The organism is Methylobacterium sp. J-001 (assembly GCF_022829565.1).
Taxonomy (GTDB): domain Bacteria; phylum Pseudomonadota; class Alphaproteobacteria; order Rhizobiales; family Beijerinckiaceae; genus Methylobacterium.
Window position 1 is genome coordinate 1 of record NZ_JAKSYN010000060.1, and the last position, 57080, is coordinate 57080.

General features: G+C 69.5%; 48 protein-coding genes, 1 tRNA gene and 2 pseudogenes (1 of these 51 running past the window's edge). 20 read left to right on the plus strand and 31 right to left on the minus strand.

The annotated features are described in order from the left end of the window. Window positions 1–495: 495 nt before the first annotated feature. From MKK65_RS06340 to MKK65_RS06380, 9 genes are all read right to left on the minus strand, one after another. On the minus strand, window positions 496–1314 hold the full coding sequence (locus MKK65_RS06340) for an MBL fold metallo-hydrolase (protein WP_243956401.1): 819 nt from the start codon (window positions 1312–1314) through the stop codon (window positions 496–498). Further along, complete coding sequence (locus MKK65_RS06345; protein ID WP_243956406.1) at window positions 1311–2105, minus strand: TatD family hydrolase; 795 nt, start codon at window positions 2103–2105, stop codon at window positions 1311–1313. Before MKK65_RS06345 ends, MKK65_RS06340 begins: the two co-directional genes overlap by 4 nt. Window positions 2106–2122: 17 nt before the next feature. Continuing rightward, the gene (metG, locus tag MKK65_RS06350; RefSeq protein WP_243956416.1) at window positions 2123–3712 is read right to left on the minus strand and encodes a methionine--tRNA ligase; all 1590 of its coding nucleotides are present in this window, start codon (window positions 3710–3712) and stop codon (window positions 2123–2125) included. A gap of 161 nt (window positions 3713–3873) precedes the next feature. After that, window positions 3874–4929, minus strand: coding sequence for a DNA polymerase III subunit delta' (locus MKK65_RS06355; protein WP_243956418.1), 1056 nt, complete (start codon window positions 4927–4929; stop codon window positions 3874–3876). Between the two features lie 10 nt (window positions 4930–4939). Further along, complete coding sequence (gene tmk, locus MKK65_RS06360; RefSeq protein WP_058194848.1) at window positions 4940–5644, minus strand: dTMP kinase; 705 nt, start codon at window positions 5642–5644, stop codon at window positions 4940–4942. A gap of 10 nt (window positions 5645–5654) precedes the next feature. After that, window positions 5655–6875, minus strand: coding sequence for a D-alanyl-D-alanine carboxypeptidase family protein (locus MKK65_RS06365; RefSeq protein ID WP_243956420.1), 1221 nt, complete (start codon window positions 6873–6875; stop codon window positions 5655–5657). A gap of 140 nt (window positions 6876–7015) precedes the next feature. Then, on the minus strand, window positions 7016–8311 hold the full coding sequence (locus tag MKK65_RS06370; RefSeq protein WP_243956422.1) for a septal ring lytic transglycosylase RlpA family protein: 1296 nt from the start codon (window positions 8309–8311) through the stop codon (window positions 7016–7018). A 342-nt stretch (window positions 8312–8653) separates the two neighbouring features. Next, entirely contained in the window at window positions 8654–8974 is a 321-nt protein-coding gene (locus tag MKK65_RS06375) for a ribbon-helix-helix domain-containing protein (RefSeq protein ID WP_058194851.1), read from the minus strand. Then, window positions 8958–9605 (minus strand): ParA family protein, encoded by a 648-nt coding sequence (locus MKK65_RS06380; protein ID WP_058194852.1) that lies wholly within the window; start codon window positions 9603–9605, stop codon window positions 8958–8960. The genes MKK65_RS06375 and MKK65_RS06380 overlap by 17 nt, the downstream gene beginning before the upstream one ends. Window positions 9606–9983: 378 nt before the next feature. Here MKK65_RS06380 and MKK65_RS06385 point away from each other — a divergent pair, with 378 nt between their 5' ends. Together MKK65_RS06385 and MKK65_RS06390 are read left to right on the plus strand one after the other, a co-directional pair. Continuing rightward, window positions 9984–10544 (plus strand): PAS domain-containing protein, encoded by a 561-nt coding sequence (locus tag MKK65_RS06385; RefSeq protein WP_058194853.1) that lies wholly within the window; start codon window positions 9984–9986, stop codon window positions 10542–10544. Between the two features lie 77 nt (window positions 10545–10621). Beyond that, entirely contained in the window at window positions 10622–12259 is a 1638-nt protein-coding gene (locus tag MKK65_RS06390) for an acyl-CoA synthetase (RefSeq protein WP_243956423.1), read from the plus strand. 21 nt (window positions 12260–12280) lie between these two features. Here MKK65_RS06390 and MKK65_RS06395 read toward each other — a convergent pair whose 3' ends face one another. Further along, window positions 12281–12445: a hypothetical protein gene (locus MKK65_RS06395; protein WP_243956425.1), complete on the minus strand. Its 165-nt coding sequence runs from the start codon at window positions 12443–12445 to the stop codon at window positions 12281–12283. A 231-nt stretch (window positions 12446–12676) separates the two neighbouring features. On the opposite strand from MKK65_RS06395, the gene MKK65_RS06400 reads away from it, so the two are divergent. Beyond that, window positions 12677–13894 (plus strand): alpha/beta hydrolase, encoded by a 1218-nt coding sequence (locus tag MKK65_RS06400; protein ID WP_243956427.1) that lies wholly within the window; start codon window positions 12677–12679, stop codon window positions 13892–13894. A gap of 310 nt (window positions 13895–14204) precedes the next feature. Continuing rightward, window positions 14205–16454: pseudogene (locus MKK65_RS06405) on the plus strand (TonB-dependent siderophore receptor). A gap of 111 nt (window positions 16455–16565) precedes the next feature. Here the strand turns inward: MKK65_RS06405 and MKK65_RS06410 are convergent. The 12 genes from MKK65_RS06410 to MKK65_RS06465 form a co-directional block, all read right to left on the minus strand. Continuing rightward, window positions 16566–18089 carry a PhnE/PtxC family ABC transporter permease gene (locus tag MKK65_RS06410; protein ID WP_243956429.1) on the minus strand — a complete coding sequence of 508 codons (1524 nt, stop codon included), beginning with the start codon at window positions 18087–18089 and terminating at the stop codon, window positions 16566–16568. Beyond that, the gene (locus tag MKK65_RS06415; RefSeq protein WP_243956431.1) at window positions 18089–18787 is read right to left on the minus strand and encodes an ATP-binding cassette domain-containing protein; all 699 of its coding nucleotides are present in this window, start codon (window positions 18785–18787) and stop codon (window positions 18089–18091) included. Before MKK65_RS06415 ends, MKK65_RS06410 begins: the two co-directional genes overlap by 1 nt. A gap of 4 nt (window positions 18788–18791) precedes the next feature. After that, window positions 18792–19679, minus strand: a complete 888-nt coding sequence (locus MKK65_RS06420) for a putative selenate ABC transporter substrate-binding protein (protein WP_058192839.1) — start codon at window positions 19677–19679, stop codon at window positions 18792–18794. 178 nt (window positions 19680–19857) lie between these two features. Then, window positions 19858–20094 (minus strand): hypothetical protein, encoded by a 237-nt coding sequence (locus MKK65_RS06425; RefSeq protein WP_058192840.1) that lies wholly within the window; start codon window positions 20092–20094, stop codon window positions 19858–19860. Between the two features lie 82 nt (window positions 20095–20176). Beyond that, complete coding sequence (locus MKK65_RS06430) at window positions 20177–21499, minus strand: adenylate/guanylate cyclase domain-containing protein (RefSeq protein ID WP_243956434.1); 1323 nt, start codon at window positions 21497–21499, stop codon at window positions 20177–20179. Further along, window positions 21499–22920, minus strand: coding sequence for a GTPase HflX (gene hflX / locus MKK65_RS06435; RefSeq protein ID WP_243956436.1), 1422 nt, complete (start codon window positions 22918–22920; stop codon window positions 21499–21501). The genes MKK65_RS06430 and hflX overlap by 1 nt, the downstream gene beginning before the upstream one ends. Before the next feature lie 204 nt (window positions 22921–23124). Further along, window positions 23125–25953 carry an HAF repeat-containing protein gene (locus MKK65_RS06440; RefSeq protein WP_058192843.1) on the minus strand — a complete coding sequence of 943 codons (2829 nt, stop codon included), beginning with the start codon at window positions 25951–25953 and terminating at the stop codon, window positions 23125–23127. Between the two features lie 9 nt (window positions 25954–25962). Then, window positions 25963–26211: a hypothetical protein gene (locus MKK65_RS06445; protein WP_058192844.1), complete on the minus strand. Its 249-nt coding sequence runs from the start codon at window positions 26209–26211 to the stop codon at window positions 25963–25965. Beyond that, a complete protein-coding gene (locus MKK65_RS06450) occupies window positions 26208–26384 on the minus strand; it encodes a hypothetical protein (protein WP_160329332.1) in 177 nt (58 codons plus the stop codon). Before MKK65_RS06450 ends, MKK65_RS06445 begins: the two co-directional genes overlap by 4 nt. A 943-nt stretch (window positions 26385–27327) precedes the next feature. Beyond that, a complete protein-coding gene (gene hfq / locus MKK65_RS06455; RefSeq protein ID WP_007563033.1) occupies window positions 27328–27579 on the minus strand; it encodes an RNA chaperone Hfq in 252 nt (83 codons plus the stop codon). Between the two features lie 238 nt (window positions 27580–27817). Continuing rightward, window positions 27818–29182, minus strand: a complete 1365-nt coding sequence (locus tag MKK65_RS06460) for a sigma-54-dependent transcriptional regulator (protein ID WP_092046447.1) — start codon at window positions 29180–29182, stop codon at window positions 27818–27820. Then, window positions 29179–31638 (minus strand): sensor histidine kinase NtrY-like, encoded by a 2460-nt coding sequence (locus MKK65_RS06465; protein ID WP_058192846.1) that lies wholly within the window; start codon window positions 31636–31638, stop codon window positions 29179–29181. Before MKK65_RS06465 ends, MKK65_RS06460 begins: the two co-directional genes overlap by 4 nt. 604 nt (window positions 31639–32242) lie before the next feature. Between MKK65_RS06465 and MKK65_RS06470 the strand changes: the two genes are divergently transcribed. The 4 genes from MKK65_RS06470 to MKK65_RS06485 all read left to right on the plus strand — a co-directional run bounded on the left by MKK65_RS06470 (window position 32243) and on the right by MKK65_RS06485 (window position 34486). Then, window positions 32243–32335 (plus strand) — tRNA-Sec (locus MKK65_RS06470). A gap of 265 nt (window positions 32336–32600) precedes the next feature. Continuing rightward, window positions 32601–33581: an amidohydrolase family protein gene (locus MKK65_RS06475; RefSeq protein ID WP_058192847.1), complete on the plus strand. Its 981-nt coding sequence runs from the start codon at window positions 32601–32603 to the stop codon at window positions 33579–33581. Window positions 33582–33672: 91 nt separating this feature from the next. Then, complete coding sequence (locus MKK65_RS06480) at window positions 33673–34119, plus strand: hypothetical protein (RefSeq protein WP_058192848.1); 447 nt, start codon at window positions 33673–33675, stop codon at window positions 34117–34119. 130 nt (window positions 34120–34249) lie between these two features. Beyond that, window positions 34250–34486 (plus strand): hypothetical protein, encoded by a 237-nt coding sequence (locus tag MKK65_RS06485; protein ID WP_058192849.1) that lies wholly within the window; start codon window positions 34250–34252, stop codon window positions 34484–34486. Window positions 34487–35055: 569 nt separating this feature from the next. Here MKK65_RS06485 and MKK65_RS06490 read toward each other — a convergent pair. Together MKK65_RS06490 and MKK65_RS06495 are read right to left on the minus strand one after the other, a co-directional pair. Then, complete coding sequence (locus MKK65_RS06490; protein WP_313902026.1) at window positions 35056–35394, minus strand: PepSY domain-containing protein; 339 nt, start codon at window positions 35392–35394, stop codon at window positions 35056–35058. A 291-nt stretch (window positions 35395–35685) separates the two neighbouring features. Beyond that, on the minus strand, window positions 35686–36081 hold the full coding sequence (locus tag MKK65_RS06495; RefSeq protein ID WP_243956445.1) for a hypothetical protein: 396 nt from the start codon (window positions 36079–36081) through the stop codon (window positions 35686–35688). Between the two features lie 262 nt (window positions 36082–36343). Here MKK65_RS06495 and MKK65_RS06500 point away from each other — a divergent pair, with 262 nt between their 5' ends. The 3 genes from MKK65_RS06500 to MKK65_RS06510 all read left to right on the plus strand — a co-directional run bounded on the left by MKK65_RS06500 (window position 36344) and on the right by MKK65_RS06510 (window position 38654). Next, window positions 36344–36580, plus strand: a complete 237-nt coding sequence (locus MKK65_RS06500) for a DUF4170 domain-containing protein (RefSeq protein WP_058192851.1) — start codon at window positions 36344–36346, stop codon at window positions 36578–36580. Between the two features lie 172 nt (window positions 36581–36752). Continuing rightward, a complete protein-coding gene (locus MKK65_RS06505) occupies window positions 36753–37697 on the plus strand; it encodes a ribose-phosphate pyrophosphokinase (RefSeq protein WP_058192852.1) in 945 nt (314 codons plus the stop codon). 9 nt (window positions 37698–37706) lie between these two features. Continuing rightward, complete coding sequence (locus tag MKK65_RS06510) at window positions 37707–38654, plus strand: hypothetical protein (RefSeq protein ID WP_409565372.1); 948 nt, start codon at window positions 37707–37709, stop codon at window positions 38652–38654. Between the two features lie 129 nt (window positions 38655–38783). Here the strand turns inward: MKK65_RS06510 and MKK65_RS31130 are convergent, their stop codons facing one another. Continuing rightward, window positions 38784–39011 (minus strand): methyl-accepting chemotaxis protein, encoded by a 228-nt coding sequence (locus MKK65_RS31130; RefSeq protein ID WP_409565373.1) that lies wholly within the window; start codon window positions 39009–39011, stop codon window positions 38784–38786. Beyond that, window positions 39003–39362, minus strand: a pseudogene (locus MKK65_RS06520) (cache domain-containing protein); the annotation flags it as partial. The gene MKK65_RS31130 and the pseudogene MKK65_RS06520, both read right to left, overlap by 9 nt. A 356-nt stretch (window positions 39363–39718) precedes the next feature. Here MKK65_RS06520 and MKK65_RS06525 point away from each other — a divergent pair. Further along, window positions 39719–40774, plus strand: coding sequence for an ABC transporter substrate-binding protein (locus tag MKK65_RS06525; RefSeq protein WP_243956447.1), 1056 nt, complete (start codon window positions 39719–39721; stop codon window positions 40772–40774). A 471-nt stretch (window positions 40775–41245) separates the two neighbouring features. Continuing rightward, on the plus strand, window positions 41246–41947 hold the full coding sequence (locus MKK65_RS06530) for a DUF1013 domain-containing protein (RefSeq protein ID WP_243956450.1): 702 nt from the start codon (window positions 41246–41248) through the stop codon (window positions 41945–41947). 34 nt (window positions 41948–41981) lie between these two features. Here the strand turns inward: MKK65_RS06530 and MKK65_RS06535 are convergent, their stop codons facing one another. Together MKK65_RS06535 and MKK65_RS06540 are read right to left on the minus strand one after the other, a co-directional pair. After that, window positions 41982–43007: a histone deacetylase family protein gene (locus tag MKK65_RS06535; RefSeq protein WP_243956451.1), complete on the minus strand. Its 1026-nt coding sequence runs from the start codon at window positions 43005–43007 to the stop codon at window positions 41982–41984. Window positions 43008–43229: 222 nt separating this feature from the next. Next, window positions 43230–44396, minus strand: coding sequence for an HD domain-containing phosphohydrolase (locus MKK65_RS06540; protein WP_058192896.1), 1167 nt, complete (start codon window positions 44394–44396; stop codon window positions 43230–43232). 580 nt (window positions 44397–44976) lie between these two features. Between MKK65_RS06540 and MKK65_RS06545 the strand changes: the two genes are divergently transcribed. The 4 genes from MKK65_RS06545 to MKK65_RS06560 all read left to right on the plus strand — a co-directional run bounded on the left by MKK65_RS06545 (window position 44977) and on the right by MKK65_RS06560 (window position 49484). Then, the gene (locus tag MKK65_RS06545) at window positions 44977–45861 is read left to right on the plus strand and encodes a LysR substrate-binding domain-containing protein (protein ID WP_243956453.1); all 885 of its coding nucleotides are present in this window, start codon (window positions 44977–44979) and stop codon (window positions 45859–45861) included. A gap of 213 nt (window positions 45862–46074) precedes the next feature. Beyond that, window positions 46075–47277, plus strand: a complete 1203-nt coding sequence (locus MKK65_RS06550; protein ID WP_243956455.1) for an FAD-dependent oxidoreductase — start codon at window positions 46075–46077, stop codon at window positions 47275–47277. 146 nt (window positions 47278–47423) lie between these two features. Then, window positions 47424–49112, plus strand: coding sequence for a thiamine pyrophosphate-binding protein (locus MKK65_RS06555; RefSeq protein ID WP_058192858.1), 1689 nt, complete (start codon window positions 47424–47426; stop codon window positions 49110–49112). Between the two features lie 117 nt (window positions 49113–49229). Continuing rightward, window positions 49230–49484, plus strand: a complete 255-nt coding sequence (locus MKK65_RS06560) for a type II toxin-antitoxin system Phd/YefM family antitoxin (RefSeq protein WP_243956457.1) — start codon at window positions 49230–49232, stop codon at window positions 49482–49484. Window positions 49485–49548: 64 nt separating this feature from the next. Here the strand turns inward: MKK65_RS06560 and MKK65_RS31345 are convergent, their stop codons facing one another. Then, window positions 49549–49767 carry a hypothetical protein gene (locus tag MKK65_RS31345; protein WP_313902027.1) on the minus strand — a complete coding sequence of 73 codons (219 nt, stop codon included), beginning with the start codon at window positions 49765–49767 and terminating at the stop codon, window positions 49549–49551. Window positions 49768–49941: 174 nt separating this feature from the next. Next, window positions 49942–51300 carry an Nramp family divalent metal transporter gene (locus tag MKK65_RS06570; RefSeq protein WP_243956458.1) on the minus strand — a complete coding sequence of 453 codons (1359 nt, stop codon included), beginning with the start codon at window positions 51298–51300 and terminating at the stop codon, window positions 49942–49944. 170 nt (window positions 51301–51470) lie between these two features. Between MKK65_RS06570 and mntR the strand changes: the two genes are divergently transcribed. Together mntR and MKK65_RS06580 are read left to right on the plus strand one after the other, a co-directional pair. Further along, window positions 51471–51932 (plus strand): manganese-binding transcriptional regulator MntR, encoded by a 462-nt coding sequence (gene mntR / locus MKK65_RS06575; RefSeq protein ID WP_058192861.1) that lies wholly within the window; start codon window positions 51471–51473, stop codon window positions 51930–51932. 157 nt (window positions 51933–52089) lie between these two features. After that, window positions 52090–52605, plus strand: a complete 516-nt coding sequence (locus MKK65_RS06580) for a hypothetical protein (RefSeq protein WP_058192862.1) — start codon at window positions 52090–52092, stop codon at window positions 52603–52605. Window positions 52606–52881: 276 nt separating this feature from the next. On the opposite strand, the gene MKK65_RS06585 is transcribed toward MKK65_RS06580, so the two are convergent. Beyond that, window positions 52882–54066 (minus strand): putative zinc-binding metallopeptidase, encoded by a 1185-nt coding sequence (locus MKK65_RS06585; RefSeq protein WP_243956459.1) that lies wholly within the window; start codon window positions 54064–54066, stop codon window positions 52882–52884. A gap of 225 nt (window positions 54067–54291) precedes the next feature. Between MKK65_RS06585 and MKK65_RS06590 the strand changes: the two genes are divergently transcribed. Continuing rightward, window positions 54292–57080, plus strand: partial view of a DUF2126 domain-containing protein gene (locus MKK65_RS06590; RefSeq protein ID WP_243956460.1) — the 5' portion only. It continues 490 nt past the right edge of the window; only the first 2789 of its 3279 coding nucleotides appear in the window; it begins with the start codon at window positions 54292–54294; its stop codon lies beyond the right edge, outside the window.

The window sequence follows — 57080 nt, forward strand, 5'->3', positions numbered from 1 at the left end:
CCCCGCAAGGACAAACTCCGTCAGTGTCGCCCTTCCTACAATCACACATAGTCAAAGACCCAGGCGAACCGATGACGGGCCCGCCAGCAGCAGAACTACGATCCGGGCCAACACCCCGTTCACCCGCTTGCCCGACTGGGAGAACCGAGATACCGGCGAGACCATCCAGTCGGCAGCCTCCGCGGTGGAGAGCGACTAGAGCCCGCCGCTCCCACTGTCGACCCCGCCGCCGAACCCGCCGAAGACAAACCGAGTCCGAAGCCAGGATACGACGACAACAGGCTATCGCCCGGCAACCCCGCCGGTCAATCGCCGATCCTGTCAGAAGATGCCTCAGCGCCCGGTCCACTTCCGCGGCCGGCGCCGATGAACAGGGGTATACGCACATCAACCCGGGTCGTCAACAGGGTTGTTTCGGAGCGGAGCCGATTTTCTTGGACTCCGGCGACGACAGGGGTGTGACGTCCGATTCGCCCCCCTCCTCCGGGTCGGGCCTCAGACGTCGAGGCGGAGGGTCAGCCCGTCATAGGCCGGCACCACGTTCTCCGGCAGGCGCGCGGCCAGGGCGGCGTAGTCGAGATCGGTGTGGAGGTTGGTGAGCACCGCCCGCCGAGGCTTCACCGCGTCGAGCAGCGCCAACGCATCCGAGACGGAGAAATGCGTCGGGTGCGGCGTGTCCCGCAGAGCGTCGATGATCAGGAGATCGAGACCGTAGAGCCGAGCCAGACTCGCCTCCGGAATCAGGCTGACATCCGGCATGTAGGCGGCCTTGCCGAACCGGAAGCCCAGAGCCGCCTCCGTCCCGTGCTCCACCGGGAGCGATTCCACCGTGATCGGGCCACCCGACCCGTCGAGGCTCAGCGCAGCGGGGAGATCGCGCAGGTCCAAGATCGGCGGATAGGCGCTGCCGGGGGGCGTCTCGAAGCAATAGCCGAATCGCGTGGTCAGCAGGGATCGGGTGAGCGTGTCGGCATAGACCGGGATGCGCCCGCGCATGGTGATCACCAGGGGACGCAGATCGTCGATGCCGTGGGTGTGGTCGGCATGGGCGTGGGTGTAGAGCACGGCGTCGAGGCGCTGGACGCCTGCATCGATGAGCTGCTCGCGCAGGTCGGGCGAGGTATCGACCAGCAGGGTGGTCCGCCCTCCCCCGGATACGCGCTCGACCAGGATCGAGCAGCGCCGCCGCCGGTTGCGCGGATCCTCCGGATTGCACGCGCCCCATCCGCTGGCGACCCGCGGCACCCCGCCGGACGAGCCGCAGCCGAGGATGCGCAGGGTCAGGCTCGCCGGCGCGGCGCCCGGATCGGTCATGCCGCGTCCCTGGGTTTGGCCTTGTCGAACAAGGCGAAAAAGTTCGCCGTGGTGATCCGGGCGAAGTCCTCGGCGGACAATCCCAGGGTCTCGGCCAGCGACCGGGCGGTGTCGGCCATGTAGGCCGGCTCGTTGGTCCGGCCGCGATGCGGCTCGGGGGCGAGGAACGGCGCGTCGGTCTCCACCAGGATCCGGTCGAGGGGCACGCGCCGGGCGATGTCGCGCAGCGCGTGCGAGCGCCGGAAGGTGACGATCCCGGAGAACGAGATCGAGAGCCCCAGCTCGAGCCCGGCCTCGGCGAGGCGCTGGCCCGACGAGAAGCAGTGCAGCACCGCCCGGAACGGTTTTTTGCCCATCTCGTCGGTGAGCACCCGCTCCATGTGGTCGTCGGCGTCCCGGGCATGGATGACCAGGGGCAGGCCGGCGAGGCGCGCCGCCTCGATATGGGCGCGCAGCACCTGCTCCTGCACGGCCTCGGGGGCGCCGTCGGGGTAGTGGTAGTCGAGTCCCGCCTCGCCGATCCCGACGCAGCGGGGATGCGCCTTTGCGATCCCCGCGATCGTCTCGGCGGGCACATCCGGCTCCTCGCCGGCCCCGTCCGGATGGGTGCCGATGGTGAACCAGATCTCGGGATGGGCCTCGGCGATCGCCCGGTAGGTCTCGGCCCGGGCGACCCGGGTCGAGATGGTGAGCATGCCGGTGACGCCCGCGTCCCGGGCGCGGGCGATCACCCCCGGCAGGTCGGCGGCAAAATCCGGGAAATCCAGATGGCAGTGGCTGTCGATCAGCATCGTGTCTCGGATCGCTGTCAGGCGGCCGGCGTTTCGGGCCGCTCGAACCGGGGGAAGACCGGGGCCGGGGCGGGCAAGGCGGTGCCGGGCACCAGGCGACCGCCCTCCCCCACATCGGCGAGCATGCGCCGGTCCGCCGGCACGGCGAGCAGGTCCAGGAGCCTGGAGGCCGCCGTGGGCACGAAGGGCTGGACCAGGATGCCGAAGGCCCGCAGGGCTTCGAGCGTCGTGTAGAGCACGGCGTTCATCCGGGCCGGGTCGGACTTGCGCAGCTTCCAGGGCTCCTGGCCGGCGAAGTAGCGGTTGGCCTCGGCCACCACCGCCCAGATCTCGGCCAGGACGCTGTGGAGCGCGAGATCGCCCATCAGCGCCCGGACCTTGCCGGGCAGCGCGTCGGCCAGCGCCAGGAGGGCGCGGTCGGCCTCGTCCAAGGAGGCGGGCAAGGCGCCGGGATCCGGCACCGCGGCGTCGCAGTTCTTGGCGACCATCGAGAGCGAGCGCTGGGCGAGGTTGCCGAGGTCGTTGGCGAGATCGGCGTTGATCCGGCCGATGATCGCCTCGTGGCTGTAGCTGCCGTCGCCGCCGAACGGCACCTCGCGCAGCACGAAGTAGCGCACCGGATCGACCCCGTAGGTGTCGGCGAGCTCGAACGGGTCGAGGACGTTGCCGAGCGATTTCGACATCTTCTCGCCCTTGGAGAGCAGGAAGCCGTGGCCGAAGACGCGCTTGGGCAGGGGCAGCCCGGCCGACATCAGGAAGGCGGGCCAGTAGACCGCGTGGAACCGGACGATGTCCTTGCCGATCACATGCAGGTCCATCGGCCAGAATTTTTTCCGGGGGTTCTCCGCGTCGGGGAAGCCCGTGACCGTGAGGTAGTTGGTCAGCGCGTCAACCCACACGTACATGACGTGGTTCGGATGCCCCGGCACCGGCACGCCCCAGTCGAAATTGGTGCGGCTGACCGAGAGGTCCTTGAGGCCGGAGCGCACGAAGCTCGCCACTTCGTTTCTTCGGGTTTCCGGGCCGATGAAGTCCGGCTGATCCTCGTAGAGCTTCAGCAGCCGATCCTGGTAGGCCGAAAGCCGGAACAGGAAATTCTCCTCCTCCATCCACACCACGGGCGTGTCGGTGGCGAGGCTGCGGCGGCTGCCATCCTCCAGCAGGCGGGTCTCGGCGGCGTCGTAATAGGCCTCGTCGCGCACCGAGTACCAGCCGGCATACGTGTCCAGGTAGATGTCGCCGTTGGCCTCCATCCGCCGCCAGATCTCCTGCGCGGCTGCGTAGTGGCCGGGCTCGGTGGTGCGGATGAAGCGGTCGTAGGCGCAATCCATCCGGTCGGCCATCGCCTGGAACCGGGCGGCGGTGCCGTCGACATAGGCGCGCGGGCTGGTGCCGGCCCGGGTCGCCGCCTGCTGGATCTTGAGGCCGTGCTCGTCCGTGCCGGTGGAGAACAGCACGTCGTAGCCGTCGAGCCGGTGGAAGCGGGCGATGGCGTCGGCGGCGATCACCTCGTAGGCGTGGCCGATATGGGGCGCGCCGTTGGGGTAGGAGATCGCGGTCGAGAGGCCGAAAGTCTTCTTGGAATGCGCCGGGGCGTTGGACGTCACGTCTGTGGTGTTCCGAATGATCGCAAGAGGTTTTTCGCGTTGTCGCGCGGCCGGGGCTGGGACGCAACCGCCGCTGCCGCGCGGACGATCATGGATTCCAAAGGTCCGAGACCTGTTGCGGGTCCAGGGCGGAGCCCTGGCCGTCCCGGAAGGCACAGCGGTTACGAGACCGCCTCGGCCAGATCCCCGAACAACGACAGCACCACCGGCCGCCGGTCGAGATTGTAGATCGCCGCCTCCCGGGCGGCGCGGCCGAACCGCTCGGCGACCTCCACCAGGGCGGCGAGGCGGGCCGGCGGCTCGTCCCGGCGCCGGTCGAGCTCGGTCGAGACGAAGCGCAGGACCGCGTCCTGCGCGGCCTCGAACCGCGCCTCGGCGTCGCGCCCGGCCAGGGTCTCGGCGAGCTTGAGCACCCGCCCCCAATCGGGCGTCTGCGCCCGGGCCAGCAGGGTCTCGACCTCGGCCACGAGGCCGGCCGTGACCGGATCGAGCATCGCCAGCGCCCGGGCGACCGACCCCTCGCACTGGGCGACCGCCCGGGCCAGGGCGGCCTCCTCGGGCTGCGGGAACGGCTCGGGCAGCCCGCGCACCACCCGGGCCACCGCCTCGGGCGCGAGCGGGCGCAGCATCAGTACCCGGCAGCGGGAGCGGATCGTCGGCAGCAGCCGCCCGGGCTGGTGGGCCAGAATCAGGAACAGGGCGCGAGGCGGCGGCTCCTCCAGCACCTTGAGCAGGGCGTTGGCCGCGTTGGCGTTGAGGTCCTCGGCGCTGTCGAGGATGCAGACCCGCCAGCCGGAATCAGTGGCCGTCGAGGCGAAGAGGTCGAGCGCCCGGCGGACCATGTCCACCGAGATCTTGGTGGGCAGCGCCTTGGCGCCGGCGGTGCGGTGGCGGCGCAGGGCCACGAGGTTCGGGTGCGACAGGCCCGCAACCTTGCCGGCGACGGGGTTGTCGTCCGGCACATCGAGCCCGGCCGGCCCGCCGCCCTCGGGATAGGCGAGCAGCCGGCGGGCGACCTTGTAGGCGAGGGTCGCCTTGCCGATGCCGGGGGCGCCGCCGATCAGCCAGGCATGGTGCAGACGCCCCGCCGCGATCCCGGCCCCGAAGGCCTCGGCCGCGGCCTCGTGGCCGACCAGCGCCCGGGTCTCGCGCGGGCGCGGGACGCCGGGGAGGTCGCCGGGCTCGGTGTCGTCGGCGGCGCGGTCTGCCGGTTTCATGGCGCGGATCTCAGGCGGCATCGCCGCGGCTTCTTTCCGTCGGGAGCAGGCCCGACAGCCGGGCCGCCACAAGGGCGCGGATCGCAACCTCGACCGAATCAGGATCGCGGCCGGCGTCGATCACTGCGCAGCGCTCCGGCTCGGCGCGGGCGATCGCCAGGAAGGCGTCGCGCAGCCTTGCGTGAAAGTCGAGTGATTCGGCCTCGAACCGGTCGGCCCCCTGCCCCGTCCCGGCGCCGCGCCCGGCCGCGCGGGCGAGCCCGGCCTCGGGGGGCAGGTCGAGGATCAGGGTGAGATCCGGCCGGGTCGGGCCGACCACGACCCGCTCCAGGGCGATGACGACGGCCGGATCGAGGCCGGCGGCGGCGCCCTGGTAGGCCCGCGTCGAGTCGATGAAGCGGTCGCACAGCACGATCTCGCCCCGGCGCAGGGCCGGACGGATCAGCCGGTCGAGATGGTCGATCCGGGCCGCGCTGAACAGCAGCGCCTCCGCGAAGGGGCCGTAGGGCTTGGCGACGCCGCCGAGCAGGGCCGCGCGGATCTCCTCGGCCCGGGGCGAGCCGCCGGGCTCGCGGGTCACGCAGACCTCCCGGCCCGACCGGGACCGCAGGGTCGCGGCCAGGCGGGCGATCTGTGTCGACTTGCCGGCGCCCTCGCCGCCTTCGAAGGTGATGAAGGTTCCCGGCGCAGGCTCTTCGACGCGTGGCGCGATCACGGGCGAAACATCACGTCGGATCGGCCGTTCGGTCGCCGGATTTCGCGTCCTTCTTGCCGACCCGGTCGAAGGCCTTGCGCACGAGGCCGGTGCCGAATTCCAGCGCCGCATCCATCGCCCGCTGCGACAGGGTGCCGGGCTCGACCGTCGCGCCGGCGAAGAGCGGCTGGTCGAGGGCGACGGTGTCGCCGCGCTGGATCCGAAGGGTTCCGATCTGCCGGCCCTCCTCCACGGGGGCGACGAGCGGCCCGGTATAGACCACCTTGGCGCTGACCCGGTCGGTGGAGCCGCGGGGCAGCAGCACCCGCACCGGCTTCTTCGCGACCAGGGGCACGGAACCGGCCTGGCCGCCGAACACCGAGGCCTCGGCCACGGTCTCGCCCGTCGCGAAGATCTGCCGGGGCTCGAAGGCGCGGAACCCCCATTCCATCAGCTTGCGCGATTCCGCGGCCCGGTCCCGGGCGGTCTTGAGGCCGGAGACCACGAGCACCAGGCGCTGGCCGTTCTGCACCGCCGAGCCGGTCAGGGCGTAGCCGGATTCCTCGAGGTAGCCGGTCTTGAGACCATCGGCGCCGATATCGAGGGCCAAGAGCGGGTTGCGGTTCTGCTGGCGGATCTTGTTCCAGGTGAACTCCTTCTCGGAGAAGATCTTGTAGAGGTCCGGGTAGGTTTCGATCAGGTGGATCGCGAGCTTGGCCATGTCCCGGGCCGTGACCTTCTGATCGGGCGCCGCGTAGCCGGTGGCGTTGCGGAAGGTCGAGTTCGTCAACCCGATCTCCTTGGCGCGCTGGTTCATCAGCCCGGCGAAGGCCTCCTCGGTGCCGGCCATGTTCTCCGCGATGGTGATCGCGGCGTCGTTGCCCGACTGGACGATCAGGCCGCGCAGCAGGTCCGACATCTTGATGCGGCTGTTGACCTGCGCGAACATCGACGAGCCGCCGCCCCCGGCCCCGCCCCGCTTCCAGGCGTCCTCGGTGACGGTGAACTCGGTGTCCATCGACAGGCGGCCGGATTTCAGCGCCTCGAACACGATGTCGGTGGTCATCAGCTTGGCCATGCTGGCCGGGGAGAACCGCTCGTCGGCGGCCTTCTCGAACAGCACCGAGCCGGAATCTGCGTCGATCAGGATCGCGTGCGGGGCCGCCGTCTGGAAGCTCTGGGCGGCCGCGCCGGCGAGGCCCGCCCCCAGCGCGCAGGCGGCCGCAAGAAGGGTGAGAAGGGTCCTGCGCATCACCGTTCCGTCCCACGCCCGCCGCCCGGTTGGAAGAACGCCAACCGTATCCGGATAACAAGCGTGACCATATTACGGTTTCGATGCGGGATCGAACGCGAAATGCCGCATTGCGGGAACGGCGAGCGCCCGGGCCGTCCTCAGTAGATCCCGGCTAGGCGTGCATGCCCGGCGCCGGTCGACGCCGTCTTGGTCGGGCCCCCGGCCTTCGCCTGGGCCGGTCCCTTGGCGGCGGTGGCGACCTTGGTCGGCGCCGGAGCCTTGGTGGAGGCCGCGGCCTTGGCGGAGATCCCGGAGGGAACCTTGGCCGGTGCCGCCGCGGAGGCGAGATGCGCCAGGGCGGATTTGGACGCAGGCGGCAGCGCGGCGGGCGCGGCCGCAGCGAATCTCGCGGGGGCGCCGGGCCGGCCCGGGCCGGGGGCCGCACGAAGGGCGACGGCGGCGGGCTTCGGAACGGCGCCGTGGCCGCTTGCCTGCGCCGGGCCCTGACCGGAGGCCGGATTGAGGCCGGCAACCTTCACGCCCGCACCCCTGTGCTCGGCGCCCTTCTGCTCGGCGACCTGGACCGGCGCCGGCCGGAAATCCCGCACCTTTTGGGCGGTCGGCTGGACGGCCGCCGGCACCCGCATGGCGGCCGAAGCCAGCATGATCGGGGCACGCACCGGGGCGGGCCGCGGCGCCGGGGCCTCGTCGGGTTGCACGCGCTCGGGGGCCGGCTTGAAGGCCAGGGGCTCGGGGGCCGAGCGGGCGTAGCGCTCCGGCTCCTCGGAGGGGCCGAGATCGGCCATCATCACGGTCGAGCGGCCGGCCGGCTGCCCGTCGGTGCGCAGGCTGGCGAGCAGCTTGCGGTCGTCGCTTCCGGCGACCGAGGCCCGGCCGGCATATTCGACCCGCACCCGCGCGGTGCCCCTGCGGTGGAAGCCCAGGGCCTCGGCCGCCTCCTCGGAGACGTCCATGACGCGGCCGGCATGGTAGGGGCCCCGGTCGTTGACCCGCACGATCATCGAGGAGCCGTTGTCGAGGTTGGTTACCCGCGCGTAGCTCGGCAGCGGCAGGGTCGGGTGGGCGGCGGCGATCGAGTGGCGGTCGAACACCTCGCCGTTGGCGGTCATGCGCCCGTGGAAGGCCGAGCCGTACCAGGAGGCCAGGCCCTCCCGCACGTAGCCGCGCGGATCCTCCTTGGGCACGTAGGTCTGGCCCGCCACCACGTAGGGCTTGCCGGTGTAGCGGCGCCCGCCGCCCTTCGGGATCACGTCGCCCTCGTTGTAGAGGCGCGGGCTCGCCTTGACCCCGTATTTCGGGTCGATGCCGTTGCCGGCGGCGAGCTTCTGCTGTTGGGGGGTGGTGGCGCAGTTGGCCGTGGCCAGGGCCACGCCCGAGACGGCCAGGAGCCGCAGGGCGAGGCGCGCAGGCCGGGGAAGGGTCGTGCGCACCATGTCGGGGATCACCAAACTCTACGCGGAACCATGGCCGGTAAACGAACCGGCACCGGCCGCGCCCCTGGGCTCAGCCGGTCCACCCAGAATTGTAGGGATCGCGTAAACGAAGCCTGAACGATCCCGGCTTCGGCGCTCATCCCCTGCCCGTTCGTAGCGCATTTTTCTCGCGCAAAGCACGAGACGTGGCGATCAAGCCGTTGATCTGTCTAAAAAACCGGTTTCAGAGAGGTCCGAGACCTTTTGCGGGTCCGGGTTTGCAAGCCCGGGGCGGAGCCCGGGTATCAGACGGGCTCCGCCCCCGAGCCGCGCCCGAGGGCACGGCCCTGTGGGCAACCCGGGTCAGCGGGACGGGGTCTCGGTCAGCTGCGCGATGGAGCGCGCGCCGCGCTGCTTGAACAGCAGGTCGAGGCCCTCCAGCATCAGGGCGTGCATCTTGGTCCGCTCGGCATAGGCGAGGTCCCGGAGCTGGTCGTAGACCGGCGGCTCCAGATAGACCGACATCTGCCGGGCGCGCTGCTTCAGCGTGGCGGCCGGCTTCGCCGCCGGGGGCGCCAGCGCCAGCGTCACGATCTCGGCACCCTGCGGCCGGGCCGCGTGCCGATCCGGCGGGTTCGCCGAGGCGACGATCGCCGCGAGACTGAGCTTAGGCGGCTTGGACATGCTGGCCCGTCCTCAGCGACTGCGTGCGGCGCTCGATCCAGGACCAGAGGCGGCGGACCTCCCCGGCGGCCTGGCCCTTGGGATTGAACTCGGTGACGCCCTGGCCGAGGCCGATCGCGTCCTGATGGTCGGTGCGGGCGACGATGTTCACGTCCGGCAGGATTCCGAGCACGGCGAGCCCGTCGGCCGCGTCCCGGACCCGGTAGGAGCGGGGCGGGGTCTGGTTCAGCACGAAGGCGAATTTCTTCTCCAGCCGGTAGACTGCGGCGAGCGTCGGCTTGAACGCCCGCAGGTCGGCCGGCGTCGGCCGGCACGGGATGATGCACAGATCGGCCGCGCGAATCGCCGAGAGCGTGCCGGTGGAATCGACCCCCGGCGTATCGATGAACACGAAATCGTAGGCGGATTCGCGCAGGCGCTCCATCACGGCGTCGATCTGCGTCGCGTCGATCTGCGCGACCTCGGGACCGTCGGCGGTGCGGTGGTCGAGCCAGTCCGAGATCGTGGCCTGGCGGTCCATCTCCAGGATGCAGACCGTGTGGCCGGCCTCCCGGGCGGCGACCGCCAGGGAGATGCACAGCGTGCTCTTGCCGCTGCCGCCCTTCTGCGTAACGAAGGTGATCGCTTTCATCCTGGGCGTCCTCCAGAAGGCCCTGCGCATCCGCCGGGGCGCGGGCAATCCGATTGCCGCGCCCGCGCCGGGCAACCTCAGGTGCGGGATCACGGGCTGCCGCGATCCTGTGACCCAAGGATGTCGTGCGGCACGTTGCGTGCGACATGGTTAACGACTCGTTAAGGCAAGCTCCCGTCCCCTGGGGCGGGCGAGCCGGCCGGGATGCACGGTCGCAACTTGCGTTCTGAACTTCAGGTTAATATTTATGCTGTCTGTTCTTTGAACGGCCTTTTCAGCTGCTATAGGATTTCGTAGCGTTGGTCTGCCGGTGCCGAGGCCTCGATGGATTTGATAACCTCAGGTTTGATGGCGTACGACGATCCGGCGAGGAATGGCATGGCCGAAGCCCCGATCCCGCAATCCGTCCTCGATGCGTCCGGTGTGGTCGGCACATGGGTCCATGATCACTGGGCCGATCGGCTGGCGCTCTCGGCCTCCCTGGCAGGGCTGCTCGGCCTCGACCCGGTGGCGGCCGCCACCGGCGTGTCCCTCGCGGCATTCCTCGACCGGACTCATCCCGAGGATCGCATCCGGGTCGAGAGCTACCTGCACGCGGTGTCCGAGACCGGCGGCACCCTGGAGGCGGAGTTCCGCACCCGCGACACCCGCAGCGGCATCCGCACCCTGCTGATGCGCGGCCGGATCGACCGCGATCCCACGGGCCGCACCCTGCAGGGCCGCGGCATCGCCATCGACCGGACCGAGGCGCAGACGGCCAACCTCCTGCAGAGCGAGCGCGTCGTGAACCGGATGGCCGAGCACGTCATCGCCCTGCGCGACCTCGCCCATGCCCTGAGGCGGCCGGCGCTGGTCGAGCAGATCGAGCGCCTGATGATCGAGATCGGCTTCGAGCTCGCCCGCTTCCTGCCCGAACCCGAGGACGAGCCGCGGCACTGAGCATGCGGCGGAGCCTGATTGATCGCGCCCGCACCCGCAAGCTACGGTCCCGGCAACACAATGCCGGGAGGACGCCGATGGCCCGCGACACGATCTACGACCGCGATCTCGACCGCGTGCCGGCCAACCACCAGCCGCTGACGCCCCTGCTCTATCTCGACCGGGCGGCGCGGGTGTTCCCCGAGCAGGTGGCCGTGATCCATGGGCCCCTGCGGCGCTCCTACCGGGACCTCTACGCCCGTGCCCGCCGGCTGGCCTCGGCACTGGCGCGGCGCGGGCTCGGCCGCGGCGACACCGTGGCGGCCTTCCTCGCCAACACCCCCGAGATGGTCGAGTGCCATTACGGTGTCCCGATGACCGGGGCGGTGCTCAACACCCTCAACACCCGCCTCGACGCCGCGGCGATCCGCTTCTGCCTGGAGCACGGCGAGGCCAAGGTGCTGATCACCGACCGGGAATTCGCGCAAACCGCCGCGGCGGCCCTGGAGGGCCTGGAGCCGAAACCCTTCGTCATCGATGTCGACGACCCGGAATACGACGGGCCGGGGGCCCGGCTCGGGGACACGGATTACGAGGCCTTCCTGGCCGGCGGCGACCCGGAGCACGATTGGCAGCTGCCCGACGACGAGTGGGACGCGATCGCGCTGAACTACACCTCGGGCACCACCGGCGATCCGAAGGGCGTGGTCTATCACCACCGGGGCGCGGCGCTGCTGGCGCTCGGCAACGTCATCACCGGCGGTCTCGGGCAGCACCCGGTCTATCTCTGGACGCTGCCGATGTTCCACTGCAACGGCTGGTGCTTCCCCTGGACCCTGTCGATCGTGGCCGGCACCCATGTCTGCCTGCGCCAGGTCCGGGCGGAGGCGCTCTACCGGCTGATGGCCGAGCACGGGGTCACGCATCTCTGCGGCGCGCCGATCGTGATGCAATTGCTGATCAACGCCCCCGATGCCGAGCGGCGGGACCTGCCCCGGCGGGTGGCGTTCTTCACCGCGGCGGCGCCCCCGCCCGAGGCGGTGCTGGCCGGGATGTCGGAGGCCGGGTTCGACGTGACCCACCTGTACGGCCTGACCGAGAGCTACGGCCCGGCGGTGGTCAATGCCTGGAACGCCGATTGGGACGCCCTGGCGGCCGACCAGCGGGCGGCCAAGAAGGCGCGCCAGGGGGTGCGTTATCCGGTGCTGGAGGCGCTGGACGTGCGCGACCCGGAGACGATGGTGCCGGTGCCCGCCGACGGCACGACGATCGGCGAGGTGATGATGCGCGGCAACGTGGTGATGCGCGGCTACCTCAAGAACCCGGCGGCCACGCAGGCCGCGTTCCGGGGCGGCTGGTTCCGCACCGGTGATCTCGGGGTGAAGCACCCGGACGGCTACATCCAGCTCAAGGACCGGTCGAAGGACATCATCATCTCGGGGGGCGAGAACATCTCGTCGATCGAGGTCGAGAACGCGCTGTTCAAGCATCCGGCGGTGTCGGCCGCCGCGGTGGTGGCCAAGCCGGACGCGAAATGGGGCGAGACGCCCTGCGCCTTCGTCGAGCTGAAGCCGGGCGCCTCGCCGAGTGCCGACGAGCTGATCCAGTGGTGCCGGGGGCGGCTTGCCGCCTACAAGCTGCCGCGCCACGTGATCTTCGGCGACCTGCCGAAAACCTCCACCGGCAAGATCCAGAAGTTCATCCTGCGCGAGCGGGCGCGCGAGGACGGCGCGTGAGCCGGCGCCCGAGCGGCCGGGTCAGGCCTGCGGAGGCTCGGCCCGGACCGGCACGCGCACGGCCTTGGCCGCGCGCAGGTCGGCGGCGATCTGGGCGATGAAGGCCTGGATCGACACCAGGCTGAACAGGCTGATCGAGGCGACCAGGGCGGCGGAAACCAGGATCTTGGCGGTAGCGGGGTCCACGGCGTGACGTCCTTGACGTAGGGCTCGCCGCGGGCTGTCCGGGCGAGGGGCGCCGTTCAGGGCGCCCGCGATGATCCGAAGGTGGGCGTGCGGCCTCGGTTCCGCCAGCGTTGCCGTGATGGACCTGGCATGCGCGTAGGTTCGGGCTCCGGTATCAACCGGAGGTGCTGGTCGTACGCACCGTTTCCCGCAATAAGCCGGCCCGATGCGGGGTGCATCGGGGAGAGACGTATGGCCGGCAAGGGGATCTCGGCGGGCATCGCCGGCTGCGTTCTGGGGGGGCTGCTGGCGGTTCAGGGCGCGCTCCTGAGCGCGGCGCCGGCCCGGGCCCAGGAGCCTGCCCGGGAGCCTGCCCAAGAGGCTGCCCGAGAGCCGGTCACCCGGGCCGGCTATTTCTACATTGGCGGCCGGTATCAGAAGCTCGGCGACAAGACCGTGATGGTCGGGCAGATGTTCGTGCAGTCGCGCACGCCGGCCCGGATCACCCAGCCCTACCCGGTGGTGATGGTGCACGGCTTGGCCCAGACCGGCGTGAACTACCTTGCCACCGCGGACGGACGGCCGGGCTGGGTGCAGCACTTCGTCGAGAAGGGCTACCAGGTCTACGTGGTCGACCAGGTCGGGCGCGGGCGCTCGGGCACCAACCCGGAGGTCTACGGCCCCTACGACCGGCTCGGCACCCGAAGCCTCGAGAAGACCTACACGGCGCCGGAGGTCTACGACCTGTTCCCGCAGGCGAAGCTCCACACCCAATGGCCGGGCGGCCCCGGCGTGCAGGGCAATGCCGCCTTCGACCAGTTCTTCGCCAGCCAGGTCCCGTTCCTGGCCAACGGCCAGCAGACGGAGGAGCTCGTCGATCCGGCCCTGCTGGCGCTCCTGGAGAAGATCGGCCCGGCGATCCTGCTCACCCACGGCCAGGGCGCCCTGTTCGGCTGGGCGGCTTCGGATGCGAGACCCGACCTGGTGAAGGCCCATGTCAGCATCGAGCCGAACGGACCGCCCTTCTTCGACGTGCAGTTCCGGGGCGGCAAGGACTTCTGGGAGCGCTCCGGGGATGGCCGCGCCCGCGCCTACGGGCTGACCCGCATGCCGCTGACCTTCGACCCGCCGGTCAAGGCGCCGGAGGATCTGGTCGTGGCGCAGCAGGCCAAGGGCGCCGATTCCAAGGCCCCGGAGGGCCAGATCCGCTGCTGGCTGCAGACCGAGCCCGCCCGGACCCTGCCGAACCTCGCCAAGGTGCCCGCCGTCATCGTGACCGCCGAGGCTTCGTTCCACGCCACCTACGACGCCTGCACGGCCGCCTTCCTGACCCAGGCCGGCGCCAAGCCCGACGCGATCCGGCTCGCCGACCGGGGCCTGCACGGCAACGGCCACATGGTGATGCTGGAGGCCAACAGCGACGCCGTGGCGGATGCCGTGGCCGGCTGGCTCGGGACCCACGTGAAATAGCGTCTCGGAACGGGTCGCGGCGGCTCTTCCCCCGGCGTCCACAGGTCGCCGCCGACCGGCGTGACCGCGCTCTGCCCGCTCCCGTGCCGCCGCGACGGCGCGCGCCTGACGCTGCGTGTCGTAACCGCAACAGCCCTCGCCTTCCGCGCGCGACCGGCTTGCAGCCAAGCCTGGCTACACGTACTGCGTGTAGCAGAAAGCTGAATAAAAACAGCAGTTTATCACAGTTCTAAAGAACGTGGCAGCCCCGGCGGGACCCATCCCGGCGCATGCGGGCGGCTGTTCGGAGCGTCGTGCAGGACCCAGTCAGATGAGAGTCGTTCATCCCCGTTCCGGCGCCCTGCGTGCCCTGCTCGCCGGCGCCTCCCTCGCGGTGCTGGCGCAGGCCGCGCCGGCGCTCGCCCAGGACGCGACGCCGCCGAGCCGCGGCATCAGTAACCCGCCCGCCGGAGGCAGCGTGCAGCTCGACGAGATCAGCGTCGAGAGCCGCGGGGGCGGCCCGGTCTAGGCGGCGCGGGCCAGCGCGGCCTCGCGCAGCGTGGAGAGCCCGACCGGCCCGATCGACGGCTTCGTGGCGAAGCGCTCGAATACCGCGACGAAGACCAACACCCCGCTGATCGAGGCGCCGCAATCGATCACCGTGATCGGCCGCCAGCAACTCGACGCCCAGAACGCCCAGACCCTGACCCAGGCGACCCAGTACGTTGCCGGCGCCTATGGTGGCGTGTTCGGCGCGGATACGCGCATCGACTACCTCACCCTGCGCGGCTTCGTGGTGAGCGACTACGGCATCTACCGGGACGGGCTGCAGCAGCTGAATTACGGCTTCGGCTACTTCAAGACCAACACGTTCGGGCTCGAGCGCATCGAGGTGCTGCGCGGTCCCGCGGCGGTCCTGTTCGGGGCCGGCAGCCCCGGCGGCATCGTCAACCAGGTGACCAAGCGCCCGACCCTCGACCCGTTCGGCTACGCCGAGGTCGGCGGCGGCTCGTTCGGCCAGAAATACGCCGCCTTCGACTTCGGCGGCCCGGCCGACCAGGAAGGCCACTGGTTCTACCGGCTGACCGGCTACGGCCGCCAGGGCGGAACCCAGGTCGACGGCGCGCCGGACGACAGCTTCTACATCGCGCCGGCCGTCACTTATAAGCCGGACGGGGCGACGCGCTTCACTTTCCTGTCGAGCTTCCAGCACGACAACACCGCGGTGACGTCGAACTTCCTGCCCTATCTCGGGACCGTGCGGCCCAACGCCTCCGGGTTGCGCATCCCGCGCTCGCTCAATGTCGGCGATGCCGGATTCAACACGTTCCAGCGCGACCAGGCCTTCCTCGGCTACGAGTTCGAGCACGACTTCGACGAGACGTGGACCTTCCGGCAGAACCTGCGCTACTCGTTCCTCAAGAGCTTCCAGAATTCCGATATCGGCCAGCTCGGCTACAGCAATCCGGCCCAGACGCTGCTCGCCCGCTACCAGTTCCGGGACAGTGCCAAGGTCAACCTGTTCCAGGTCGACAACCAGGCCGAGGCGCGGTTCTTCGACGGATACTTCCGTCACGACCTGCTGATGGGCCTGGACTACAAGGATTACCGCCTGAGCGACAATCAGGCGTCGCTGTTTCCGGCGAGCGACCTGAACATTCTGGCTCCGGCCTACGGCCTGCCCACCGGGACGCCGTCGCCCTACCTCATCAATTCCAACGCGTTCAAGCAGCTCGGCCTCTACCTGCAGGACCAGATCAAGGTCACCGACCGCCTCACCCTGCTGGTCGGCGGCCGCCAGGATTTCGCGGATAACCGGGTGGTCGACAAGCTCAACAACGGCGTGGGCAGCAACGGCCGCAGCGACAACGGCACCACCTACCGCACGGCGCTGATCTACAATTTCGACAACGGTCTCGCCCCCTATGTCAGCCTCTCGACCTCGTTCCAGCCGCTGATCGGCACCGGCATCGACAACCAGACCTTCAAGCCCGAGACCGGCAAGCAGGTCGAGGGCGGCGTCAAATTCGAGCCCCCCGGCCAGGGCTACTTCGTCACCTTGGCGGGCTTCGACATCCACCGCCAGAACGTGCTCACCGCCAATCCCGCCAACCCGCTGTTCAACGCCCAGCTCGGCGAGGTGCGGTCCACGGGCTTCGAGGCGCAGCTGGTCGCGAGCCTGTTCGACGGTCTCAACATCTCGGCCTCGTACACGATCTACGGGCTGACCAACGAGCGGGGCGGCCCGGACCTGATCGGCAAGGTCCCGGTCAACATCCCGGAGAACTTCGCCAACGTGTTCGTCGACTACACCATCCCGACGGGTGACCTGCGCGGCTTCGGCTTCGGTGGCGGCGTGCGCTATGTCGGGCGCTCCTTCGCCGACGTGGCCAACCTGTACCGGGTGCCGGACTACGTGCTGTTCGACGCGCAGGTCCATTACGACTGGGAGCGCTGGCGCCTGCAGGTGAACGCGACGAATATCGGCGACCGGCGCTTCGTCTCATCCTGTCAGGCGTTCAATTCCTGCTTCTACGGCGAGGCGCGGCGGGTTCTGGCGAGCGTGAGCTACAAGTGGTGAGGCTTCCACCTCGCCGGTCTTGAGGCTGTACGCGAACGTCGCGTTGTAAGTCATGGATTCAAAAGGGCTACGCCCTTTTGCGGGTCCAGGGCAGAGCCCTGGAAGTGGGCCTCACCCCGCCACGGGCGCCGGCCCGGACAGGCGGGTCGGCAGCGTGTCGATGCGCAGGGACCGGCGCAGGCTCCGGGAGAGGGCGTCCACCGCCACCGTCACCGAGGCGGTGGCGGCGATCAGCACCACGGCCACGTCGAGGCGCAGCTCCGAGATCGCGGCGTCGACGTAGAAGCCCAGCGTCGTGACGCCGAGGATGCCGAAGATCGCGCTCTCGCGCAGGATCAGCTCCCAGCGGTAGAGCAGGTAGGCCAGGAACTGGCCGTAGAGGCGCGGCACCGTCTCGTAGGCGTACAGGTTCAGGCCCCTTGGCGCGTCCGGTCGGTAGGGGATCGCGTCGGCGTGCCGGCCCATCAGGTAGGCGACGATCCCGGCATTGTGCAGTGCCAGCGCGAGGATCGCCGGCAGCATCGAGGGGCCCAGCAGCTGCAGGCAGACGTAAGCCAGCATGTATTCCGGGGTCGAGCGCACCACCACGAGGAGCACGCGGCCGAGCGGCCGTCCGACGGGCCCGGCGAAGCGCCGCGCGGTGAGCGGGAACAGGACCAGCGCCCCCAGTGCGGTCGCCGCCAGGGCGATCTGCGCCAGGATCAGGGTCTGGATCGTGCCCGGCAGGATCTGGTCCGTGAGGATCGGGCGCAGCCACGACCAGAGCCGCGTCCAGGTCTCGGGATCGGCCAGCGCCGCGCCGCGCAGGGGCGCCGGCACGATGTCGTGGCCGAGGAAGCGCGCGAGGCTCGCCCCGACCGCGGCGTTGCCGATCGCCGGGGGCAGGGCCAGCGGCGCGGCGATGAGCAGGAGCGGCACGGTCCAGCCGCGGATCCAGAGCCGGCGGGTGCCGATCAGCGCGTAGAACACCAGGAGCAGCGCCCCGGCCTCGGCGTAGCGGCCCTGGCGGAAGGCGGATTCGAGATAGAACCCCATGGTCGGCAGGCCGATGAAGCCGAGGACCAGGCTGGAGCGCAGGCCGCATTCGAGCCGGTAGAGGGTGTAGTCGCGCATCCGCCCGGCGACCTCGGGCAGGCGGGCATACAGGAAGGCCGAGACCGTGCGCGTGCCCATGGGCAGCACCCGGAGCGCGGTAAGGTCGGCCTCCTCGATGATCTCGGCATAGACCTTGGCGCAGATGCCCGCGTAGGGCAGCGCGATGGCGAGCACGCCGGTGGTGGCCGAGAGCCCGAACACCTGCATCAGCAGCAGCGCCCAGAACAGCTCGTGCACGGCGCGCAGGCTCGCGCAGGCGAGCCGGATTGTGCGGGAGCGGGCGAAGGGGATCGCCAGCAGCAGGCCGCTCCCGGCCCCGAGCCCGACGCCCAGCACCGCGAAGGCCACCGTGTAGACGACGCTCCAGCCCTCGACCGACAGGAAGTCCGGCCGGACCAGGCCCTCGAGCAGGCGCGCGAGGTCGGCGAACGGGTGCAGGGTGGTGACGTGCAGGTCCGCGACGAGCAGGCCGGCCAGCGCGGCTGCCAGGAACCAGCGGCTCACCGCCGCGTAGCCGGGCCGCGGGCGGGCGAGCCGCATCACGCGGCCTCGTAATAGGGGCTCAGCCGTGCCGGATCGAGGCTTTGAGCTGGCGCGTCGAGGGCGATCCGGCCGGCCTCCAGCACCACGATCCGGTCGGTGTGGGCGAGCGCCAGCGTCACGTCGTGGAGCGCCAGGATCAGGGTCTCGTGGCTCTGCGCCATCTCGGTGAGGATCCGGGCGCCCTGCTGTCGGTCCAGCGCCGAGACCGGCTCGTCGCCCACCAGGATCGGGCGGCCGTTATAGAGGGCCCGGGCCACCGAGACGCGCTGCTGCTGGCCGCCGGACAGTGCGCCGGCCTTCGCCCAGAGTTTTTCTGCCAAGCCGACCCGGTCGAGGATGCGTTCCACGGCGGCGATATCGGCTTTCGCCGGGCTGACCAGGGTGCGCAAGTTGTGCACGGTCGAGCGCCGGTCGAGCCGGCCCATATAGACGTTGTGGAACACCGAGAGCGTCCGAACCAGGGCCGCGGCCTGGGGCACCAGCGCGACCCGCTCGGGCGCCTGCGCCTGGATCAGCCCGATCAGGGTCGATTTGCCGGCGCCCGAGCGGCCCATCAGGGCGACCCGCTCGCCGGCCCGCACGGTCAGGTCGATGCCCGACAGGACCGGGTGGCCGCCATAGGAGGCCGCGGCGTTCTCCAGGACGATCTCCGGGACGATCTCCGGGACGATCTTCGCCTGGGCCTCGGCCGCCACCGTCTCAGTCCAGCAGGCCGGTAGAGCGGCCGACCTCGACCAGGGGCTCGTAGGCGGCGTTGGTCACCGGGATGAACTTCGAGCGCCCGAACGGCTCCAGGATCGCCGGGTCGGTGATGCCGACGAGGGCGCCCTTGAGCTTCTCGGTGAAGCCGGCGCCGTAGGTCCGGTCCACGTCGCCGCGCACGGTCCATTGATAGTCCGGGAAGGTCGGGCTCTCCCAGATCACCGAGACGGCCTTCGGGTCGACCTTGCCGGCCTTCGTGTCGAGGTCCCAGACCGCGTAGTCGACGGCGCCGACCGCGAAGGCGCCGGACTGGACCAGCTGGATCGTGCGGCTGTGGTCGCCCGAGAACCCGACCCGGGAAAACACCTGTTCCGGATTCTTGCCCGGGAAGGCCTGGCGGATGAAGTATTCCGGCATCAGACGCCCCGAGGTCGAGGCCCGGGCGCCGAACGTGAAGGTCTTGCCTGCGATCGCTTTGGGGAAGTCCTTGGTCGGCTCCAGCCCGGCCCCGGCATGGGCGATCAGGTAGGTCTTGAACGCCGCGTCCTCGGCCCCCTGCGCGATCGCCTGGGAGCCCGGCACGGCCCGGCGCGCCTGGACCCCGGTAAAGCCGCCGAACCAGGCGAGCTGCACCTGACCGTTGGTGAAGGCGGTGACCGCCGCCGGGTAACTCTTCACCGGGATGTAGCGCACCGGCACGCCGAGCTTGCCTTCGAGATACGTTGCGACCTTGCCGAAGCGCTCGACGAGGCGGCTCTCGTCCTGGTCTGGGATGCCGGTGAAGACCAGGGGCGGGACCGGCTTCTCTTGAGCCTGCGCGGCCGTGCCGAGCGCGAGGGCAAGGCATCCCAGGGCGAACCGCCCGACCCGTCCCAACCCCGGCATGGATCCTCCCTCGCATCACGCCTGACTTGGGCGCGCCGAATCTGGATTCTCCCTAGCGCATCGTCCTGAATACCGGAACCGGGGCAATGCTCCAGCTGTCGCGCCCGACACCTGCGGGCCCCAGCCGCCCGGCCCCGTGCCTGCACGCGGGTCGCGCAGGCACGGGATCCCCAAAAACTCAGCGATAATGGCGGCGCATCATGGGGTGGCGATGGTGCCGGCGCATCATGTGATGGCGGCTCCTCATCACGCCCCGGGAGGACATCCGGGCGCCGCGGTGCATGCCGCCGAAGTTGCTGTTGCCGGTGGCGGCGGCGTTCCGGTCGAGGCCGTCGCCCGGGGCGGCGAGGCTGGGACTGGCCGCGCCGAGGACGAGGCCGAGGGCGAGCGTCGCGCCGAGGAGGATCTTGTTCATGGGGGGATAGGACTTTCCGCGACCCTGCGCCGCTCCGACCGAACGAACCGGTTCCGCGCATGTTCCGGGAGAATCCCGCCCTTCAGGCGGCCGACGTCTCCACGATCGCGAACAGGGCCGGCTGGGCGGCGTTGGCGTCCGGCACTGGAACCGCCTGGATGCGGGGCGGCAGCGGCCCCCCGAGCAGATCCAGAAACTCCCCCGAGGCGCCGATCTCGATCTCGGCCGCCTTGGCCCGAGCCTCCAGGCGCGACAGGGCGTTCATCGCGGGGCCGAGCACGGTGTATTCGGCCCGCACCCCGTCGTCGAACACCCCGACCAGGAGGTCGCCCGCATGCAGGGCGACCACCACCCGCAGGGTGAACAGCCCCTCCCCGGCCCGCGCCGCGTTGAGGGTGGCGATCCGGTCGTGGATCGACAGGGCGCAGGTGAGCGCCGCCCGGGCCTGGGCGCGAGGGCGGCCGACCACGAACTGCACCAGCACCGCGTCGCCGACATACTTGTCCACCAGGCCGCCCTGCTCCGCCACCGCGGCCTGGGCGGCGGCCCGGACGGCCAGCAGGGCCGTCACCATCGCCTCGGGCGGGTGCTCCCGGCTCAGCCGCGAGAAGCCGCGGATGTCGAGCACCATCAGGCAGGCGTGGCGCCGGTGGATGCCCATGGCGCCGTCGGCATCCTCGGCGGCGAGGTCGAGGGCGACCGTGTCGGGCACGAACCGGGCGAGCTGGGCGCGCTCGTGCTCCATGCGCAGCGCCCGGGTCACCGCCTCCCGCAGCCGGGTCATGCCGTCGATCACCAGGAGGCCGGCCGCCACGAAGGTGGCGAGCCCGGTGATCTGCGCGGTCGGGAAAGAATCCGGCCCCGGGAACAGCTCCGGCCAGGCCAGCCCGACCAGGAACGCCGCGGTCCAGCAGGCCGTCACCACCGCGCAGAACAGCAGGGTCTGGGCCACCCGCATGCTCAGGCCGGTCTGGAGCAGGAGCAGGAAGGCCGGCAGGCGGCTCACCGCGTCGGCGCCGAGACCGGCCCCGCCGCCGGCCAGCATGTGCTCGATGATCACGTAGACGGCGAGCCCGGCATTGAGCAGGGTCCCGGCCCAGCTGTAGACGGCCGCCACCGGGCCGCCGCCCCGCTCCCCCAGGCCGAACCAGACCGTGCCGACGCCGTAGAGGCCGAGGATGAACCAGTGGCTGAGGGCGTGCAGCGAGCCGTCATAGGCCTGGGCCGCCATCAGCAGCACCAGCACGATCACGATCCGCAGCCCGAGCAGGCGCAGACCGCCACCCGCCTGCATGGCGCGCAGCACGGCGGGGTCGTCCTGGCCCGCCTCCGCCTTGCACACGGCGCGACTCCCGGCGGTCCGGGAGGCGGGGAGCGGCGGTGTCCGGGCGCCGCCCGAGGCCATCACGCGCTCCGATCGAGGCGCCGGGCCGCGCTGAAGCGATTGAGGAAGCGCGGCTCCTTTTCGGGGGCGATCCGGATCGCCAGGTGCAGGGTGCCGTCGGCCTCCGCGCGCCGGTCTAGGATCTCGGCGTTCTCGTAGAGCCAGTTGAGCGCGGCCCCGTCCTCGGGGGGCAGCGACACCGCGAAGCTCGCCCGGTGGCGGCCGATCCGTGCCTCGATCCGGGCGGTGAGCGCAGCGAGCCCCTCCCCGGTCAGCGCCGAGACCAGCACCGGCGCGTCGCTGTCGCGGTCGTTGCGGGCCTTGGCCTGGCCGCTGAGGTTCATCAGCCGGGTGCGCTCGTCGTCATCCAGGAGGTCGGCCTTGTTCCAGACCTCGATGATCCGCTCGGCCGTGGTCTCGATGCCGAGCTCGCGCAGCACGTCGCCGACATCCTCGGCCTGGGCCTCGGAGTCGACATGGCTGACGTCGCGCACATGCAGGAGCACGTCGGCCTCGATCGCGTCCTCCAGGGTCGCCCGGAACGCGGCGATCAGGGCGGTCGGCAGGTCGGAGATGAAGCCCACTGTGTCCGAGAGGATCACATTCTCGCCATGCGGCAGCTTGGTCGCCCGGGCGGTCGGGTCGAGGGTGGCGAACAGCATGTCCTTGGCGGTGACCTCGGCCCGGGTCAGGGTGTTGAATAGGCTGGACTTTCCGGCATTGGTGTAGCCCACCAGGGCGACGATCGGGTACGGCACCCGGGCCCGGCTCTGCCGGTGCAGGCCGCGGGTCCGCACCACCGCGTCGAGGTCGCGCTCGATCCGGGTCATGCGCTCCTGGATCATGCGCCGGTCGGCCTCGATCTGGGTCTCGCCGGGGCCGCCCAGGAAGCCGAAGCCGCCGCGCTGCCGCTCCAGGTGGGTCCAGGACCGGACCAGCCGCGACTTCTGGTAGGCGAGGTGCGCGTGCTCGACCTGGAGCGTGCCCTCCCGGGTCGAGGCGCGCCGACCGAAGATCTCCAGGATCAGGCCGGTGCGGTCGATGACCTTGGCGCCCCATTCCTTCTCGAGGTTGCGCTGCTGCACCGGCGAGAGGGCGCAATCCATCACCACCAGGCCGATCTCGCGGGCGCGGATGAGCCCTGCGATCTCCTCGACCCGGCCCTTGCCGAGATAGGTGGAGGGGCGGATCCGCGGCAGGCTGATGGCGAGGCTCTCAACCACGTCGAGCTCGATCGCGGCGGCGAGGCCGGTGGCCTCGTCGAGGCGCGCCTCCACCGAGCGGGTCGGCTGAACAGGCCCGTGGCCCGGCCCCCCGGGTCCGGGAGCGCCGCGCGCCAGATAGGGCCCGATCACCAAGGTGTGGGTCGCCGCGGCGATCTCGCCCTCGGGCGCGGCCTGTGCCTGGAGCCGGGCCTCGCCGGACGTCAGCGTCTCGCTCATGCAACCTTTAACGCCGCCGGAGGCCCGGCGGCTTCGTTCGAGAAGTCGGATTCGTCAGAATGGGGATGCGGGCGACGTCAGCCAAGATGCCGGACTGGCGGGGCGGCAGATATCCATGACGGCAGCGCGGGCACGCCCGGCGGTCGCCTCGACATCGGGGCCCGCTCGGCCCGATGCCTCGGCCTTACGCCGGGCGCACCGTGTTCAGAGCGTTCCGCCGAAGCTGAGCATCCCGCCGACGGCGGTGGTGCCCAAAGCCGTCGATCTCGCGGAGGCGATCGCAGAGACCGTGAGATTGTTGCCCAGCTTGTACTTCAGGCCGGTCTTGGCCTCGCCCCGCGCCTGAGTCAGGACAGCGCCATATTGGAAATCGCCGATGTCGTCCGCGTGGGCCGTGGAGGTCATCGTCGGCTTGCGCACCGCCCGCTCGATCTCGATGCCGGAGACCCATTGCAGATCCGGGGTCAGCGGCACCGCAACATCCACGCCGGCATAGGCGAAGGTGCTCCGATAGGCCACGTCGCCATACTGGATGGGGAAGCTGACATTGGCTTCCGTGTAGCCCTGGCGGGTGACGCGGCTGATCCGGACGCCGCCATGCCAGCCCACCACCAGATCCGAGAACAGGGGAAGGTCCTGGCCGACTTCGATCGCCCCCGCCACCCCGGCGATCTGCGCGCCGCCGATGCCCGCCTCGGTGCCGGACAACTGCCCGCGGTGGATGTCGGCGTGATAGCGGCTGAAGGCGAAGGCGGAGCGCACGAACACCCCACCGCCGGCGTAGGGCTGATGGCAGTTCAGGAAGGCACCGGCCCCGAAGGAACTCCGGTTGTCGTTGAAGGCCGGCGACGGCAGGGCTCGGTAGGGTGCGTAGCTGAGGGTGCCTCCGACCGTCAGGGTGTCGGTCAGGCCGTAACCCAGGGGCAAGGTGGACAGCGTATCCGTGTTCCTGCCGTCGGCGACGAATCCGGTGCTGGCGCCCCAGCCGATCTGACCCTTGGGCACGACGAAGTTCTGCTGCAGGTAGGTGAGCGATTGCCGCTGCAGCTCCAGAGCGGAAAAGGTCTCGTACCGCAGACGCGCGATCGTCCGCCGGGTGTTGGTCACGTCGACGATCTGGGCTTGGACCTCTGACGCGGCTGCGGGTGTGGCGGGATTGGCGTTCATCGCTTGCGCGGTGGCTTGTGTCGTCGATGGCGCGGCCTGGAAAGACGCTTGAGCTGGGGTCGCATTCTGGGCCGCTTGGGTGGTCGGGCTCTGAGCCGTCGATGTCGGCGTCGCGGGCTGGGTTGCCGCGGCCGGGCTCTGTGCGGCTTGTGTCGATGTCGCGTTCCGGCCTGTGGCGGCTGCGGACGGGCTCTGTATCGCGGAGGCCGGCACCGAACGCTGAGTCGGCGAGGGCGGGGTTTGACTTTGGAGCGTGGATGTCAGCGTCGCGGTCTGGGTGACGGCCGCCGGGGTCGGATACGTGATCTTCCACAGGACGGCATGGGGATCGCCCGAATCCGTTTCCGAGTAACCGGCGGCGATCCGGCCGTCGGCCGACAGGGCCCGCACCCAGGACGTCCCGCTGTTGTCGGACCGGAGGGTGCCGAGATCGCGCTTGTCGGACCAGCCCGATCCCGACCACAGGGCCGCATGCGTGTAGCCGGAATCCGTGCTGCTGCTGCCCGCCGCGACCGTGCCGTCCGCCGACAGCGCCCGGACGACCGAGGTCCCCCGGTTGTCCGTCCGCAGCGTCCCCAGATCCGTCTTGATGGCCCAGTTCGCCCCGGACCAGAGCGTGGCGTGGGGGTAGACGTCCACCTTTCTGTCGGTCGCAGAATAGCCTCCGACCACGGACCCGTCGGATGAGAGCGCGTAGGCCCACGAGGTCCCGGAATTGTCCGACCTCAGGGTGCCGAGATCGGTCTTCGTGATCCAGCTCCGGCCCGACCAGATGGCGGCGTGGGTCGTCCCGGAATCGACGCTCGATTCGCCGGCCGCGACGGCGCCGTCGCTGGACAGCGCATAGATGCCGGACGTGCCCGACTTGTCGGTCGGCAGGGTGCCGAGATCGGTCTTGGTCGCCCAGTTCGTGCCCGACCAGAGGGTCGCGTGCAGGGTCTCGTCGGCGTTCTCGGCGATGCCGCCGATGACGCTTCCGTCTTTGGAGATGGCGTAGGCCTTGGCCGCCCCGGTGTTGTCGGACCTCAGCGTGCCGAGATCCCGCTTGACCGACAGGTCGGTCCCCGACCATGCGGCGGCACGCATGTTGACACCGTTGGCGTCCGTGTAGGCATCGCCGACCGCGACGCTGCCGTCGCCCGAGAGCGCCCAGATCTCCGACGCCCAGCTGTTGTCGGCCTTGAGCGTGCCGAGATCCTTCCGGCTGACCCCGGCGTCGGAGGCCGGGGATGCGGCGACCGTCGTGCCGGAGGCCAGGGACGGGGATGTCGAGGACGAGGCTTTCGCGGCGTCCTGAACGGTGATGCTGGTGTCTTTGTCGAGGACGCGATGCAGTTCGTCGGAGGTGAGGGAAACGACGCCGCCGTGCCGCGGGGAAAGAGTGTTGATGTCGGCGTTCTGGACGGGGGTGAAGGTCTTGAAATCCGTCGTCTTGACCAGATCGAAGGTTCCTCTCTTCCAGTCATGCATGTACTTGTCGTATATGATGATGTAGCCGCTGCCGTCGTTCAGCCTGAAGGCTTGCGGGCCTTCGACAGCTTCGGTGGTCTTCTGCACATTGCCCTTGGACGGTATGAGGTATCCCCAGGTCAGGTGATCGGATACCGCGTGCTTGATGACCCTGAGCTGGGCTGTGCTGCCCTGAAGTCTCGTCTCCGCCTTCATCAAGAGATGGTATTTGCCATCCTGCTCGGTGATGTCGGAATTGATGTAGCCCACGCCGTCGCGGGCATAGAAGAGTTGCCTCGGCTTCTCGACCAATCCCGTGAAGTCACGATTGGCGTGGGCGTAATACGGTTTGTAGGGGGCGTCCGTGCCGATCGTCAGATAGACCATGTTCTGCTCGGTCAGGGGATTGTAGGCCACCTGTGGCGCTCAGATCGCATGGACACCGGAGAACATTCCGGGGAACTGTGTCTCGAAATTGATGTTCGAAGATTTCCAATGGATGAGGTCGGACGACTGCATCAGGACGATGCTACGATTGCTGCCCCGCCCCTTGCTGCTCCGCATATCGGTCGCGGTGATGTAGAAGTTTCCGTCCTGATTGCGGGTGATATAGGGATTCCGCAAGCCGCCAGACTCGGTCAGGTCTCCGTTGATGACAGGATTGCCGTTGTTCAACTTATTGAAACGCCGCCCATCCAGGCTGTAGGCAAATGAGATTTTTCCTGAGACGCGCTGTTGCCGGTGAAATACGCGAGCAGATATCCGTCGTAGGGTGGATATTCGCCGGCCGCAAAGCCGGGACGGAGCGTCGATTGATAGATGAAAACAGTCGTTACGACTTTCGTCATGAAACAGCTCATGTTCCCCCCAATTGTGTTTGTTATTTTTGTTTGTTTGTTGTCGACTTATGATTCAATGCCGGTTTGGGTTCAGATCCCCTCCATTCCGACTCCGCGAAGCAATGCTTCGACTGTCGCGCAGCAAGCCGAAGGTCATAACGGCAGAGCTCCGCGCACACTTCAGTAAAATTTGTTGATCTCAGGTCATGGCGTGACCTTGAGCGAAGAGTGATGGTCTGCCTCTCGAAAGTGGATGCGCGCTATTTTTCTTTTTCTATGCAACGACGGTGGTCGCGGTCGAACTATATTTTCGTGCCGATGGGGCTGACAACGGCGCGATGATATGTCTGACAAATTATGTAATTAGCAATCGAGCCGAGGAGATAAAAATTAAACTTTGCAATCTGTTCGATCGAGAATTTGATTTAGCGAATTATTTGCAAAATATTTTGTGCATAAAATTGATATGGCCGATGGGATGTCGTTCCCGCGCGTCCGGGCGGACCTGCGGTGGCAGTCCAACGCTTCGTCCGCGTAGGTCCGTGCGCGATCGCGGGGTTCAGCTGCGAAACCGCTCTGGCGCTCGGCCGTCCCGCAGCCCCCGGGGTGTCGGGCACAGACCGGCCGTGCGCCGGCCACGCTGCCAGAGACGTTGTGCCGCCCGGGAGGAATGGTTCTGTAAAGGAGCCAGAGGCTCAGGCAGCGTTCCTGCCGGCGCGGGCGGAGCGAAGCTGTCCGCAGCGCCAGCGGCCTGTCCGCCTGTTCGGGAGGCGGCACAGGCTTAGCAGGGGCATAACGGCATCGCCGCTGTGCGCGCGCACCCACGCGACGATCCCGCTATCCTGCGGGACCGGGCCGGGGGGGGCGGACCGGGCGGCACTCGGGCGTGCCCCGTCTGCCGGATCGCGGCATGCGGCCTACGCCCTCTTGCCGTCGCGATTCCGCGAGCCTCTCACGCCTTCTCGGCGGTCTCGTCCGGCTCGAACAGCTGGACCGGGTGGCCCGGCATGATTGTCGAGATCGCGTGCTTGTAGACGAGCTGCGAGTGCCCGTCCCGGCGCAGCAGCACGCAGAAATTGTCGAACCACGTGACCACGCCCTGCAGCTTGACGCCGTTGACGAGGAAGATGGTCAGCGGGATCTTGTTCTTGCGGACATGATTGAGGAACGTGTCCTGAAGGTTCTGTGCGCGTTCGCCCGCCATCTTCTTTGCCTTCTTGTTGTCCCGGCGCGAAAGGCCCGGGTTGGGTATACGCAACGGTGGGTCGTCACGTGCGGGATTGTCCGATCATCCCGCCCGGCTCGAGTCTACACCATGACGGGGTGAAAACCCCGGGGCAAGCAAGGCTCGTTCCGGCTGATCCGTGACGGATCGGCGCCAGTCTCACGGTGCTCCGCCGCCCAGAGGCCGGCTTCCTGCAGCCGAAACCCCTTCCGAATCCCTACGGACCGATGCCCAGGGACTTCAGCTTGCGGTGGAGCGCCGAGCGTTCCATGCCGATGAACTCGGCCGTGCGCGAGATGTTGCCCGAGAACCGTGCGATCTGCGCCACGAGATACTCGCGTTCGAAGATCTCGCGGGCCTCGCGCAAAGCCAGGCTCATCAGCTTCTCCCCGCCCGCGCCCCCCGGGGTGGTCGGCACCAGGGCGCCGATCTCGGAGGGCAGCATCTCGGAGGTGACCTCCTGCTCGGGGTCGGCCTGGGTCAGGATCATCAGCCGCTCGACGTTGTTCTTGAGCTGGCGGACGTTGCCCGGCCAATTGTGCGACTGGAGCACCGCCATCGCGTCCTCGGCGATCACGCGCTTGGGCAGGCCGGTCTGGGACGAGATGTTGTCCATGAAGAACTGGATCAGCTCGGGCACGTCCTCCCGGCGCTCGGACAGGGCCGGCACCCGGATCGGCACCACCGAGAGCCGGTGGAACAGGTCCTCGCGGAAGCGGCCCGCGGCGATTTCCTCTTGGAGATCCCGGGAGGACGAGGAGATGATCCGGACATCCACGTGGACCCGCGTCGTGCCGCCGACCCGCTGGAAGTTCTGGTCGACGAGGACGCGCAGAATCCGGTTCTGGGTCTCGCGGGGCATGTCGGCAACCTCGTCGAGGTAGAGGGTGCCGCCATGGGCCTCCTCCAGGGCGCCGACCCGCCGGCCGGATTCGCCCTCGACCCCGAACAGCTCCGACTCCATCGTCTCGGGCAGGATCGCGGCCGCGTTGAGCAGCACGAACGGCCCGTTCGATCGCGCCGAGGCCTTGTGCAGGCTGCGCGCGGCGAGTTCCTTGCCGGAGCCGAGCGCCCCGGTGATCATCACCCGGGCGTTGGTCGGCGCGACCCGGTCGATGGTCTGGCGCAGCTGGTTGATCGCGAGCGAGCCGCCGACGATGCGGTTGGGATTGCCCGAGCGCGCCGTCAGGTCGCGGACCTCGCGCCGGAGCCGGGAGGCTTCCAGCGCCCGCTCGGCCACCAGGATCAGCCGGTCGGCCTTGAACGGCTTCTCGATGAAGTCGTAGGCCCCCGCCTTGATGGCCGAGACCGCGGTCTCGATGTTGCCGTGGCCGGAGATCATCACCACCGGCAGGTCGGGATTAGCCGCCTTGATCAGGTCGAGCACCTGCAGGCCGTCGAGGCGCGAGCCCTGCAGCCAGATGTCCAGGAACACCAGGTGGGGCCGGCGCGCCTCGATGGCGGCGAGCGCCTCGTCGGAGCCGCCGGCCGTGCGGCAGCGGTGGCCCTCGTCGTCGAGGATGCCCGCCACGAGGTCGCGGATGTCGGCCTCGTCGTCGACAATCAGGATATCGGCGCTCATGCGTGCATCTCCGCGGTCCGGGGGGCCGTCGGTGCGGCGCCCTTCTCCTCTGTCGGGGTGGAACGGGTCTCGGGGCCGGACGGCTCGGGCCCGTGCTCGCGCGGGACCCGCATCTGAACCTGCCCGCCCCGGCCGGCGGGGTTGTCGTTCAACGCGATCCCGCCGCCGTGCTCCTCAAGCACCTTGCTGACGATAGCAAGCCCCAGCCCCGTGCCACCTTCGCGTGTGGTCATGTAGGGCTCGAGCAGCCGCTGGCGCCCCTCGACCGGAAAACCCTTGCCGTTGTCGGTCACCGTGATCACCGCGAAGCCGTCCTCGACCGCCAGGCTCAGGGCGATCTTGCCCTTGCCGAGCTCGGCCGGCGGCACCTCGGCCACCGCCTCGACGGCGTTCTTCAAGATGTTGGTGATCACCTGGCTGAGCAGCCGGATGTCGAAGGCCGCCACGATCTTCTCCGCGCTGCCCGCGCCGCCTTGCGCCGAGAACGCGAAGTCGATGTCCGGGTGCGCCACGCGCATCATGAACAAATTCTGCTTGGCGATCTCGGTGAGGTCGTTGGGCGCGATGGCCGGTTTGGGCATCCGCGCGAAAGCCGAGAACTCGTCGACCATGCGCTTGATCTCGTCCACCTGGCGCACGATCGTGGCCGTGCACTGGTCGAACACCTCCTTGTCGGCGGTGATGACCTTGCCGTACTTGCGCCGGATGCGCTCGGCCGAGAGCTGGATCGGGGTCAGGGGGTTCTTGATCTCGTGGGCTATGCGGCGGGCGACGTCGCCCCAGGCGGAGCTGCGCTGCGCCTGGACGAGGTCGGTGATGTCGTCAAGGGTCACCACCGAGCCGCGGGAGGCCGCTTGCGCCTGCTCGCTCGTGACCCGCACGGTCACGGTGCGCTCGCCGCGGGAGCGGGTGAGCTGGAGCTGCTGCTGCTGGAGGGCGCGCGGGCGGCTCTCGCTCTCGGCGAGCACCGGGGCGAGTTCCGGCACCGCCCGGGCCAGCGGCTGGCCGATCAGGGCGTTGCTCTCCACGTCGAGCATCCGCTCGGCGGCCGGGTTGGCGATGGTGACGAAGCCCGCCGCGTCGAGGCCGATCACCCCGGGCGAGACTCCCGACAGCACGGCCTCCGTGAACCGGCGGCGGGTGTCGATCAGGTCGTTGGCGGCGATCAGCCCGGTATGCTGGCGGCGCAGCTCCTGCGTCATCTTGTTGAACGCCTCGCCGAGATGGGCCAGGTCGCCGCTGGTCTTCTTGGTCGGGACCTGGGCGTAGAAATTGCCGGCCGCGACCTGGTCGGCGGCGTTGATCAGCCGACGGATCGGCGCCACGAACCGGTTGGCGAAGTTCATCCCGAACCACACCGCCGACAAGAGCGCGATCAGGGCGATCAGCAGGAACACCGACGCGAAGGTGATCTGGATCGAGCGCCGGAGCGAATCGTAGGTCAGGTACTCGGCCGCCGCCGCCCGCGACACGCCGGGGAAGTCGATGGCGAGCTGGCTGACCTCCCGCTGCACCATCAGCACGGCGTCGTCATAGGCCGGCATCCGCAGGAGCGCGGCGAAGACCCGGCCCTCGGAGGGCAGCAGGCAGATCGGGTCGGTCGAGGTCGCCGCCTCCTCGAAGGCCGCCGCCGAGGGCAGGCGCACCTGCTTGAGCACGTCGATCTTGGCCCGGGCGACCACGTCGGTCGGCCCGCGCATGATCTGCGCCACCGGCAGCCCGAGATTGGTCGCCCGCGTGGTCAGGAAGTTCTCGAACCAGGCCCGGTCCCGGTCGAAGTTCGGGCGCGCCCGGGTGAGGTCGTCCACCAGGATGCGGATCTCGCGGGCGAGCGACTGGCACTGGTTCTCCTGGTAGGCGTCGGCCACCTCGACGGATTTGAGCACCACGTCGCGGACCCGGTCGGTGAAGCCGAGCGACAGGCCCCGGTCGATGGTCACCGATGCCACCACGGCCAGCAGCACGGTGGGCAGGATCGCGATCAGCGAGAACAGGCCGACGATGCGCGAGTGCAGCCGGGCCACCGCCGCGTTGGCCTTGCGGGCATGCAGGAAGACCCGCGCCTCCCAGGCGATCACGAAGGCGAGGCCGAGCACCAGGGCGGCGTTGATGCCAAGCAGCGTCACGCCGTAGGCCGGCGTCGGCGTCACTCGGATCACCCCGGCCAGGATCAGGAAGGTCGCGAGCGCCGAGATCAGCGCGGTGACCACCACGGCGGCGCCGATCCAGCCCGGCCCGCGCGGCCCGGGTTTCAGCGAGTCCGCGAGCGGCGTGCTGGGCTCCGGAGGCGTTTCCGACGGGGATGCGTCCTGAGGGACGTCCTGCGGGGCTTCCGGGTTGGCGTCCGCGCTCGCCTGGGCCGCCCCCGCGCTTGCCGTCTCGGCAGGCGGCTTTGCAGCCCCTTCGGGATCCGGCGCAGGGCCTTCGACAGGCGATGAGCGTCGCAGAAACGGCATGACTGGTGCAGGGCCACAACAGTGTGGCGGAATTAATACGAGTCGCGGCGCCGGAGGGGCGGCCGGTGATCCATTCGGCGCCGGTGTCTTGTGCCGGCTCAGCGTGAGCGGGGCTTCCGCTCAAGCGGCTCCGGATGATTGTTCGTTACCGGCACCGCGAACCAGGGGGGCTGCCCTGCAAGCTCAGCCTTAAGATGCCGCGGGTTGGCAATCGCGTCGCATAGGTTCGGACGTAAACGAGGCCGCAAGGACGGGCGCATCAAGATTACGGCGACGTTGGTCACGGGTGCGGCCGTCGCCGCTTCGGCGGTGGGCTGCTTCGCGCCGATCGTAGCCTTCGTCACGTCGACCTGTAGCCGTCATAACCCCGCTGATGCCCGCGGCGGCTGCGGGCTTCGTCTCCTGGTTCACCCATCGGCAGGATCGGCGCGACGCTTCGGAGCGCGGGCGCTAGGATTTCGGCACGGCCCTCAAGGCGGGTGCTTCAGATCAGCGCATCGTCGGCCAAACTTCGGTCGGACGAGACTGGTTTTCGAGCCGTCGCGACGGTGACGACGATCCTCATCCCTTGACCCCTCGGTCAGGGCCTCGTACCCCCGGTGGTGGAGGCGAACGGGGTCTGGTGGCCCCCCTGGTCTTCAAAACCAGTGGTACGCCAACAGCGTACGGTGGGTTCGATTCCCATCCGCTTCCGCCATACCCCGCTGCCGACCGGCGCGGTGGCCGGCTCGCTCCGGCCGACGATCCACAATCCTCCGCTCCGCCCCCGATTGCACAGACAGCGGATGTCACGTCCGCCACGTCCGAGCGCGCATCACCATCGCGGAGAAGGGACACGGCTGATGCCGGCGCGTCGCAGGGCGCGTTGACACCGGGCCGGCTTGCGCGCGTCGCGCCCGAGTGGTCCGATCCGGTTTGAGGCGCTCGCAGAAGTTCGCCCGCCGATCCGGAGGAGACCCGCCATGCTGTCACGCCGGCAAACGCTCGCCCTGGCCCTTGCCAACGGCTTCGCCCTGACCGACCGGGCGGTCCTGGCAGCGGAACAGACCACCGCGCCGACCGTCAGGAGTCCGGTCTCGTTCGCGGTCCCACCGGGGGCGTGCGACTGCCACGTCCACGTCATTCCCGATCCGGCCCGGTTTCCCTTCTGGGCGGGGCGCGGCTACACCCCGCCGGTGGATCCGCCCGAGCGTCTGCTCGCCCTCCAGCACGCGCTCAAGCTCGATCGGGTGGTGATCGTGACGCCCAGCGTCTACGGCACCGACAACGCGGCCACCCTCGACGGAATGCGCCTGCTCGGCCCCCAGCGCGCCCGCGGCGTTGCGGTGATCGGCCCCGGGACCGGCCCGGCCGAGCTCGACGCGCTGGCCCTGGCCGGCATCCGCGGCATCCGGGTCAACCTGGAGCAGGCCGGCGTGTTCGATCCGGCAGCCTCGGCCAAGGCGCTGGAGAGCGCCGTCCAGCAGATCGGGCCGCGGCCCTGGCACCTCCAGGTCTATGCCCGCCTGTCGGTGATCGGTCCGCTGAAGCCGCAGCTGGCCGCCCTGCCGGTGCCGGTGGTGTTCGACCACTTCGCGGGCGCGCAGGCGGCCCTCGGCCCCGACCAGCCGGGCTTCGGCGCGGTCCTCGACCTCGTGCGCGGCGGCCAGGCCTGGGTGAAGCTGTCGGGCGCCTATCGCGCCTCGACTCAAGCGCCCGACTATCCCGACGTGGCGCCGCTCGCCCGGGCCCTGGTGGCGGCGAACCCGGAGCGGCTGGTCTGGGGCAGCGACTGGCCGCACCCGGACAGCACGCCGAAGCCGGGCCGCAAGCCCACGGATCTCGCGCCCGCGCAGGCTATCGATGACGGCCGCCTGCTCGACCTGCTCGCCACCTGGGTGCCCGAGCGCGCCACCCGTGACAGGATCCTTGTCGAGAATCCCAGGCGGTTGTACGACTTCTAAGCGAAATATCTGCGCTGCGGGCTCGCCCGGGCCGGGAAGCCGATCCCGAACGGGATCGCCCGCCGCGCCGCGTTCCCCCGGGAGATCGTCCATGCAGGGTCTGGCACGTCTCGGCCTGCCGGCCGCCGCGGACCGCGCGCCCGGCCGATCACGCCCCGCCCGCGGGGTGCTCTGCCTGCTGACGGCCGCGGCGATCCTGGGGGCCGGTATTGCCGCGGCGCGGCCCCCCGGCACCGCCGTCGATCCCGATCTGGTGCGGGTGATCCGCTTCATGGCGCTGATGAAGGGCGGGTTCGCGCTTGCGGCCTTCGCCGGCTGCGTCTGGCGTCTCGCCCGGCCGGCCGGTCCGTGGCGCACGCCGATCTACGTCGTCGCGCCGCCGCTCATGGCCGCGGGTGCGATCGGGCTCTGGTCCCTCCAGAGCCTCCCGATCGCGGCGGCTGGCCTACATCTCGGCCTGCTCGCGGTGTTGGCGGCCGCGCTGACCGACCCGGATTTTTTCCCCGACCTAGCGCGCCTCGGCCGGAGGCGCCGATGATCCGTCGGCCGATCATCGGCGAAAATCCCGCCCGGCGCCGGGGCGGAACGGCCGATCGCCCGGCCCGTTTCCCCGGGACCCGCTCGATGCGCCGGGCGCTGCCGCGTCGAACCGCCCAGACCCGTTCGCCATGATCGACACGTTGCTTCCGTTCCTCCCGTCCGGCGCACAGGCGGCCCTGCGCAGGCTGGCCGCCCGCTGGCCGTCGCGCCCCGCCCGCGCGGAGCCGGTGATCCGGCTCGACCACGATCCGCGCCCCGGCCCCATGACGCCGCTGCTTCCGCCGGCCGCGCTCAACGACAACCCGCTGCAGGCCGTCCACGAGGCGGTGGAGCGGGACCTGCGCGCCAGCGGCCATCTGCGCTGAGACCGTCTTGGGGTTTGAACGCCATCAACGCGAGCATTTGAGGAGCTGCTTGCGATCCATCGCAGCCGTGCCGTTTACCCTGAGAGCGCCTCAGAAGCAGCCATTCGTAGTCTGTCTACCAAACAGTCGTTGATGTAGCTACGTGATCCCTGCATAGGGCATGTAACTCAATTCATCAGTTGATATTCCGCTCAAACGAATGGTTAATATGGGCAATGTTCGCGTTAGCTGCAGGCGCCGGAAGATCTGCATCAGTATTGATTGTATTTGGACAAATGATTTCGTTCGGAGTTACCGCACATCTATGCTGAATTTTATGAATGATATTTAAGGTTGTTTGGGCATCATTAAAGGCCAAATAGGGGTGTGGGCGGCCAGCGATTATAACTTCGATGCGGCCCTGCTCTTGCGCAGACCGGCTGAAGCCTACCCAACTCGGAAATCCCTGACCCAACCCAGGCGCCTAGTTCGGCATGGGCGCTTCCCACAAGCGGCCATTCGTCGGTGCTCCGGCAACCTCGGTGACAGGTTGATAGCGGGCGTTGAGCGGACAGGCGTTCTTCGTGCGCCTACTTCTCTGTTTCTCCAAGGACTTCGCCAGTTTTTGGATCGAGATCAAATTCCGTTAATTTGCCATTCTTGATGCCCTCGCCGTCCCAGTGACCATCGTCGGCGTCAATTCTGATAATCGATGTATATCCCGATGACATGAGCTTTTCCTTGACCTTTTCTACCGGCATCCAGTCAGATCCCGGTTGCCCGGCGAGGGCTATACTGTGCTGGCCTATGCCGGTGGCCAAAGCGCAGGCAAATATCAAGGCTTTGAACATCAGCTTGACCCCCAAATTTGCGTATGAGTCGCGATCTACGTAGTCGATTATTGATTCAGATAGCACTAAAATGGACATTTTTGATCTTGTATATCTGCGGCTACTCGCCGCCACGCAGGAAGGATGATTTGTGATTGTAAAACGTAGCGACCATTCAACAGTCGTATATCAAGCTGTTCGCCGGGCGAGCGCGCACAAGTGACTTTGCATTAGGGTTTAAGAAGTCCGCTAAGGGTTGTGCACGGGCGCGACAACAGTGTCTGCGGTTGCTGACTACCATCCGAAAGCGGACCGACCGAAATCCACCCAAAGCAGCCCGTCAAACGGCCAAGCTGGTCGAGTTCAGACCCAAGGCGCGCTGCGCGGTCCTCAGCGCTTGGCGGCGCCCGCCGGGGCGGGCCGCGCGGCCGCCCCGGCCTCCATCCAGTGACAGGCCGTGGTCGTTGGGAGACCGGCGCATTCGTAGCTCCGGTCGCCCAGCGTCACCCGGTCGACCAGGCCGGTGATCTCGCTGCGGGTCACCAGGGTGCAGCCGAGATGGTCCGCCTTGGGATCGGCCAGCAGGGCGGCCGCCGCGGCGGCGCCGTCGTGCAGCAGCATCCGGTAATTGGCCAGGGACGGGCAGCCGATCACCTGCCCGGGGGCCTTCCGGTCCGGGCCGGAGGCCTTGTCGGGGCCGGGGCGGGCCGGCGCCTTGGCGGTCGGCTGGCCCAGCGCGGGCGCGGCGCAGAGGCCGAGGGCGAGAACGGCGACGCGAAGTGGCATGCGTGTCATCGGCCGCCCCTCGGGCAAGATGCGGCACGGGGAAATCCGGCTCTGCGGATTCGCCGTGCGGGAAACGGGCGCCGGACCGGCGGATCGGCCGGCCAATCTAGCACGCGGACCGGGCGGTGTCGTACCCGCGCCGTCGCCGCGCCCGTGCTGCGCGCACGCGGTTGCGGCCGGCCGCGAAACCGACGATGAAGCCCGCGATGGAATCGCCGGCGCCGGACATCCGGGGCGCCGCGGCGGGACGTGAGGAGAGGTCATGGCGACGGCGATCGATAGCGACCAGAAGCTCCACCTGGTCTTCGGTGGTGAGTTGCAGGACCTCGACGGCGTCCGGTTCCGGGACATCAAGGGCCTCGACATCGTCGGCATCTTCCCGGACTACGCGTCCGCACAGGCCGCCTGGCGGGCCAAGGCGCAGGCCACCGTCGACAGCGCGCAGACCCGCTATTTCGTGGTCCACCTGCACCGGCTGCTGGAGCCGCCGGTCGCCTGAGGCCGGCAAGAACCTGCCGTTCCGGGCGCGCGCCTGTGCGGTGCGCGCGTGAAGGCATTGTGACACCTTCGGCCCGCTGCTAAGAGCCTCGCCCGTCATCAGATCCATCCGGCCCGCGCGGGGCCGGTATTCGGAGCGCGGCGCGAAGCTCGGCCGCGAGTGGGCGGACGTCATGAAATCCTCGATCAAGATTATCGCCGGCAACGCGAGCCGGCCCTTGGCCGAGGCGATTGCCGCCTATCTCGAATTGCCGCTGGCCAAGTGCATGGTCCGGCGCTTCGCCGACATGGAGATCTTCGTCGAGCTCCAGGAGAACGTGCGCGGCGAGGACGTGTTCATCGTCCAGTCGACCTCGTTCCCGGCCAACGACCACCTGATGGAATTGCTGATCATGATCGACGCCGCGCGTCGGTCCTCGGCCCGGCGCATCACGGCGGTGATCCCTTATTTCGGCTACGCACGGCAGGACCGGCGCACCTCGGGCCGGACCCCGATCTCGGCCAAGCTGGTGGCGAACCTGATCACCGAGGCCGGGGCCGACCGCGTCCTGACCCTCGACCTCCATGCCGGACAGATCCAGGGCTTCTTCGACATCCCCACCGACAACCTGTTCGCCGCCCCCGTGATGGTGCGCGACATCAAGGAGCGGCTGCCGAGCGCCGACCGCATGGTGGTCTCCCCCGATGTCGGCGGCGTCGTGCGCGCCCGCGCCATCGCCAAGCGGATCGACTGCCCGCTCGCCATCGTCGACAAGCGCCGCGAGCGGCCGGGCGAATCCGAGGTGATGAACATCATCGGCGAGGTCGAGGGCCGCTCCTGCATCCTGGTGGACGACATCGTGGATTCCGGCGGCACCCTGGTCAACGCCGCCGAGGCGCTGCTCAAGGCCGGCGCCAAGGACGTCTCCGCCTACATCACCCACGGCGTGCTCTCGGGGGGCGCGGTCTCGCGCATCGCCGCCTCGCGGATGAAGGAGCTGGTGATCACCGATTCGATCCAGCCGACCCAGGCCGTCAAGCTCGCCCGCAACATCCGGGTGGCGACCATCGCGCCGCTGCTGGGCGAGGCGATCGGCCGAACCGCCACGGAATCCAGCGTCTCCAGCCTGTTCGACTGACCGCGGCGGGTGAAGAATTCGCCGCAGTGCCTGCCGCGCAGTCGGCGCTATCTCGCCCGCGCGGACGCATCGCCGATCCGGGAGGGGCGGGCACTGGGCCGGACGACACTCATCGGCATCCACGGGCTCGCCAACAAGCCGCCCCGGGATGAGAAGGCGGCCTGGTGGCGGGCGGCGATCCTGGAGGGCTTCGCCCGCAATCTCGGAGGCTCGGCGCCCGAGGTGCCGTTCAGTTTCGTCTACTGGGCGGATCTGCGTTACCCGGAACCGCTGGCCGGCGGGCTCAACCGCGAACCCTACAGCACCGATCCCGGCACCGGCCCGTTCCCGTCCCCGGCGGACGATCCCGATCGCGCCGCGCCGACCCTCACCGACCGGATCTATCGCGGCCTCGCGCATCTCGAGGAGGCCACCGGGCTCACCCCGGTCGACGGCCTGATCCTGGAATACCGCCTCGACGACCTCTGGGGCTATCACGCGGACGCCGCGTTCCGCGATGCCGCCCGCGCGCGCCTGCGCGAGACCCTGGCCGAGGCGGCGGATCGCGCCGTGCTGATCGCCGCGCATTCGATGGGTGGTCTGATCGCCTACGACGTGCTCCGGGCCGCCGAGCGGGACGGCACCCCCCTGCCCCGCTGCACCCTGGTCACCCTCGGCTCCCCGCTGGGGCTCGCCGAACTGAAGCTGAGGCTGAAAGCCGAGCACGGCGACCTGTGCGTGCCGGAAGCCGTCACGGCCTGGACCAACCTGATGGACCGCCAGGACATCGCCACGGTGGGCGACGACCTGGCCGAGGTCTACCCGCCGAACGCCGCAGGGGTGCGGATCCGGGACGTGCCAGTGATCAACGCCTACCGCCGGCCGGACGGCACCGAGAACCGGCACAAATCCTACGGCTACCTGCGCACTCCGGAATTTTCCAAGGTCGTGGCGGATTTCCTGGCGGCCGAGGCCTGAAAGTCCAGGTTTCAAAAGGTCGAGACCTTTTGCGGGTCCAGGGCGGAGCCCTGGTTTAGTATCCATCGGGGCTCCGCCCCCTGCCCCGCCAAAGGGCCGAGCCCTTTGGGAACCCGATCTTCGCGTCGCTCAAGCGGCCTTCACCTCGCTCGCGACCACCGCGAAGCCGCGCCCTGCCTCGCCGGCGCGGGCCGCCTCGATGGTGTCGTTCAAGGCCAGCAGGTTGGTCTGCGCGGCGATGCCCGAGATGAGGGCGACCACGTTGCCGATCCGCTCGGTGCCGTCGGCGAGCGCCCGCACAGTCGCCTTGCTCCGGCGGGTGGTCTCGGCCGCACGCCAAGCCGCGCTCCACAGGATCGCGGCGGTGTCGTCGGCATAGATGCCGGTGCCGATCACCCAGCCCCAGGGCGCGAAGCCGCGCACGGAGGAGCGTTTCGGGACCGGCGCCTCGGACCCGGCCTTGGGCCAGGAATAGTCGACGAAGCCCTGACCCTGCTTGTTGGCGAGGTCGACGAAGTCCCGGAACAGGTACTTGCCGGTGGGATCCTGCACCCCGGAGAGGTCCTTGCCCTCGAGGTCCGGCTTCATCGGGTGGGCGACCATGCGGGGCTGCATGTCGTTGATCCAGAAGTATTCCTGGCCGTCGTAGCGCAGGGTCTTCACGGCCCGGATCGCCGCGCCCTGGGCATCGGCCCGCGACAGCCGCCCGGCCCGCGCCTTGCCCTCGAATTAGGCCGCGACGCCGTAGGCCACGTCCGTCAGGTGGCGAGTCTTGGCCATGCGGTCCTGCTCGACCTGGGATTTCGGGTTGAGCAGGCCGATGCCCGAGACCACGGCGACGCCGACCAGCGCGGTGGCCGTGATGGTGTGGAGCGTCGCCCCAATGCCGATTTTCTTGACACCGCCCCCCGGCGGACATTTTCGAGAGAGGCCAGGTGCAACGTTACCGTTACCGCGCCGTGAAGACGGCGTCGGGCCTTGCGCTTGTTGGCTCGAGGCTGTCCACTTCCCGTCAATAGAGCTCGGATCCGGACACGAAGCCGGCGGGCCAAGGGAGGAACGACATGGTGCGAGCGTCGCGGGCGGTTGCGAGTCCGGGGATCTGCCGCCGCCTCGTCCGGGCGGGACCGGCCGCCCTGCTGCTGGCCGGGCTGGCGCTCGCCGCCCCGTTCTCCGCCCCGGCCCGGGCGGACGACGCCAAGGTCCGGATCAGCCGGCAGCCCGGCTTCGTCTACCTGCCGGCGGTGCTGGCCGAGCAGCACAAGCTGATCGAGAAGCAGGCCAAGGCGGCCGGCCTGGGCGACGTCACGGTCGAGTGGGTCAACCTGACCAGCGGGGCGGCCGGCAACGACGCGCTCCTGTCGGGCAACATCGACATCGTCGACAGCGGCTCCACCAACATGCTGCTGCTCAACGACCGGACCCGCGGCGACGTGAAGGGCCTGTGCGGCGTCGGCAGCACGCCGATGCTGCTGCTCACCCGCAATCCGGCCGTTAAGACGCTCAGTGACTTCTCCGGCAAGGACAAGATCGCCCTGCCCTCCGTGAAGGTCTCGACCCAGGCGGTGCTCCTGCAGATCGCCGCCAAGAAGGCGTTCGGGCCGGACGGGGCGTCCCGGCTCGACCCGCTCACCGTCCAGCTCGGCCATCCCGACGCGGTGGCGGCGCTCGCCAGCCCGCAGAACGAGGTCAACAGCCATTTCTCGCTGCCGCCGTTCCAGCAGCGCGAGCTGCAGGACCCGGCGATCCACGCGGTGCTCAACTCCTACGAACTGGTCGGCGAGCCGGTGAGCAACGCGATCTTCTACGCCCGCACCGGCTGGTTCACCCGCAACCCGAAGCTTTCCGCCGCCATCGTGGCCGCCATCGACGAGGCGAATGCCGAGATCGCCAAGGACCCGCTCCAGGCGGCCAAGGACTACATCGCGGCCACCAACGACAAGACGCCCCCCGAGACGCTGGTGGCGATCATGAAGGAGCCGGGGACCACCTTCTCCACCACCCCGTACGGGATCATGCTCCAGGCCCGGCACTTCTACGCGATGAAGACCATCAAGGCCGAGCCGAAGGACTGGAAGGACACGTTCTTCCCGATCGTGCACGGGCTGCCGGGGAAGTAAGCGCTGTCGGTCTCCCCGCGCGGCCGTTGTTCCCTGCTTGAGGCCACGATATATCGGGAAGTGGGATCAGCGGGAGCCACCGCCGATCCCTGGCAATTACCCGTTAGGGTTTAGCCAACTCCAGAACAGCGGGTGGACGGCGAGTCGGAGTTGGAAGCTCCACTCGCCGTTTGCTTGTCTGGAGACTGCCAGAGAGAGGACCATTCTCTGCACTCCCGGCCGCAACCGGCCGCGTGCGGCCTTCGCGGGTGAGTCGGTCACGCTCACATCGTGTTTGTAGCTGGGCTCTTGGCGCCGGTTAATCGGCACCGGGGCCTCTGAACCGCCGAACCCGCGATTGCGCCCCACCCCGGGCGGCCCTATAGTGAGCCATCCCCATTCGACAGCGTGAGACGGGACTTCCGGATCTGCATCCGGAGCCCGCGGCCCGGTGCCCGGCCCCCGTCCCGCCAGGCCGGAGCACGAGAGCACATGTCCCAGGGTCCGCTGATGCCGAAGGCGACCGCCGTCTGGCTGGTCGAGAACACCTCCCTGGCCTTCGAGCAGATCGCCGACTTCTGCAAGCTGCACCCGCTCGAGGTGAAGGGCATCGCCGACGGCGAGGTCGCGGCCGGCATCAAGGGGCTCGATCCGGTCTCCACCGGCCAGCTCACCCGCGACGAGATCGAGAAGGCCCAGAAGGCGCCGCACTACAAGCTCAAGCCGGCCGTCTCGAAGGTCAAGCTGCCGGAGGTGAAGCGCACCACCAAGGGCCCGCGCTACACCCCCCTCTCCCGCCGCCAGGACCGGCCCAACGCCATCCTGTGGCTGCTGCGCAACCACCCCGAGCTGAAGGATGCGCAGATCATCCGCCTAGTGGGCACCACCAAGTCGACGATTCAGCAGATCCGCGAGCGCACCCATTGGAATTCCGGATCGCTCCAGCCGATGGACCCGGTGACCCTGGGCCTGACCACCCAGATCAACCTGGATTTCGAGGTCCAGCGCGCCGCGGCCGACCGCCCGGCTGCCCTGGCCGCCGAGTCCGGCGCCTCGCTCCTGCCCACCGAGGTCTCGACGGCGCCCGAGCCCGAGGAGACGGCTGAGCATGGCGGCCGCGAGGAGCGGATCGACGCCGATTCGGTCTTCGCCAAGCTCAAGGGCCGGCATCAGGACGAGGACGACGAGGACTAGGTCCGCCGGTTCTCACGGCGCGCCGCGTCCCGGCTCAGCGCGCCGCGTCGAAGGCCGCCAGGAAGGCCGTCAGGTTCTCCGGCAGGGCGGGGCACAGGTAGCCACCCTCCTGGACGATCACGGTGGGCAGCCCGGCCCGTGCGATCCGCTGCGCCGCCGCGGCGAAGCCCGCCCGGGTCACCGTGAGCACGCCCATCGGGTCGTCCGCGGCGGCGTCGAGGCCCAGGGCCACCACCAGCCCCCGCGGCTTGAATGCCGCGATCGTCGCCAGCCCGGCCTCGATGGCGGCGAGCCACGGTGCGTCGCCGGAGCCCGGCGGCAGCGGCAGGTTGCGGTTGAGGCCGGTGCCCGCCCCCGTCCCGGTCTCGTCGGCATAGCCGGCGTAGAACGGGAAGTAGTCCGACGGGTCGGCGTGGACCGAGACCGTGAGCACGTCGCCGCTTGCGTAGAAGATGCCCTGCGTGCCGTTGCCGTGGTGGACGTCGATGTCGAGGATCGCCACCGGACCGCCTCCGGCCGCGAGCATCCGCTGCGCCGCGATCCCGCTGTTGTTGAGGAAGCAGAAGCCGCCGGCGGACTCCGCGTAGGCGTGGTGGCCGGGTGGGCGGCACAGGGCGTAGGCGTGGCCCGTCTCCAAGGCCGCGTCCGCAGCCGCGACGGCGCATTGCGCCGCGCCGTAGACCGCCGCCCAGGTCCCGGCCCGGATCGGCGTCGAGGTGTCGGCGGTGTAGAGGCCGACGCGCCCGAGCAGGCCGGTGGGCGTCCGGTGCATCTGTGGCCGGGCGAAGCTGCCGGTGAGGATCTCGTCGGCGATGCCCGGAATCTCCGCCCGGCGCGCCCAGGCGTCGGCCAGGAACGCGACGTAGCCGGCATCATGCACGGCCCGGATCGGGTCGAGGCCGTGGTCGGCGGGCTCCGCGAGGGCATGCCCGCCGTCCCGGGCCGCCGCGTGCAGGATGGCGTAGCGCGAGGCCTGCTCGGGATGCGGGATCGGGGTGCCGCGCCGCAGGTAGCGTTCGGGATCGTGCCGGGCGGAGTCGGCGGTGTGGAAGACGCGCATGGGCGCAAGTTAGGCGTGCTGGCGCCGCGCGTCACCCGCCTGTGGGGCGAGGCTGAAAGGTCGGGTTTCCAAAGGGCTCAGCCCTTTGGCGGGGTTCGGGGGCGGTGCCCCTGAGAAACCTTCATGACACCAGGGCTCTGCCCTGGACCCGCAAAAGGTCATGGACCTTTTGAAACCGGGATTTTCACCGCTGAGCCGTGATCCGCGCCCGCTCCCGCGGCGTCATCCGTGGCGCCTGCGGGCGGGGACTTCGTCCACGAACCGGCCCGCCAGGACGGGCGTCTCGGCGGCGATCTCGCGCAGCAGGGTCGGCACCCGGGCCCAGGGTTCGGTGACGGTGTGCGAGCCCGGCCGGACGGCGCCCCGCTCCTGCCCGCCAGCCACGCGGATATCCGACCAGCGCGCGCAGAACGCCTCCACGCAGGCCGGGTCGAAATGGCGGCCGCTCTCGGCCTGGATGCACGCCAGGGCCGCCTCGAAGGGCATCGCCTCCTTGTAGGGCCGCTGCGTGGTCAGGGCGTCGAATACGTCCGCCACCGCGACGATCCGGGCCGCCAGGGGGATTCCGGTTCCGGAGAGCCCCTTCGGATAGCCGCTGCCGTCCCATTTCTCGTGATGCGCCTCGGCGATCTCGGCGGCCAGCCGGATCAGCTCCGAGGTGCTGCCGCCCAGGATGCGCTGGCCGATGGTCGCGTGCGTCTTGATCAGGGCGAACTCGTCCGGGTCGAGCCGGCCCGGCTTCAGCAGGATGCCGTCCGGGATCGCCACCTTGCCGACATCGTGCAGCGGCGCGGCGAGGTACAGGTTGCGGCAGAACTCCGCCGGCAGGCCGAGCGCCTCGGCCACGATCTGGCTGTAGCGGGCCACCCGCCAGGTGTGGTCGCCGGTGTCGTTGTCCCGGTATTCGACGGCCAGCGACAGGCGGAAGATGATCTCCTCCTCCCGCTCGCGCATGTGCCGCAGGGCGGCCTCGACCTCGCCGTCGAGCCAGGCGGCCTGCTCGGCCAGCCGGCGTACCGCCTTGGCGAGGCGAACCAGGTTGCGCAGCCGCACGGTCTGCTCGACGCCCCGCATGGACTTGTCGAGGAAATCGGTCGCCCCCGCCTCCAGGGCCGCGAGCCGCACCGCGTCGGAGATGTCGCTGGTGACCATCGCGATGGGCACCTGGGCGTAGTGCGGGATGGTGCGCATCCGCTGAATGAACGCGATCCCGTCCATCGTGGGCATGTGGTAATCGACCAGCACCAGATCGAAGGCGTGCATCTGCGCCTCGACCAGGGCGGCGGCCGGGTCGGCGTAGTCGGTCACGCTGACGTCGGGCTTGGCCTCCAGGATCTGGCGCAGCCGCCGACGCATGGTCGCGCTGTCGTCGACCAGAAGCACGTCCATCATGGCGTTTCGCCTTGCTCCGCGGGTGCGGGCCCGGGGCGGGAAGGGCGGGGCATCGGTGCCGCGATCACGGCGGCCTGCGGGCGCCGAGGGCCGCGGGTTTCCGAAGCCGGATCCAGGGGGGTGAACGCGGTCATGATCCGATCCGGTGACGATCGCGGGTGACGGTGCCGTGTTCGATATGAAGGTCTCATCGGCGGTATGCTTCGTTTGGAGTATTGCACGTTAAAGGAGAGTAAATAATATCAAGATCGCGTGGAACGATATTTGGAAACGGAACGATAGATCTTACCGTAATTGCTTGGATTTTGGACCGAATTGTTCCTCGATCGATGGCGGGTATAGAGATTGATTTGTTTCAAATACAAATGGAGGCGGTATCGCGCTATATCCATACGGAATTCGTCGCGACAGATTTGAGCCTGTTCTGGTCGCCCGCCCCCTCGATCCGTCAGGGCGGCTCCGGTCGGGACAGTCCTCCGGCGGCGCTGACACGCAAGCGGGGCGGCGATACCGTCCCGCGCCGCCGTCACGGGACGGATGGGCCGGGCCGTGCTGCTTCCGGGAGGGACCTTCGGCGATGATGCGGTTCGATCTCACCGATCTCGGCCTGTTCCGGCACGTGGTCGAGGCCGGCTCGATCACCCACGGGGCGGCGCGGGCGAACCTGGCCCTGGCGGCCGCCTCGACGCGGATCCGGCTGATGGAGGAATCCCTCGGCGCCGCGCTGCTGACCCGGGGGCGGCAGGGGGTCAGCCCGACCCCGGCCGGGCGCACGCTCCTGGCCCATGCCCGGGAGATCCTGGCCGGCGTGGAGCGCCTGCGCGAGGAGATGTCGGTGTTCTCCGGCGGCGCGGTCGGGCAGATCCGGGTTCTGGCGAACACCAACGCGCTCACCGAGTTCCTGCCCGACGCGCTCTCGGCCTTCCTGGCCGGCCATCCCGGGATCGGGGTCGAGATCGAAGAGCGCACCTCCGAGGAGATCGTCGGGCTGGTGGCCGAAGGCGCGGCCGATCTCGGCATCCTGTCCGGCACGGTCGATACCGGCTCGCTCCAGACCTTCCCGTTCCGGGAGGACCGGTTCGTGCTGGTGGCGGCCCGGGACCACCTCCTGGCGGCGCGCGCCGACATCGCCTTCGTGGAGGTGCTCGGACACGACCTCGTCGGCCTCGACCGGCGCAGCGCCATCAGCCGGTTCCTCGTCGCCCAGGCGGTGCGGGAGGGGCGGCCGATGCGCCTGCGGGTGCAATTGCGCGGCTTCGATGCCGTCTGCCGCCTGGTCGAGGCCCGGGTCGGGCTCGCGGTGCTCCCCGAAAGCGCGGCCGCCCGGGCCGCCCAGGGCCTCGCCATCGCGGTGGTGCCGCTCTCGGATGCGTGGGCGCGGCGCGACCTGACCCTGTGCCTGCGCGACCTCGCCGGCCTGCCGCCGTTCATGCGGGCCTTCGTGGCGCAGCTGCGCGCGTGAGCGCGACCCAGATCCGGGCCGGATCGGGGTTCGGAGACGTTGCGGCAATTCAATCAGAAGATGAGATTGTCGAAGGGCTTCGATGTCGCCGCGTAAATGAATGTTTCCTGGCTCTGAAAATACTACGTACGTCCTTTACAGGTGGCGTCGCCGCTGCGATCTGCATGGTTTGGTCTGATTAGATTCTGATACCGGGGACGGGACGACTTTGCGATGACAGCGATGGGTGGCGAGGTGGACAGCTGCGACGTGGCCGTGGTCGGGGCCGGCCTGGCCGGGAGCTGCCTGGCCGGCGCGCTGGCCCGCGCCGGGGCGCGGGTCGCGCTGATCGACGCCCAGGCCGAGCGCGGTGAGGCGCGCCGCGACTTCCGGGCGGAGAAGTTCGGGGCTGAGCAGATGGCCCTGTTCGAGGGGCTCGGCTTCGGCCAGGCGCTCGCCGCCTGCACGACGCGGACCGACGAGGTCGCGGTGGTCCGCTACGGCCGCCTCGCCTACCGGGAGGCCGCCCGCGAATGGGGGGCGCATTATCCCGTGCTGGTCGGGGCGGCCCGGGCCGCCCTGCCCGATGGGCTGCTGATTCCCGGCCGGGTCGCCGATCTGGATCTCGGGCCGGATCGCCAGGCGCTCACCTTAAGTGACGGCCGCCTGATCGAGGCGCGGCTCGTCGTGCTCGCCACCGGGTTGGGCCAGGCGCTGCTCGCCAAGGCCGGCATCACCAAGCGAGCGCTGAGCCCGCGCCACTCCCTGGCGGTCGGCTTCGACATGGCGGCGCCGCGGGCCGCCTTCCCGTTCCCCGCGATGACTTACTTCGCCGAGGGGTTCGGTGGGCGCGACGCCTACCTGACCCTGTTCCCGATCGGGGATGGGATGCGCGCCAACCTGTTCTGCTACCGCGATCCCGGCGAGCCCTGGGTCGCGGCCTTGCGCCGGGACCCGGAGGCGACCCTGCGGGCGATGATGCCTCGGCTGGCGCAGCATTGCCCGGACCTGTCCGTGGCCGGGCCCCTCGAGGTCCGGCCGATCGACCTCGCCCGGGCCGACGGGGTGGAGCGCGACGGGCTGGTGCTGATCGGCGACGCCTTCCAGACCGCCTGCCCGATCCCCGGCACCGGAATCGGCAAGCTGCTGACCGATGCCGACCGGCTCGCCCGGGTCCACGTGCCGGCCTGGCTCGCCACCCCCGGCATGGGCCGCGAGAAGATCGCGGCCTTCTATGCCGACCCGGTCAAGCAGGCCTGCGACGCGCGCAGCCTGCGCGCCAGCGTCTATGCCCGCGGCCTCGCCGTGGAGACGGGGGCGCTCTGGCGGGCCCGGCGCCTGCGCAACCGGCTCGCCCGCACGGCGATCCGCATGGCGAAGGACGGGCCGCGGGCCGCCGCGGCTCTGGCGCCCGGCCTCCTGCCGATCGGACTCTAGCGTTCGGCTTCGTCAGGGCTCCGCCCTGACAACAAGCCAAAGGGCTCGCCCTTTGGAAATCCGAACCCGCACCTCGGGTCTTCGTCGCGGCGCGCCCATGGGCTAGCCTCGCGCTGATTCCGCCGGGGGGCGGAGGAGGGTTGGGTATGTCGATCGAGACCGTGGATGCTGCCGGCCGCCGCCGGGGCGCCGATCTGCTGCTGGAGGTGCTGCGCTCGGAGGGGGTGCGCTACATCTTCGGCAATCCCGGCACGACCGAATTGCCGCTGATCGACGCGCTCACAGAAACGCAGGACATCGCCTACATCCTCGCCCTGCAGGAGGCGACCGCGGTGGCGATGGCGGACGGCTATGCGCAGGGCGCGCGCCGGCCGGCCTTCCTCAACCTGCACACCGCCGGCGGCCTCGGCCACGGCATGGGCGCGCTGTGGAATTCCCAGGTCAGCGGCACGCCGCTCGTGGTCACGGCCGGCCAGCAGGACCTGCGCCACGCCCTCTCCGACCCGCTGCTGATGGGCGACCTCGTCGCCATCGCCGACCCGGTAGTGAAATGGGCGCGCGAGGTCACCAGCCCGGACCAGATCCCGGTGCTCCTGCGCCGCGCCTTCCACGATTGCGGGGCCGCCCCGTCCGGCCCGGTCTTCCTGTCCCTGCCGATGGACGTGATGGAGGCGATGACCGCGACCCCGGCGGGCGAGACCTCGACCATCGACCAGCGCGCGGTGGCGGGCTCCCTCGACAAGCTGGCCGAGAAGCTTGCCGCCATCGCGCCCGGCCGCCTGGCCCTGATCGCCGGCGACGAGATCGACGCCTCGGACGCCTCCGCCCAGGCGGTGGCGCTCGCCGACCTGCTGGCGGCGCCGGTCTACGGCTCGTCCTGGCCGGCCCACATCCCCTTCCCCACCGCCCACCCGCTCTGGGCCGGCAACCTGCCAACCCGGGCCGACGCGATCGCCGACATCCTCGGGCGCTACGACGCGGTCTTCGCGCTGGGCGGCAAGTCGCTGATCACCGTGCTCTACTCGGAGGTCTCGGCGGTGCCGCCGGGGACGCAGGTGTTCCAGCTCTCGGCGGATGTCCGCGACCTCGGGCGCACCTACGCCACCAGCCTGTCGACGGTGGGCGACATCCGCGCCTCCCTGGACGCGCTGCTGCCATTGCTCGCCCCGCGCGTAGCCGACCGCGCCGCCGCCTACGCGGAGCTGCGGGCGCAGGCGGAGACGGCGCGGATCGAGCGTCGGGCCAAGCTCGCCGCCGCGGCCGATGCCGCCTTCGACGATCCGGTGATCGCGCCGCTCGTCGCCGCCCGCGAGGTGGCCCGGGCCGTGGGGGCGCAGACCACGATCATTGATGAGGCGCCCGCGACGCTGACACATCTGCGGACCTTCCTCGACAGCGCCTCCACCCACCAATACGCGGCGATGCGCGGCGGCGTGCTCGGCTGGGGCATGCCGGCCGCGGTCGGTTTCTCGCTCGGCATCGACCGGGCGCCCGTGGTCTGCGTCGTTGGCGACGGGGCGGCGATGTACTCGCCTCAGGCGCTCTGGACCGCCGCGCACGAGAAGCTGCCGGTCACCTTCGTGGTAATCAACAACGCCGAGTACAACATCCTCAAGAACTTCATGAAGGGCCAGTCGCACTACGCCTCGGTGCGGGCCAACCGCTTCATCGCCATGGATCTCACCGACCCGCGCGTCGACTACCTGGCGCTCGCCACCTCCATGGGGGTGCCGTCCCGGCGGGTGACCCGGGCCGCCGACATCGCCCCGGCGATCGAGGCCGGGATCCGGTCCGGCGGCGCCAACCTCGTGGAGGTGGTGGTCCGGGCGAGCTGAGTGGGGGCGGACGGGGCGTCGCCGAACGGCCTGGAAGAGCTTCGAGGGAGCCGGCGGACGATTGGAATCGGTCGCCGGGCCTCCAATGTCTGTATGTAGCGACATGCGAGGTTCAGCATGACCGTGCCGACGTTCACCAGCCGCGAATTCAATCGCGAACCCGATCGCATCAAGCGCGCCGCGGCGGATGGCCCCGTGATCATCACCGAGCGCGGCCGGCCGATCATGGCCGTCCTTCCCTACGACGCATACGAACGCCTGAAGGCTTCCCCCGGCAACATTCTGGATGCCCTCGACATGGAGGGTGTCGGCGATATCGACATCGACTTCACCCGGCCGGCTACGTTCCCGCGTCCGGCCACCTTCGACTGATGTACCTCCTCGACACCAACGTCCTGTCCGAGCTTCGCAAGCGGAGCAGCGGCAGGATCAATCCTCAGGTCGAGAGATGGGCTACGGAGGTCGATCCCAGCAGCCTGCATGTGTCCGTCATCACGGTCATGGAACTCGATTCGGTATCGCTCAACTTGAGTGCCGCGATCCCTGGCAAGCCTCCGCTTTGCGGCTCTGGTTGCATAATCGCGTCTTGCCAGCCTTCGCCGGACGCATCCTGCCGATCGACGCCGCCATCGCGGTGCGCTGCGCCCATCTTCACGTTCCTGATCCCAAGAGCGGGCGCGACGCTTGGATCGCGGCGACCGGCTCGCTCACGACCTGACGATCGTTACCCGCAACAGCGCCGATTTCGCCGCGACTGGCGCGACGCTGCTCAACCCCTGGCGTGAGGGCAGCTCCCTCTGACGGGACGGGTAAGGAGGGGGGGGCGGCTCTACTCCAGTCCCGGGACCGGCAGCCCGAAGGCGGCGGCCAGAAGCACCATGTTGAGGCCGAGCACCACGGCCGCCCCGGCGATCGCCAGCGCCTGGGTCAGCGGGCCGTTGGCGAAGGCCCCCATCACGCTGCGGCGGCGGGTGAACACCACCAGGCCCACCATCGGCACCGGCAGGGCGAGCGACAGCACCACTTGGGACAGGACCAGCGCCCGGGTCGGATCGACGCCGATCGCGACCACGACGAAGGCCGGCAGCATGGTCACCAGCCGGCGGACGAGGAGCGGGATATGCCAGCCGGTGAAGCCCTGCATCACCATCTGGCCGGCGAGCGTCCCCACCACCGAGGAGGAGATCCCGGAGGCGAGCAGCGACACCAGGAACGCGGCCCCGGCCGCCGGACCGAGCAGCGGGGTCAGGGTGCGGTAGGCCTGGTCGATCTCGGCGACCGCGCTGTGGCCGGCATGGAAGGCCGCCGCCGCCATGATCACCATCGCGATATTGACGAGGCCGGCCAGCAGCAGCGCGACCACCACCTCGCGGTTCGAGTAGCGCACCAGCAGGCGCCGGTCGGAATCGGTCCGGGGGCTGCCCCGCCCCTGGGTCAGTCCCGAATGCAGGAACAGCGCGTGCGGCATCACGGTGGCGCCGATGATCCCGACCGCGATGGTCAGCGCCTGCGCGTCCGGGATTTTCGGGGTGACGAGGCCTTTGGCGGCCTCCGCCCAGGCCACCGGCGCGATGGCGAGCTCGACCGCGTAGCAGAGGCCGATCGTGCCGACCATGACGCCGATCGCGATCTCCAGCGGCCGGAAGCCTTCGTTCTCCAGCAGCAGGATCGCGTAGGTGACGATCGCGGTGATCGCCATGCCGGCCATCAGCGGCATGCCGGTGAGCAGCGACAGCCCGATCGCGCCGCCCAAAAACTCCGCGAGGTCGGTGGCCATGGCGGCGACCTCGCTGATGCCCCAGGCCGCGAACCGACCGCTCCGGGGAACGGTATCGCGAAAATGCTCGGCGAGGTTCTTGCCGGTGACGATCCCGAGCTTGGCCGAGAGCGCCTGGAACAGCATCGCCGTGAGATTGGCGAGCAGCACCACCCAGAGCAGGCCGTAGCCGTAGCGGGCACCGGCCTGGATGTTGGTGGCGAAATTGCCGGGGTCCATGTAGGCGATCGACGCCGTCACGGCAGGCCCGGCAAACAGCAGGAACCGGAATCGGCCTCCCGGCCGGCCGTCGAGGGTGTCGCGGATCGCCTGTTCGGTGCGCCGGCTCATCCGCCCTGGCGCAGACCCTTTGGGGGTCGATCCGTCGGGCATCCGCTCCCCGGGGATCGTCGCCGCATCCGGCGTTGCCATGCCTCACCCTTTTCTCAAAGATATAGCTTGGGCTATATTCAGAGCAACGGCCACGGGTTTCAAGAGGGCATTTCAGGGGGGGCGCACGTGCGTCGCGGGACTCCCCATGCCGGGGCGGATCTTGCTAGACAGGTCCGGGCGGCGCCGGGGGGCGGCGAAAGAGAGAGCCGATGCAGGAACCGTCCGAGCCGAGCGCCCCCGAGACCGTGCTGGTCGATCCCGAGCGGCATGTGGAGAGCTTCCGTCAGGCCCGCGAGGCACGGCGCTCTGAGCTCGTCGAGGACTATGTCGAGCTTATCGACGACCTGATCGGCGACGGCGGCGAGGCCCGCCAGGTCGACATCGCCGCGCGCCTCGGCGTGGCCCAGCCCACCGTCGCCAAGATGCTCAAGCGCCTGTGCGAGGACGGCTTCGTCCAGCAGCGGCCCTATCGCGGCGTGTTCCTGACCGAGGCCGGCCGCCGGCTCGCCACCCAGGCGCGCGAGCGCCACCGCATCGTCGAGCGCTTCCTGTGCACCCTGGGCGTCAGCCCCGAGACCGCCCGGCGGGATGCCGAGGGGATCGAGCACCATGTCAGCGCCGAGACCCTGGCGGCGTTCCGCGCCTTCGTGGACAGCCGGCAGGAGACGTGATCGGCGACCGGGCGCATTGCGTCCGGGGGACGGAGAATCATCGGATGCGCCATGCGGGCTCGGCCTCCGAAGTCGCACGTGCCGCGGGCGATCGGGGCAGGGTGGGATGAGCCGATCGCGCTTAGCAGGATCGATGAGGGGTGACTGAGGGCACCTGATGCGACGCCCTGTGGCCAGATCCGCCCACGCGAAACGCCTGACGCTTGCCGGCGTGCTGGCCGTGGCCAAGTCGGGCCTCGGCCCCGACATACGCTGTGAAATCATCGCGAGCGTAGCGCGATCAGCGTTCACGGAAACCTGGCTCGCACACCCGGGCCGACCGGTGGATTGGGACTGGGCCGCGCTGTCGGCCGGTTTCCAGAACAACCATCCGAAGTGCTTCAATGCTGCGATCTGGTACGACGAGACGTTGTGTGGGTTGGCGATCGGTGCGGTGAACCAAGACAGGTTCGTTGCCTTGGATTTCCTTGAAGGCAATCCGGATCCGACGCATCCGCTCAAAGGGCGGGTGATTGAGATCGTCCTGACTATGGCGGAAGCCTACCGGCAGCTGATCGTTGTGCCGGAGCTTCGGCTTCATCACGTCGACCCGGACCTTATCCCCTTGTACAAAAGGCAAGGCTTTGCGCTTGCGCCCGATCTGGCAGGCTCTCATCATATGGTCCGGAGGTGATCTCAGTGCCGAAAGCCGCGCCTGTGACGGAACCGACGGTGACCAGCCGCGAAGTGACCCACGGCCGTCCTCTCAGGCAGGCGCATCGTCGCCTGCCTGACATCGAGCAGGCAGCGGCTGCCTTCATGGCGGCCGATCTCCCCTGGTTGGCCCCAGCGGCGAGGGACGTGCTTGCGGGGACGCCAGAAGTTCACGGTCGGCCGGACGGTCAAGTACCCCCGCCGCCCGCGAAGCGAGTCCGGCGCTGACATTTCGACCGACCGTCCGTCGAGCGCGTCACACGGTCGGCGCCGCCACCTTCTGGCGCAGCCCCAAAATCACCGCGCGCAGCATCTCCGCCCCCGCCTCGCCGGGATCCGGCAGGGTGCCGGAGCGGGAGGCGTAGATTCGCTCGTGCACGAAGGCGAGCTTGGCGATCACCGTCGGGGTCAGCTTGAACGGGTAGAGCGCCGGCTGGCCCATGCTGTGGGACAGGGAGTTGATCGCATAGGTGAGCGGCAGCCACGCCTCGATCAGCCGGTCGAGATCCTGGGTGTCGTAGGGGTCGAAGTCGATCACCGTGGGCGCCGACATCGCGTTGCGCAGGCGCGGGCGCACGTGCAGCTCGAAGGTCGAGGCGGTCTCCACCGTATCGACGATGTGCAGGTAGTGCGCGAAGGTCTCGGCGAAATCCTCCCACGGATGGGCGGTGGCGTAGGCCGAGACGTAGGAATCCTCCCAGTCGGCCGGGGCGCCGTGGGCGTAGTGATCCTGCAGGGCCCGGACGTAGTTCAGGCTCTCGTCGCCGAACAGCGACCGGAACGCGCCCAAGGTCGGCCCGTTCATCACCAACAGGTACCAGAAGTAATGCCCGATCTCGTGCCGGAAATGGCCGAGCAGGGTCCGGTAATGCTCGCCGAACAGGATCCGGCGCCGCTCGCGCTCGACATCGTCGGCCTCGGCGATGTTCATGGTGATCAGGCCGTTGATGTGGCCCGTGAGCACCGGCGTCCCGTACGAAAAGCTCTCCGACGGATCGACCAGGAAATCGAAGGCCAGCCCGTCGGTGTACTGAGCCCGGGTCGCCAGGGGCAGTTCGAGGCGCAGCAGCGAGTAGAACAGCCGGCGCTTGGCCGCCTCGATCTGGCGCCAGCGGGTGAGGTTCCAGGCTTGCGACAGGTCCGGCACCACCCGGTTGTGCCGGCAGGCGGTACAGAAGATGTCGGGACTGTCCTCCGCCACCAGCCAGTTGCAGGCCCCCGAGAGGGCGTTGTTGCAATAGCGGTAGCGCCGGCCGGAATCCGCGTAGGCGTGGAACGTCTGGGCCCCGCCCATCGCCGGATGGGTCGACAGGCCCACGGGCTCCAGGGCCGAGACCTCATGCGCCGCGCAGACATAGCCCAACCGGCGCGCGCAGCTCTCGCAGGCGGTCGCCTCGAAGGTGACCGGCTGGTCGCAGGCTTGGCACTGGAAGAGCTTCATCGCGCGGTCCCGGGTCGGCAACCGACCCACCTCTCGATCAAATAAGCGCGACCGGCAAAGTTCCGGCCAAGGTCGGCGGCGAACCACGGAGGCAGCGGGTGCCGCACGGAAATTGCTTGTGACCCCATCCTTGGCACATAACCATGCTGGGACCCGGGACGATCGACCCGTTGCAGCGCCCAGCATCGGCTACGAGACCGCATTCGATCTTCAGACGGAGCCATCGTGTCGATCAAAGCCGCCCTGCACCATGTCACGCATTACCGCTACGACCGGCCGATCAGCCTCGGTCCCCAGGTGGTGCGCCTGCGCCCGGCCCCGCACGCGCGCACAAAGGTGCCAGCCTACGCGCTGACGGTGACGCCCGCCAACCACTTCCTGAACTGGCAGCAGGATCCGAGCGGCAACTGGCTCGCCCGCCTGGTCTTCCCGGAGAAGACCGACGAGCTGAAGATCGAGGTCGACCTCACCGCCGAGATGGCGGTGATCAACCCGTTCGACTTCTTCGTGGAGGATTATGCCCAGGTCCGGACCTTCGCGTACGAGCCCGACCTGTCGGAGGAACTGGCCCCCTATCTGGTGCCCGTGGACGCGGACGGGCCGGAGATCGAGGCGCTGCTCGCCCGGCTGCCCGAGGAGCCGAGCACGGTCCTGTTCCTGGTGGCGCTCAACGGCATGATCGCACGCGAGATCGCCTACGGCGTGCGCATGGAGCCGGGGGTTCAGACGCCGGCCGAGACGCTGCGGCTCAAGAGCGGCTCCTGCCGGGATTCGGCCTGGCTGCTCGTGCAGGTGCTGCGCCGGATCGGCCTCGCCGCCCGCTTCGTCTCCGGCTACCTGATCCAGTTGGTGCCCGACACCACCGCGGTCGACGGCCCGGCCGGCGCGTCGGCGGACTTCACCGACCTGCACGCCTGGGCCGAGGTCTACCTGCCGGGCGCCGGCTGGATCGGCATGGACGCGACCTCCGGGCTGCTCACCGGCGAGGGCCACATCCCGCTCGCCGCGACCCCGCATTACCGTTCGGCCGCGCCGATCTCGGGGGCCGCCGAGCCGGCCAAGACCGAGTTCGGCTTCGAGATGCGGATCACCCGGGTCGCCGAGACGCCGCGGATCACCAAGCCGTATTCCGAGGAGGTCTGGTCGGCCATGGATGCGCTGGGCGAGCGGGTCGATGCCGACCTCGTGGCCCAGGACGTCCGGCTGACCATGGGCGGCGAGCCGACCTTCGTGTCGGTGGACGATTTCGAGGCGCCGGAATGGAACATCGCCGCGGTCGGCCCGACCAAGCGGCGGCTCGCCGACACGCTGATCCGGCGCCTGCGCGACCGGTTCGGCCCGGGCGGCCTGCTGCATTACGGCCAGGGCAAGTGGTACCCGGGCGAGAGCCTACCGCGCTGGGCCTTCGCCCTGTACTGGCGCAAGGACGGCAAGCCGATCTGGAAGGATTCCGGCCTCATCGCCCCGGAGGTGGGTGAAGGGGCCGGCGGTACCGCCACCATCGCCCAGGCTCAGGCGCTGGCCGACGCGCTGGCCCGCCGGCTCGGCCTGTCCGACTACGTCTTCCCGGCCTTCGAGGACGGCGAGCTCTGGGAGAAGAAGGCCGCGGACCTGCCGGTCAACGTCACGCCGGCCGCCGCCAAGTCCGGCTCGGTGGAGTTCGACGCCCGGATCCGGCGCGTCTACGCCCGCGGTCTCGGCGAGCCGGCGGGCTACGTCCTGCCGCTGGCGAGCCTGCCCACCGGCAAGGACGGCGATGCCGACCGGGTCTGGATCTCGGAGAAGTGGGCGTTCCGCCGGGGCCAGGCCTTCCTGGTGCCGGGCGATTCGCCCCTCGGCTTCCGGCTGCCCCTGTCGTCCCTGCCCTACGTGCCGCCGGAGCACTATCCCTATTACCAGCCGCAGGACCCGCTGGAATCCCGCGGGCCTCTTCCCGACGACCCGATGGCCAAGACCGTCGTCAACGGCGCCGGCATCACCGGCGTCGCGGTGCGCACCGCGCTCGCCATCGAGCCCCGGGACGGGATCGTGCGGGTGTTCATGCCCCCGACCCAGCGCGCCGACGAGTATCTCGAACTCGCCGCCCATCTCGAGGCGGCGGCCGCCGAGCTGAAGCTGCCGATCCATATCGAGGGCTACGAGCCGCCCTACGATGCGCGCATCGGCCTGATCAAGGTCACTCCCGATCCCGGCGTGATCGAGGTCAACGTCCACCCGGCCGCCTCCTGGCGCGAGGCGGTGGCGATCACCACCGACCTCTACGGCGAGGCCCGGCAGACCCGGCTCGGCGCGGAAAAGTTCATGGTCGACGGGCGCCATACCGGCACCGGCGGCGGCAACCACGTGGTCATGGGCGGCGTCACGCCGGACGATTCGCCGTTCCTGCGCCGGCCCGACCTGCTCAAGAGCCTGGTGCTCTACTGGCAGCGCCACCCGGCGCTCTCGTACCTGTTCTCCGGCCTCTATATCGGCCCGACCAGCCAGGCCCCGCGCATGGACGAGGCCCGCCATGACGGGCTCTACGAGCTGGAGATCGCGCTCGCCCAGATCCCGGCCGCCGACGCCCCCAACATCCCGCGCTGGCTGGTCGACCGGGTGTTCCGCAACATCCTGGTGGACGTCACCGGCAACACCCACCGGGCCGAGATCTGCATCGACAAGCTGTACTCGCCGGACGGGCCGACCGGGCGGCTCGGCCTCCTGGAATTCCGCGCCTTCGAGATGCCGCCGGATGCCCGCATGAGCCTCGCGCAGCAATTGCTGCTGCGGGCCCTGGTGGCGTGGCTGTGGCGCGAGCCGCAGACCGGCGGTTGTGTCCGCTGGGGCACGACGCTCCACGATCGCTTCATGCTGCCGCATTTCCTCTGGGCCGACTTCCTCGGGGTGCTGGAGGATCTCGGGGCGGCAGGCTACGCCTTCGACCCGGTCGCCTTCGAGGCGCAGGCCCAGTTCCGCTTCCCGGTCTTCGGCGTGGTCGAGCAGGGCGGGGTCCGGATGGAACTGCGCCAGGCGCT

Coding starts and splice junctions, on each gene's coding strand:
- MKK65_RS06340 (WP_243956401.1), bottom strand. CDS start 1,314: ATGACCGATCCGGGCGCCGCGCCGGCGAGCCTGACCCTGCGCATCCTC.
- MKK65_RS06345 (WP_243956406.1), bottom strand. CDS start 2,105: ATGCTGATCGACAGCCACTGCCATCTGGATTTCCCGGATTTTGCCGCC.
- MKK65_RS06355 (WP_243956418.1), bottom strand. CDS start 4,929: ATGAAACCGGCAGACCGCGCCGCCGACGACACCGAGCCCGGCGACCTC.
- MKK65_RS06365 (WP_243956420.1), bottom strand. CDS start 6,875: ATGCGCAGGACCCTTCTCACCCTTCTTGCGGCCGCCTGCGCGCTGGGG.
- MKK65_RS06370 (WP_243956422.1), bottom strand. CDS start 8,311: ATGGTGCGCACGACCCTTCCCCGGCCTGCGCGCCTCGCCCTGCGGCTC.
- MKK65_RS06375 (WP_058194851.1), bottom strand. CDS start 8,974: ATGTCCAAGCCGCCTAAGCTCAGTCTCGCGGCGATCGTCGCCTCGGCG.
- MKK65_RS06380 (WP_058194852.1), bottom strand. CDS start 9,605: ATGAAAGCGATCACCTTCGTTACGCAGAAGGGCGGCAGCGGCAAGAGC.
- MKK65_RS06385 (WP_058194853.1), top strand. CDS start 9,984: ATGGCCGAAGCCCCGATCCCGCAATCCGTCCTCGATGCGTCCGGTGTG.
- MKK65_RS06390 (WP_243956423.1), top strand. CDS start 10,622: ATGGCCCGCGACACGATCTACGACCGCGATCTCGACCGCGTGCCGGCC.
- MKK65_RS06400 (WP_243956427.1), top strand. CDS start 12,677: ATGGCCGGCAAGGGGATCTCGGCGGGCATCGCCGGCTGCGTTCTGGGG.
- MKK65_RS06410 (WP_243956429.1), bottom strand. CDS start 18,089: ATGCGGCTCGCCCGCCCGCGGCCCGGCTACGCGGCGGTGAGCCGCTGG.
- MKK65_RS06420 (WP_058192839.1), bottom strand. CDS start 19,679: ATGCCGGGGTTGGGACGGGTCGGGCGGTTCGCCCTGGGATGCCTTGCC.
- MKK65_RS06425 (WP_058192840.1), bottom strand. CDS start 20,094: ATGAACAAGATCCTCCTCGGCGCGACGCTCGCCCTCGGCCTCGTCCTC.
- MKK65_RS06430 (WP_243956434.1), bottom strand. CDS start 21,499: ATGGCCTCGGGCGGCGCCCGGACACCGCCGCTCCCCGCCTCCCGGACC.
- hflX (WP_243956436.1), bottom strand. CDS start 22,920: ATGAGCGAGACGCTGACGTCCGGCGAGGCCCGGCTCCAGGCACAGGCC.
- MKK65_RS06450 (WP_160329332.1), bottom strand. CDS start 26,384: ATGACGAAAGTCGTAACGACTGTTTTCATCTATCAATCGACGCTCCGT.
- hfq (WP_007563033.1), bottom strand. CDS start 27,579: ATGGCGGGCGAACGCGCACAGAACCTTCAGGACACGTTCCTCAATCAT.
- MKK65_RS06460 (WP_092046447.1), bottom strand. CDS start 29,182: ATGAGCGCCGATATCCTGATTGTCGACGACGAGGCCGACATCCGCGAC.
- MKK65_RS06465 (WP_058192846.1), bottom strand. CDS start 31,638: ATGCCGTTTCTGCGACGCTCATCGCCTGTCGAAGGCCCTGCGCCGGAT.
- MKK65_RS06475 (WP_058192847.1), top strand. CDS start 32,601: ATGCTGTCACGCCGGCAAACGCTCGCCCTGGCCCTTGCCAACGGCTTC.
- MKK65_RS06480 (WP_058192848.1), top strand. CDS start 33,673: ATGCAGGGTCTGGCACGTCTCGGCCTGCCGGCCGCCGCGGACCGCGCG.
- MKK65_RS06485 (WP_058192849.1), top strand. CDS start 34,250: ATGATCGACACGTTGCTTCCGTTCCTCCCGTCCGGCGCACAGGCGGCC.
- MKK65_RS06490 (WP_313902026.1), bottom strand. CDS start 35,394: ATGTCCATTTTAGTGCTATCTGAATCAATAATCGACTACGTAGATCGC.
- MKK65_RS06495 (WP_243956445.1), bottom strand. CDS start 36,081: ATGCCACTTCGCGTCGCCGTTCTCGCCCTCGGCCTCTGCGCCGCGCCC.
- MKK65_RS06500 (WP_058192851.1), top strand. CDS start 36,344: ATGGCGACGGCGATCGATAGCGACCAGAAGCTCCACCTGGTCTTCGGT.
- MKK65_RS06505 (WP_058192852.1), top strand. CDS start 36,753: ATGAAATCCTCGATCAAGATTATCGCCGGCAACGCGAGCCGGCCCTTG.
- MKK65_RS06525 (WP_243956447.1), top strand. CDS start 39,719: ATGGTGCGAGCGTCGCGGGCGGTTGCGAGTCCGGGGATCTGCCGCCGC.
- MKK65_RS06530 (WP_243956450.1), top strand. CDS start 41,246: ATGTCCCAGGGTCCGCTGATGCCGAAGGCGACCGCCGTCTGGCTGGTC.
- MKK65_RS06535 (WP_243956451.1), bottom strand. CDS start 43,007: ATGCGCGTCTTCCACACCGCCGACTCCGCCCGGCACGATCCCGAACGC.
- MKK65_RS06540 (WP_058192896.1), bottom strand. CDS start 44,396: ATGGACGTGCTTCTGGTCGACGACAGCGCGACCATGCGTCGGCGGCTG.
- MKK65_RS06545 (WP_243956453.1), top strand. CDS start 44,977: ATGATGCGGTTCGATCTCACCGATCTCGGCCTGTTCCGGCACGTGGTC.
- MKK65_RS06550 (WP_243956455.1), top strand. CDS start 46,075: ATGACAGCGATGGGTGGCGAGGTGGACAGCTGCGACGTGGCCGTGGTC.
- MKK65_RS06555 (WP_058192858.1), top strand. CDS start 47,424: ATGTCGATCGAGACCGTGGATGCTGCCGGCCGCCGCCGGGGCGCCGAT.
- MKK65_RS06560 (WP_243956457.1), top strand. CDS start 49,230: ATGACCGTGCCGACGTTCACCAGCCGCGAATTCAATCGCGAACCCGAT.
- MKK65_RS06570 (WP_243956458.1), bottom strand. CDS start 51,300: ATGGCAACGCCGGATGCGGCGACGATCCCCGGGGAGCGGATGCCCGAC.
- mntR (WP_058192861.1), top strand. CDS start 51,471: ATGCAGGAACCGTCCGAGCCGAGCGCCCCCGAGACCGTGCTGGTCGAT.
- MKK65_RS06580 (WP_058192862.1), top strand. CDS start 52,090: ATGCGACGCCCTGTGGCCAGATCCGCCCACGCGAAACGCCTGACGCTT.
- MKK65_RS06585 (WP_243956459.1), bottom strand. CDS start 54,066: ATGAAGCTCTTCCAGTGCCAAGCCTGCGACCAGCCGGTCACCTTCGAG.